This window comes from Nostoc cycadae WK-1 (assembly GCF_002897135.1).
Lineage (GTDB): Bacteria > Cyanobacteriota > Cyanobacteriia > Cyanobacteriales > Nostocaceae > Nostoc_B.
On the sequence record NZ_DF978427.1, the window covers coordinates 115344 to 162313 of the forward strand.

At 41.2% G+C, this 46970-nt stretch carries 41 protein-coding genes and 1 pseudogene (1 of these 42 only partly in view); 18 read left to right on the forward strand and 24 right to left on the reverse strand.

All coding sequences use genetic code 11. The features are described 5' to 3' along the window. The 7 genes from NCWK1_RS11630 to NCWK1_RS11660 form a co-directional block, all read left to right on the forward strand. A protein-coding gene (locus NCWK1_RS11630; RefSeq protein ID WP_103124829.1) for a YihY/virulence factor BrkB family protein crosses the window boundary here: on the forward strand, positions 1-222 show its 3' portion. 687 nt of this gene lie to the left of the window's left edge; 222 of the gene's 909 nt are visible here — the last part of the coding sequence; its start codon lies off the left edge, out of view; its stop codon occupies positions 220-222. Positions 223-328: 106 nt separating this feature from the next. After that, positions 329-835, forward strand: a complete 507-nt coding sequence (locus NCWK1_RS11635) for a DUF4112 domain-containing protein (RefSeq protein ID WP_096578074.1) — start codon at positions 329-331, stop codon at positions 833-835. 19 nt (positions 836-854) lie between these two features. Beyond that, positions 855-1802 (forward strand): alpha/beta fold hydrolase, encoded by a 948-nt coding sequence (locus NCWK1_RS11640; protein ID WP_103124830.1) that lies wholly within the window; start codon positions 855-857, stop codon positions 1800-1802. A 141-nt stretch (positions 1803-1943) separates the two neighbouring features. Next, complete coding sequence (locus NCWK1_RS11645; RefSeq protein ID WP_103124831.1) at positions 1944-4028, forward strand: S-layer homology domain-containing protein; 2085 nt, start codon at positions 1944-1946, stop codon at positions 4026-4028. 128 nt (positions 4029-4156) lie between these two features. Next, entirely contained in the window at positions 4157-4891 is a 735-nt protein-coding gene (locus tag NCWK1_RS11650) for a hypothetical protein (RefSeq protein WP_096578080.1), read from the forward strand. Between the two features lie 537 nt (positions 4892-5428). Next, positions 5429-6763 (forward strand): alpha/beta hydrolase family protein, encoded by a 1335-nt coding sequence (locus NCWK1_RS11655; RefSeq protein WP_096578082.1) that lies wholly within the window; start codon positions 5429-5431, stop codon positions 6761-6763. A gap of 170 nt (positions 6764-6933) precedes the next feature. Then, entirely contained in the window at positions 6934-8193 is a 1260-nt protein-coding gene (locus NCWK1_RS11660) for an alkaline phosphatase PhoX (RefSeq protein WP_096578084.1), read from the forward strand. 111 nt (positions 8194-8304) lie between these two features. On the opposite strand, the gene NCWK1_RS11665 is transcribed toward NCWK1_RS11660, so the two are convergent. After that, a complete protein-coding gene (locus tag NCWK1_RS11665; protein WP_103124832.1) occupies positions 8305-9174 on the reverse strand; it encodes a TauD/TfdA dioxygenase family protein in 870 nt (289 codons plus the stop codon). A gap of 261 nt (positions 9175-9435) precedes the next feature. On the opposite strand from NCWK1_RS11665, the gene NCWK1_RS11670 reads away from it, so the two are divergent. Together NCWK1_RS11670 and dxs are read left to right on the forward strand one after the other, a co-directional pair. Further along, positions 9436-10125 carry an S-layer homology domain-containing protein gene (locus tag NCWK1_RS11670; RefSeq protein ID WP_096578088.1) on the forward strand — a complete coding sequence of 230 codons (690 nt, stop codon included), beginning with the start codon at positions 9436-9438 and terminating at the stop codon, positions 10123-10125. Between the two features lie 278 nt (positions 10126-10403). Beyond that, the gene (gene dxs / locus NCWK1_RS11675; RefSeq protein WP_103124833.1) at positions 10404-12311 is read left to right on the forward strand and encodes a 1-deoxy-D-xylulose-5-phosphate synthase; all 1908 of its coding nucleotides are present in this window, start codon (positions 10404-10406) and stop codon (positions 12309-12311) included. 256 nt (positions 12312-12567) lie between these two features. On the opposite strand, the gene NCWK1_RS11680 is transcribed toward dxs, so the two are convergent. From NCWK1_RS11680 to NCWK1_RS11725, 9 genes are all read right to left on the reverse strand, one after another. Next, complete coding sequence (locus NCWK1_RS11680; RefSeq protein ID WP_103124834.1) at positions 12568-13614, reverse strand: diguanylate cyclase domain-containing protein; 1047 nt, start codon at positions 13612-13614, stop codon at positions 12568-12570. Positions 13615-14346: 732 nt separating this feature from the next. Next, entirely contained in the window at positions 14347-14769 is a 423-nt protein-coding gene (locus tag NCWK1_RS11685) for a response regulator (RefSeq protein ID WP_103124835.1), read from the reverse strand. Between the two features lie 408 nt (positions 14770-15177). After that, positions 15178-16446 carry an NF038130 family PEP-CTERM protein gene (locus NCWK1_RS29520; RefSeq protein ID WP_187308123.1) on the reverse strand — a complete coding sequence of 423 codons (1269 nt, stop codon included), beginning with the start codon at positions 16444-16446 and terminating at the stop codon, positions 15178-15180. Between the two features lie 306 nt (positions 16447-16752). After that, complete coding sequence (locus tag NCWK1_RS11700; protein ID WP_146033978.1) at positions 16753-17127, reverse strand: hypothetical protein; 375 nt, start codon at positions 17125-17127, stop codon at positions 16753-16755. A 185-nt stretch (positions 17128-17312) separates the two neighbouring features. Continuing rightward, positions 17313-18506 carry an LL-diaminopimelate aminotransferase gene (locus NCWK1_RS11705; RefSeq protein WP_103124837.1) on the reverse strand — a complete coding sequence of 398 codons (1194 nt, stop codon included), beginning with the start codon at positions 18504-18506 and terminating at the stop codon, positions 17313-17315. Positions 18507-18573: 67 nt separating this feature from the next. Further along, the gene (locus NCWK1_RS11710) at positions 18574-18909 is read right to left on the reverse strand and encodes a thioredoxin family protein (protein WP_096584998.1); all 336 of its coding nucleotides are present in this window, start codon (positions 18907-18909) and stop codon (positions 18574-18576) included. A gap of 187 nt (positions 18910-19096) precedes the next feature. Then, positions 19097-19885, reverse strand: coding sequence for a PspA/IM30 family protein (locus NCWK1_RS11715; RefSeq protein ID WP_096578100.1), 789 nt, complete (start codon positions 19883-19885; stop codon positions 19097-19099). Positions 19886-20045: 160 nt separating this feature from the next. Next, positions 20046-20753, reverse strand: a complete 708-nt coding sequence (locus tag NCWK1_RS11720) for a PspA/IM30 family protein (RefSeq protein ID WP_103124838.1) — start codon at positions 20751-20753, stop codon at positions 20046-20048. A gap of 141 nt (positions 20754-20894) precedes the next feature. After that, on the reverse strand, positions 20895-22148 hold the full coding sequence (locus tag NCWK1_RS11725; RefSeq protein ID WP_103124839.1) for a hypothetical protein: 1254 nt from the start codon (positions 22146-22148) through the stop codon (positions 20895-20897). A gap of 133 nt (positions 22149-22281) precedes the next feature. On the opposite strand from NCWK1_RS11725, the gene NCWK1_RS11730 reads away from it, so the two are divergent. Both NCWK1_RS11730 and NCWK1_RS11735 read left to right on the forward strand, forming a co-directional pair. Then, positions 22282-22827, forward strand: a complete 546-nt coding sequence (locus NCWK1_RS11730; RefSeq protein ID WP_103124840.1) for a DciA family protein — start codon at positions 22282-22284, stop codon at positions 22825-22827. A gap of 968 nt (positions 22828-23795) precedes the next feature. After that, positions 23796-24131 carry a hypothetical protein gene (locus NCWK1_RS11735; protein WP_096578108.1) on the forward strand — a complete coding sequence of 112 codons (336 nt, stop codon included), beginning with the start codon at positions 23796-23798 and terminating at the stop codon, positions 24129-24131. A gap of 192 nt (positions 24132-24323) precedes the next feature. Here the strand turns inward: NCWK1_RS11735 and menB are convergent, their stop codons facing one another. Further along, positions 24324-25157: a 1,4-dihydroxy-2-naphthoyl-CoA synthase gene (gene menB / locus NCWK1_RS11740; RefSeq protein WP_103124841.1), complete on the reverse strand. Its 834-nt coding sequence runs from the start codon at positions 25155-25157 to the stop codon at positions 24324-24326. Between the two features lie 110 nt (positions 25158-25267). Between menB and NCWK1_RS11745 the strand changes: the two are divergent. Further along, positions 25268-26077 (forward strand): annotated as a pseudogene (locus NCWK1_RS11745) (DUF2887 domain-containing protein). A gap of 75 nt (positions 26078-26152) precedes the next feature. Here NCWK1_RS11745 and menD read toward each other — a convergent pair. Continuing rightward, positions 26153-27883 (reverse strand): 2-succinyl-5-enolpyruvyl-6-hydroxy-3-cyclohexene-1-carboxylic-acid synthase, encoded by a 1731-nt coding sequence (menD, locus tag NCWK1_RS11750; RefSeq protein WP_187308124.1) that lies wholly within the window; start codon positions 27881-27883, stop codon positions 26153-26155. A 125-nt stretch (positions 27884-28008) separates the two neighbouring features. Between menD and folB the strand changes: the two genes are divergently transcribed. Continuing rightward, entirely contained in the window at positions 28009-28377 is a 369-nt protein-coding gene (gene folB / locus NCWK1_RS11755; protein WP_103124843.1) for a dihydroneopterin aldolase, read from the forward strand. A 31-nt stretch (positions 28378-28408) separates the two neighbouring features. Further along, a complete protein-coding gene (locus NCWK1_RS11760; RefSeq protein ID WP_103124844.1) occupies positions 28409-28837 on the forward strand; it encodes a gamma-glutamylcyclotransferase family protein in 429 nt (142 codons plus the stop codon). A gap of 2 nt (positions 28838-28839) precedes the next feature. Here the strand turns inward: NCWK1_RS11760 and NCWK1_RS11765 are convergent, their stop codons facing one another. The 3 genes from NCWK1_RS11765 to NCWK1_RS29525 form a co-directional block, all read right to left on the reverse strand. After that, a complete protein-coding gene (locus NCWK1_RS11765) occupies positions 28840-29466 on the reverse strand; it encodes an anti-sigma factor family protein (protein WP_103124845.1) in 627 nt (208 codons plus the stop codon). 171 nt (positions 29467-29637) lie between these two features. Then, positions 29638-30294, reverse strand: a complete 657-nt coding sequence (locus NCWK1_RS11770) for a sigma-70 family RNA polymerase sigma factor (protein WP_096578124.1) — start codon at positions 30292-30294, stop codon at positions 29638-29640. A 630-nt stretch (positions 30295-30924) separates the two neighbouring features. Then, a complete protein-coding gene (locus NCWK1_RS29525; protein ID WP_096578126.1) occupies positions 30925-31116 on the reverse strand; it encodes a hypothetical protein in 192 nt (63 codons plus the stop codon). A gap of 241 nt (positions 31117-31357) precedes the next feature. On the opposite strand from NCWK1_RS29525, the gene NCWK1_RS11780 reads away from it, so the two are divergent. Then, complete coding sequence (locus NCWK1_RS11780) at positions 31358-32170, forward strand: L,D-transpeptidase (protein ID WP_187308126.1); 813 nt, start codon at positions 31358-31360, stop codon at positions 32168-32170. A 77-nt stretch (positions 32171-32247) separates the two neighbouring features. On the opposite strand, the gene NCWK1_RS11785 is transcribed toward NCWK1_RS11780, so the two are convergent. The 6 genes from NCWK1_RS11785 to gcvT all read right to left on the reverse strand — a co-directional run bounded on the left by NCWK1_RS11785 (position 32248) and on the right by gcvT (position 39979). Beyond that, the gene (locus NCWK1_RS11785; RefSeq protein WP_096578128.1) at positions 32248-32781 is read right to left on the reverse strand and encodes a late competence development ComFB family protein; all 534 of its coding nucleotides are present in this window, start codon (positions 32779-32781) and stop codon (positions 32248-32250) included. Positions 32782-32901: 120 nt separating this feature from the next. Continuing rightward, on the reverse strand, positions 32902-33807 hold the full coding sequence (locus NCWK1_RS11790; RefSeq protein ID WP_103124846.1) for a M23 family metallopeptidase: 906 nt from the start codon (positions 33805-33807) through the stop codon (positions 32902-32904). A gap of 331 nt (positions 33808-34138) precedes the next feature. Further along, entirely contained in the window at positions 34139-35110 is a 972-nt protein-coding gene (locus NCWK1_RS11795) for an AEC family transporter (protein WP_096578132.1), read from the reverse strand. Between the two features lie 177 nt (positions 35111-35287). Then, complete coding sequence (gcvP, locus tag NCWK1_RS11800; protein WP_103124847.1) at positions 35288-38185, reverse strand: aminomethyl-transferring glycine dehydrogenase; 2898 nt, start codon at positions 38183-38185, stop codon at positions 35288-35290. A 114-nt stretch (positions 38186-38299) separates the two neighbouring features. Continuing rightward, positions 38300-38686: a glycine cleavage system protein GcvH gene (gene gcvH, locus NCWK1_RS11805; protein WP_103124848.1), complete on the reverse strand. Its 387-nt coding sequence runs from the start codon at positions 38684-38686 to the stop codon at positions 38300-38302. Positions 38687-38863: 177 nt separating this feature from the next. Further along, a complete protein-coding gene (gene gcvT / locus NCWK1_RS11810; RefSeq protein ID WP_103124849.1) occupies positions 38864-39979 on the reverse strand; it encodes a glycine cleavage system aminomethyltransferase GcvT in 1116 nt (371 codons plus the stop codon). 130 nt (positions 39980-40109) lie between these two features. On the opposite strand from gcvT, the gene NCWK1_RS11815 reads away from it, so the two are divergent. Then, entirely contained in the window at positions 40110-40604 is a 495-nt protein-coding gene (locus tag NCWK1_RS11815) for a pentapeptide repeat-containing protein (protein ID WP_096578140.1), read from the forward strand. Between the two features lie 100 nt (positions 40605-40704). On the opposite strand, the gene NCWK1_RS11820 is transcribed toward NCWK1_RS11815, so the two are convergent. Continuing rightward, the gene (locus tag NCWK1_RS11820) at positions 40705-41049 is read right to left on the reverse strand and encodes a DUF760 domain-containing protein (protein WP_096578142.1); all 345 of its coding nucleotides are present in this window, start codon (positions 41047-41049) and stop codon (positions 40705-40707) included. Positions 41050-41483: 434 nt separating this feature from the next. On the opposite strand from NCWK1_RS11820, the gene NCWK1_RS11825 reads away from it, so the two are divergent. Next, on the forward strand, positions 41484-41921 hold the full coding sequence (locus NCWK1_RS11825) for a BON domain-containing protein (protein ID WP_103124850.1): 438 nt from the start codon (positions 41484-41486) through the stop codon (positions 41919-41921). Positions 41922-42227: 306 nt separating this feature from the next. Further along, a complete protein-coding gene (locus NCWK1_RS11830) occupies positions 42228-43082 on the forward strand; it encodes an amino acid ABC transporter substrate-binding protein (RefSeq protein ID WP_096578146.1) in 855 nt (284 codons plus the stop codon). Between the two features lie 50 nt (positions 43083-43132). Here the strand turns inward: NCWK1_RS11830 and NCWK1_RS11835 are convergent, their stop codons facing one another. Both NCWK1_RS11835 and NCWK1_RS11840 read right to left on the reverse strand, forming a co-directional pair. Further along, complete coding sequence (locus tag NCWK1_RS11835) at positions 43133-45118, reverse strand: potassium channel family protein (RefSeq protein ID WP_103124851.1); 1986 nt, start codon at positions 45116-45118, stop codon at positions 43133-43135. Between the two features lie 261 nt (positions 45119-45379). Then, the coding region (locus tag NCWK1_RS11840; RefSeq protein WP_222838782.1) for a pentapeptide repeat-containing protein at positions 45380-46970 on the reverse strand (1591 nt) is incomplete at its 5' end.

A 46970-nucleotide genomic window follows, 5' to 3' on the forward strand; every position in this document is an offset into this window, starting at 1 on the left:
ATTTTTTGGGCAATACTCTCATCACTGTTTCGGCTTTATGTAGCCAATTTTGGCAACTACAATAAAGTTTATGGTGCAGTTGGGACTGTCATCGTTTTAATGTTGTGGCTATGGATGAGTGCTGCTGTTTTACTCATAGGCAATCAATTAAACGTGATTGTTGGCGAAGATATGCACTACCAGAAAGTAGGAAGCGACGAAGCCGGGGAAAAGAACAAATGACCGTTGACTCAGCACTTGTAAATTAAGTATTAGGACAAACTCTTGTCAAATTGCCCAGCAGCAGTAAAATATTGAACGGTTCAACATCAAAGAAGCGATCGCTTGAATGCCTGATTCTTCCTCACGGTTTCCTCAAATTGATCCTGACGCTCAAGCACCTTCCTTGAGGCGGCTGCGCCAGTTAAGTCGCGTTATGGATAAAGCCATCACTATTCCCGGCACAGAAATTAGTGTAGGTTTAGATCCACTGTTGGGGCTGCTACCGGTGGGTGGTGATGTTATAGGATTGGTATTTTCGAGCTACATCATCTTAGAAGCCGCACGATTAGGCGCTACTAAAGCTACTTTAGGTCGAATGATCTTGAATATCATCATTGATAGCTTGGTAGGTAGTTTACCTGTAGCCGGAGACTTGTTTGATTTTGCTTGGAAATCCAACGAATATAATCTCAAACTGTTAGAAGAACATTTAAAAGTTCCTCGCAGTACACACAAAGCAGACACTTGGTTTGTGTTAGTAGTTTTATTAGGCTTATTATTACTAGGCATTGTTTTAATTACAATCCCAGTGCTATTGATTAGCACTCTGTGGCGAGTAATAACTGGTGGTTAGATATTAAATTAGTAAAAGAATGAAAGATTGGTGGCAAGCAACTTTTCCGCAAGGGCGACAAAGTTTAATTATTACTGATGCTCAAGGATATCCTGTACAAATTGCTTATGGAGAAAAAGGTACAGGTAAGTCCTTAATTTTAATGCACGGTATGGGTAGCTGGAGCTATAACTGGCGTTATAGTGTTGAACCACTATCAAAATATTTTCGAGTAATTTGTTTTGATGCTAAAGGCTTTGGATTTTCTGAAAAACCTTGCCTACGTCGAGAACATGATGGGCATCAAGTGATTGAATTAGAACGTATTATTCAAGCATTATGTGATGAACCTGTTGTGCTTGTGGCAGAGTCTTTAGGAGGTTTAGTTGCTTTAGCCCTAGCGCAAGAAAAGCCAGAATTAGTAGCACGGTTAGTCGTAGTTAATGTACCGATTTTCGCTGACCGCTTACCCCATTGGGCAATGTCAATTTTGGCTCAGACTCCAATAGAAGTATTGCAAACAATAGATTCATTACGTTTAGCTTATTTATTCGCGCCCCTAGTGAGAGAAATCATGGCGATCGAACGGCGTAGAGTGCTATTTGATCCATCAATTTTGTCCCAAGAAGATGTGCATTGGATAACTTATCCTTTTACAGAAATTCCCGGTACTTTGGTAAAAGTTGCCGAAGATTTACAACTAGCTGCGCGAGAAATTGAAAACTTGCAAAGTAATAAACCGAATATGCTGAGTAGAATTCAAAATAAGCTATCTAATATTGAGTGTCCCACGCTAATTTTATGGGGTGATAAAGATAGTTGGTTTCCTGCTAGTCATGGAGAAAAACTACATAGATGTATTGCCAATTCCCAGTTTCAAATTCTGTCTGATTGCTATCATGATGCTTCAACAGGTTCAGCAAAAGTTATCAATGCGGCAATTATAGAATTTTTACAGAAAACAAATTTTGTTTCAGCCAGAAGATGACAAAGTTTTTTGCGTCAGTCCGATTTGGGATTTTTCATCAACCAATTCCAAATCTAAAATTTAAAATCTCAAATTATTCTGCCGCCTGCGATAAGTTATTATTCATGCCGTGACATTTAAACACTCGCAGCTCAACAACCAATGGTAAACTCCACCCTCGTGGCCACACTCTATGTCAACCCTGTAACAGGCAAAGATACAAATGATGGTTCACGGTTGAGTCCGTTTAAAACCCTCACCCGTGCGTTAAGAACCACAACACCGATAATTATTCAGTTGGCACCTGGCAATTATAGCGCCGCCAATGGTGAACAGTTTCCCTTGGTGTTGACTGCGGGAGTAACAGTTATTGGTAATGAAGTTAATAAAGGCGCAGGAATTATCATTTCTGGGGGTGGGGAATATCAAAGCCCAAGTTTTAGTGTGCAGAATATTACGTTATTGCTGCTGGGTGATGCCAGTTTGATGGGTGTGAGTGTGACTAATCCTATTCCTAAAGGCACTGGGGTATGGATAGAATCATCAATTCCCTACATGGCTAACAATACATTGCTGAATTGTGGACGGGAAGGAATATTTACGACAGGTAATGCCAAAGCAGCCATTTTAGATAATGTGTTTGTCCAAAATGCTGCCAGTGGATTGTTTATGGCGCGTAATAGTAAAGGGGAAATTTTACGCAACACGTTTCAAAAAAATCCTTTGGGGATAGCAGTTACCGACTCAGCCGCCCCATTAATTGCCAATAATAAATTATCAGAAAATCGTACTGCGATCGCACTGTCTCGTGATGCTCGTCCGGTATTACGGCAAAATTTAATTATCAAAAATGCCCAAGGTGGTTTGTTAGTCAATGCGAATGCTATGCCAGATTTAGGTAATAGCCAAGATGCTGGCGCGAATATCTTTCAAGATAATGGCGAGTTTGATTTACAAAATGCTGCCGCCCAACCCCTCATTTCCGCAGGTAATCAGTTAAATCCGACTTTAGTCAAAGGACAGGTAAATTTCATCGCCGCTACCGAAGATAGTCCGAGAATAGTTACCGGGAGTAGCAGTTTTCCTGATTTAGTGGGACACTGGGCGGCAGTGTTTGTGCAAGCCTTAGTCAGTCGAGGCGCAATTAGTGGTTTTCCTGATGGCACTTTTGGCCCAAACGCCCCAATTACTCGCGCCCAATATGCGGCTGTGCTGGCGAAAACCTTTCAGTTACCCAGCAGCAAATCTAGCAAATTTCCCGATGTGAAACCTGATTTTTGGGCAGCTTCAGCTATTTCTAGTGCTGCGGATGCTGGATTTATTAGCGGGTTTCCTGATGGGACATTTCGCCCAGGCAATAATCTCACTAGAGTACAGGCAATTGTATCTATTGTTAATGGTTTAAAATTTGGCGGTGGCACTCCGAATGTATTAAGTGTATACCGCGATCGCGCCCAAATTCCCAGTTATGCTACTAATGCAGTCGCCGCCGCTACACAAAAACTCATCATCGTTAACTATCCCCAATCTGACCGATTAGAACCACTGCGAGAAATTACCCGCGGTGAAATGGCCGCATTAATATATCAGGCATTAGTCGCCAACAGCAAAGAAAAAGCGATCGCCTCACCTTATATTGTCAGTCCCGATGCCGAAGTTCCTACCTTTGCCGACTTAAACCGACACTGGGCGGAACCATTTATTCGCGCCTTAGCCAGCCTGAATTTAACCCACGGTTTCGCTGATGGTAGTTACCAGCCAGATAAACCCATGACTCGCGCCCAATATGCAGCTTTAGTGGCGGCGGCTTTTAACCCCACTCCCAAACGCCCAGCCATTGAATTTATTGATGTCCCCCAGAATTTTTGGGCATACAAAGCTTTACAAATTGCGGCAAGTGGGGGCTTTGTGAGTGGATTTAGCGATCGCACCTTCCGCCCCGATCAAAATGTGCAAAGATTACAAGTGATTGTTTCTCTGGTCAACGGTCTCGGCTTACCCGCAGCCCAAAGCAATATGTTACTTCCTTACACTGACAGTAATACTATTCCTGACTATGCCCAAAAAGCGGTGGCAACTGCTACACAACAAAGAATTGTTGTCAACTATCCCCAGCCTAATTTACTCGCCCCCACGCGAGAAGCCACAAGGGCGGAAGTAGCTGCAATGGTTTATCAAGCCTTAGTAGCTATTAACCGCACACCAAATATTAATTCCCCCTATATTGTTTCGACAGCCAAGAGTTGACCAAGTAAAATGAAAAACACTGCTTATCCACTTGGAAACTCTTGTTTACCAACCCTATAGCTAAAAACACGCTAGGCTATAGGCGATGGGTCGAAAATTTATACCTGTTGCCGCAAGCCAATAGTCCCATGTTTACCAAAACGCCAGAAACTTCTGCCGAATTGGCAGCTGCTCTACTTATTCATTACAGTTTCGACCTCAGCGGCTATAGTGCCACTGAGCTAGTTAACCGTTGGCAAAATCAATATCCTCTAGATTGGCTGCACCTAGCAGTCATTGAAGCGCTTTATCAAGGTCGCTATAAAGCCATTTCTGTACAGCAAATTATGGCATTTTGGCAACGCCGACAGCAGCCTATATATCATTTCAATATGGAATTTGAACGCCTGATTTGTAGCAAATTCCCAGAAATATTAACGGCGCTGACTACACCAGCCTTACCACCTGCTCAAGAAGATATTAGCTCAGAAAATGTAGCGAATGTTGCCAATTTGGCAACAACACACTCATCGTCTGCTGTTGATGATAAATATCAGCAAAGCTACAAACGAACAGAAACATTATCGAGCCGAGTAGATAGTCAACGAGTCAAAAACATTTTGGCATCTTCAACATTGAGCCTTCCAGCCACCGAGGTTAAACCCAGGCTGAATTCACAACCAATGCTTCCCAGCCGTCTTCCATCATCAAACCCTGACAAACAGCCAAAACTGCTGACATCTACAGTCAATCATCCCCCAATTGACCGCTTTACGCCCCAAACAAGCGATCGCTCCGAGTCATTCACCTCCAAACTCAAAGCGATTTCTCACGAAAAGCCTCAACAGGTTTCGCCCCATAGACAACTGGAACAAAGTTGGTAAATCTCACACTAGGAGATTTTAAATTTGTGTCTCTGCTGTGATTGTGAGCCTGCATAGATAAAATTGTAGGTATAAATTTTTTGGGCGATTTTGCATATTCAACAGGCGATCGCACCTGTAATATTATTTTGGATTTTGCAAGGTTGATGGATTAAGTTTTTCAGAAATCCATCCATCGTAATTATTGTTCAAATTAGTACAAGCATAAATAAAATTTTATTTATTTTTAAATTAAACTTATACTAATTTTTACTAAAAAATTAAGTAATCAGTTTAATTTGTCTATAGCAAAATCAGTTTTTCAATTATTTAAATTTCTGAATATTGCTGAATTGAGATATAAATCCGTGTAGAGACGTTGCGCAATCACGTCTATACAAAGATTTTCATCATAAGTAAAATCATTTTTATCAATAAATTCAGCAGCGCCAAATAATTTTTAATTCTGACATTTATTTGATTGCAGATATCTCCGCAATCAAATAAGTGAATTTTTGCTGTGAAAAAATTTATGCCCAAAAAACAAACATTTTTCTTATGGTTCAAGTCAGTTTTAATATTTGGGGTAACGGTGCGATTAACCGTTCAGGGCGGATTAATACCGATGCACCGACATACACGATTATTCACGGCTATCAAAGCACTGCTGGGAACGCTGGTAATAACTATACACCCGCAGATTGGGTAGTAAACATTGCCCAAACCATTCGACAGCGCGAGTCGAATGCAAACATCATTTTGGTAGATTGGGAAGCAGGGGCTAGTTCCTTATATTATCCAACTGCTGCTGCCAACACGCGGGATGTAGGTAATCAGTTAGCTACTTACTTAAGAAATAGCGGCGTAGATGCAACTGATATTAATCTCATCGGTCACAGTTTAGGGGCGCACGTAGGGGGGTTTGCTGGCTCTGCTTATCGTGCTTCTACAGGGCGTTCGATAGGACAAATTGTCGGACTAGATCCAGCCGGGCCAGAATTTGAAGGCGCAGCAACAGGCGATCGCTTAGATCCCACAGATGCGACTCGCGTGACAGCCATACATACCAGTGAAACTCTCGGTTATGATGCGCGATTGGCTACCTTAGACCTCTATATTAACTGGAATGACCTTTTCCAACCAGGACAAATTAGTTTTGTGGGTAATCATAGCTATGCCCATACTTTGTATACACAGTTACTTCAAGGTAATAGCTTTACTCAGTCTAACGGCACTCTCTTGAATTTAAATACAGTCCTCAATGGTGGGTTTCTGGGTGAGAACTATAACAGCACGAGCAATAATAAAGTAATTGTTGCCCTCAATCTTTTAGGTACAACTGGTAATGATGTTCTGTCGGGTGGTGCCGCTAATGATACCATCCGGGGTAATGCCGGCAATGACCGGATTACAGGTGGCGACGGCAATGATTTATTGTATGGCGATAGTGGGAGCGATCGCCTCAATGGTGGACGCGGTAATGATTCTGTCTTTGGTGGGACTGGGAGCGATCGCTTATTTGGTGATGATGGTAACGACGTACTCACAGGTGCAGATGCAGCATCTGGTAGAGGTTTCGGTGAAATTGACCGCTTGACTGGGAGTCTTGGGAGCGATCGCTTTGTCGTTGGTACTACCACAGGTGTCTTCTACAGCGATGGGAATACCAGCACTTCTGGACTAGGCGACTATGCCCTAATTACTGATTTCAATACCTTAGAAGACACAATTCAATTATTTGGTGCTATATCTAGCTATAGCTTGGGATCTGTACCGACTGGTTTACCTACAGGTACAGCCCTATTCCTGAATGAAAGTAGTCTGGAACTAGTGGCTATCATTCAAGGCTCAACCAGCCTCAGCCTGAGCGCCAGCTATTTCGTCACCGTCTAAATCTCAAAAACTGTCATCTGATAACAGGCGGGATGATAGTTTTTAACTGGGTATTACCTAGCTTTTATAAGGTTATCTTAGCTGTCTCTTAACATTCATCACTTAAAACTCCTGAGTAGCGACTAGCAATTAAGTCGTCAGCAAATTGTACCCAAATTCAGGAGAACATAGTGACTTTATCAAGGCGGAAATTTTTTACTCTAGCTGGAACCGGAACAGCTGGTGCAGTTCTCTTATCGCCATTACAAGCTTTTTATGCCCAACGCACTTTAGCGGCCGGGCCTTACGGTGCTTTGCAAACTGACCCTCTAGGTGTCTTAGATTTACCCGCGGGATTCTCTTACAGGAGATTATCAGAAACAGGGCAAACCATGACCGACGGCTATACAGTTCCTGGGGGACATGATGGTATGGCCGCCTTTGCTGGAGCCAATGGTAATACAATTCTGATTCGGAACCACGAACTCACGCCCACTTCGAGCAATGGTTTGAATGCTCCTACTGGTAGCAAGTACAACACCAGCGCAAGAGGTGGTTGTACGAAATTGGTCGTTAATTCTTCTCGCAACTTGGTAGAACATCGGGGAGTCCTAGCGGGAACTATTCGCAATTGTGCTGGTGGCCCTACACCTTCAGGGTCTTGGTTAAGTTGCGAAGAAACCTTTGAAACCAATAACGGCAAAAAGCATGGTTATGTGTTTGAAGTTCCTAGCAGCGCCAATACTTTTGTTACTCCAGTTCCTCTAACCGCTATGGGGCGTTTTAATCACGAAGCTGCTGCTGTAGACCCCAACACAGGGTATATCTACATGACGGAAGACCAGCCAAATGGACTGTTCTACCGCTTCGTTCCCAATAACATTAACAATCTGAGTGCTGGTGGCACGTTATACGCCTTAAGGATTGTAGGGTCGTCTGGAATCAACACCGCTACAGGTTTCCCCAAAAATACACCTAGGTCGGTGAACTGGGTACAGATTACTAATCCTGATCCCACCTCTGATACTGTCAGAACAGCAGGGTATAACAGCGGTGCTGCGAGGTTTTCTGGTGGGGAAGGCATATTTTATGGCAGTGGTTATGTCTACTTCACTTGTAAGAGTGGGGGTAGTACTGGAGATGGGCAAATCTGGCGTTATTCACCCACTAACAATACCGTTGAGCTATATATTGAACCTAACAATTCTGGTGTGCTAGACAATCCAGACAATATTGTCGTTTTTCCCAATCGAGACATCTTTCTTTGTGAAGATGGTGATGGTACTGATTTCATCGTGGGTATCACGCCAACCGGCTCCCTCTATAAATTTGCTCGTAATCGCTTGAATAGCAATGAATTTGCTGGAGTTTGTTTCTCACCTGATGGACAAACTATGTTTGCAAATATACAAACCCCAGGAATCACTTTTGCGATTTGGGGCCCCTGGTAAAATTAGCGCTTAACCCTTTAATTCATGCGCCTCTGTAAGCCAAATATAATTCATTTAACTTACAGAGGCACGTAGAAAATATCAACACAATTCGCACAAATGCTTTCAGCTTTAGACAATTTGGGTCTTATCCACGGCGGCAACACGTAATGCCACACGCTTATACTTACTGCCATCATAAGGAATACCTGCGTGCATAACTTGTGAGTTATCCCAAACAACTAAATCTCCAGGCTGCCAAACATGAGCGTAAACTGGCGTACATTCTAAAATTCTTTGAAATAGTTCCTGCCAAAACTGTTTCGCCAAACTCAGGTCATCTTCCATGCCTACAGCTATTGATGTGTCTGAACCTAGATATAATCCTTTGTGTCCAGTTACTTTATGAGTTGAGACGATAGGATGCTTTTTCATTGGCACATCAGACCCTAGCTTATAAGTTCTGGGCGGCAGATGATACATAGACATTTGCTCTAATTGCCGCCGATATCCAGGTTCAAGATTTTGATAAGCTTCTACCATGTCAATAAATTCGGTAGTGTGGGGTTTGCCATCCAGTCCTTGTACTGGTATTTCCACCCCGTACAACATCACCACATACAAAGAATTCATATCTAGACCGTCTGTTCTGGGCAGATGGTCTTTATCATGATGCCATTGCCAAGCAAATTGTCCGATGATTTCTGGAGAGCTTTCTTTGGGATTTCCTAAAATAGATACACCAGGACTTTGCAAATCTGGGTGAATATCTGGATCTAGAGATTTCGGCAGATACTTAAAGCCTGACTCGCCAAAAGTATGGTTGGTAAATTCCTGCAATTGTGATGCCGTCATGTTTTGATTTCTGACGACAATTACCCCATTCTCCCAAAGCGATTGTTTAAATTCCTGTCTTTGTTGGTTTGTGAGTTCCCTTAAATTGCCACCTTGTAATACTTCCGTACCTAGCCTCGGATGTTGCTTAAATGTGTGTTGCTGCATTCTCAAACTCCTTTTTAGATGATTTTTGTTTTGTTTATCAGATATCGCTTTACTACAAAAATTATTGTGAGCTACAGTTTGCTGGTAACTGGTAACTGGTAACTGGTAACTGGTAACTGGTAACTGGTAACTGTAATCTTCAACTCAGCTTCGCAACATTTCTTAATTATTCTGCGTCATCATCAGATGGGTAAAATCTAAAATCCAAAATCTAAAATTGTTTGACAGTTTGTTGTATTTATAAATGAGTATCTGAAAATAATGAGAAATATCAGCCAGTACTTTAGTGCTATTTCTTTAGTTGTGCTACTCCAAAGTTTTCCTCTAAGTGTTCAGGCACAATCAACAGAAACTCCTTCTCAGACAAGCTCAGATCCCATTCAACAGGTAATTAAAGCCCAATGGATGACAAATTCTGCCGATGGCAATTTTTATCCTGAAAGATTGCTGAGTCGGGCAGAATTAGCCTCAATTATGGTGAAAGTCTTTCGACTAGATAAACGACAAGCTGTTAGTCAAGAAAACGTTGTAATTGCCGATGTCCCAGCCTCTAATCGGGCATTTAACGATATTCAGATAGTCTTAAAAACAGACATTATGAAAGGCTATCGGGGGAATTTATTTTTTCCCAACCAAAGAGTAACCAGGGCAGAAGCTTTAGCCATATTTGCCCAAGCTTATGGTGTATTTCAATTTGATGATAATACTGTCAATGACATTCTCTCCTCTCATCCTGATGCTACATCAATTCCCACCTGGGCGAGAAAAGCGATCGCGACTGTAGTCTCAGAAGGATTTGTCAACACAGATAGCCAAGGTAATATTTCTCCATTACAACCTATGACTCGTGGGGATATGGCTTACGTATTGAGTAAATATTTGCAACGCCAAAGACAACTACCAGATACACCAGAAGTGCCGAGTGTGCCTGATAATACAGTTTCCCCTTAGTAACCGAGGTAACTTACCCATATTCCCAAAATTTACGCAATTCAACGAAAAATTAATGGTTTTGCCAATTTTACCGGGGCTTATGGGTATGCAAAACTCTTACACCCAATTTCCACAGACAATCTTTGTAAGTAAATTCTGAGAGAGTTTGATTACGTAAGTTCTAATTCTTAATGGGTTATGTAACAGAATTGCAACTCCTCATAATCGTGGGGACAACCCGACCGTGGGAAAATCAGAATACCAGAAGTAGAAATTAGAGAGGAAAACCCTATAATATGCATCTGAGTGAAATCACCCATCCTAATCAGTTGCACGGTTTATCTATCCGGCAACTGCAACAGATTGCGCGTCAAATCCGCGATAAACACCTCCAAACAGTAGCCGCAACAGGGGGTCATCTAGGGCCGGGTTTGGGTGTTGTAGAGTTAACTCTAGGGCTTTACCAAACATTAGATTTAGATCGGGATAAAGTTATTTGGGATGTAGGACACCAAGCTTATCCCCACAAACTGATTACAGGACGTTACGCTAACTTTCATACCCTCAGACAAAAAGACGGAATTGCTGGTTATCTCAAGCGCGGCGAAAGCAAATTCGACCACTTTGGGGCTGGCCATGCTTCTACAAGTATCTCCGCCGCCTTGGGTATGGCATTAGCCAGAGATGCCAAAGGCGAAAAATTTAAATCTGTGGCTGTCATTGGTGATGGTGCTTTAACCGGTGGTATGGCATTGGAAGCCATCAACCATGCTGGACACATGCCTAAAACTAACTTGCTAGTGGTTCTCAACGATAACGAGATGTCGATTTCTCCCAATGTGGGTGCGATTCCTCGCTATCTCAACAAAATGCGCCTTAGCCCGCCAGTACAATTCATCAAAGATAACTTTGAAGAACAATTCAAACAAATTCCTTTCGTTGGTGAATCTCTGTCTCCCGAATTGGGACGCATTAAAGAGGGAATGAAGCGCTTGGCGGTTCCCAAAGTGGGGGCGGTATTTGAAGAACTTGGCTTTACCTACATGGGGCCAGTTGATGGACACAACTTAGAAGAATTGATTGCAACTTTCCAACAGGCGCATCAAATACAAGGGCCAGTTTTGGTACACGTAGCCACAATCAAAGGTAAAGGCTATGAAATTGCTGAACAAGACCAAGTAGGCTACCATGCCCAAACGCCTTTTAATTTAACAACTGGCAAAGCTATTCCTTCCAGCAAACCCAAACCCCCCGCTTATGCCAAAGTCTTTGCCCATACCTTAGTCAAACTTGCTGAACAAAACCCGAAAATCATTGGTATTACAGCAGCAATGGCAACTGGTACAGGTTTAGACAAGCTACAAGCTAAACTACCTAATCAATATATAGATGTTGGCATCGCCGAACAACACGCTGTAACTTTAGCTGCGGGTTTAGCATCAGAAGGGATGCGTCCTGTGGCTGCTATCTACTCAACCTTTCTACAACGGGCTTACGACCAAATTATTCACGATGTTTGTATTCAAAACTTGCCCGTCTTCTTCTGTCTAGACAGGGCGGGAATTGTTGGCGCTGATGGCCCCACCCATCAAGGAATGTATGATATTGCTTATTTGCGCTGCATTCCTAACATCGTGTTAATGGCACCGAAGGATGAAGCAGAATTGCAACAGATGATGGTCACTGGGATTAATCATACCAGTAGCCCGATCGCTATGCGCTTCCCTCGTGGTAATGGTCACGGTGTACCCTTAATGGAAGAAGGTTGGGAACCTTTGGAAATTGGTAAGGGTGAAATTCTCCGCAATGGTGATGATGTATTAATCATTGGCTACGGCACAATGGTTTACCCCAGTATGCAGGTGGCGGAGATTCTCAGCGAACACGGCATTGAAGCAACAGTGATTAATGCGCGTTTTGTCAAGCCTTTAGATACAGAGTTGATTTTACCATTGGCTAAGAAAATTGGTCGCGTTGTCACTCTGGAAGAAGGTTGTGTGATGGGTGGCTTTGGTTCTGCTGTGGCTGAAGCTTTACTTGATGCTGATATTGTTGTCCCCGTGAAGCGTATTGGTATCCCAGACACGTTAGTTGAACACGCTACCCCAGAAGAATCTAAGGCAGAATTAGGTTTAACTAGTCGTCAAATTGCTGAAAGAGTTATGCAGGCTTATTTTCAGAAGGAAGTATCGGCTGTGGTTTAAATCTGTTGTGTGAAATTCACAATTCAACTTTGCAATTAGGGTGGGCAATTACCACCCTTTTTTATATTTTTATAGCGGTAGTCATATTATGTTATTACAACTTGAAAGCGTAAATGCCAGGAATAGTAAGACTTCCTTCTGCCTTCTGCTATAATTTTTATCCATTTCATCTGAAGGTTTGTGAGGGTAACAGCAATTCCATCTCCAATCATGCTATAGCAACTTTTTATACACAAACACCAAAGGACTTTCCAGCCTATTCCTGACTATCATGCTTAACAATTACATCAAATACAGCATAACGGGCTTTTCCCTGCTGTTTAGCATGATACATAGCTGCATCCGCATTTTGCAGTAATTTTTCCGGTTGGTCTCCACCACCTTGATTGATGGTAATACCTATACTGGCTGTGGTAGAAATCAGATTTCCATTTAAGGTCAAGGGTAAGCCTAAAGTATCTTGAATTCGTTTGGCAACGTTAATAGCATCATTAATATCTTTAATATCTTCTAGCAGCACCGCAAACTCATCACCACTAAACCGTCCAACGGTATCACCACTACGGAGACACGATTCGAGCCTGCGAGCGATCGCTACTAGTAAATCATCGCCCATTGCATGGCCAAAGCGATCGTTAATTTCTTGAAAGCCATCTAAATCTAAAAATAAAATTCCAAAACGGTAATCTATTCGGCGTTTACTTCTTTCTACCGCTTGCTTCAATCGATCTAAAAATAAAGCTCGATTTGGTAATGCTGTCAGTCCATCATAAAAGGCATTTTGGAGTAATTGTGACTCTATGAGTTTGCGTTGGGTAACTTCTTGAAGAACTATTACTACACTAGTAATATTGTTATTACTATCACGAACAGGTACAGCATAATCTCCTACTAGTATTTCTCTACCGTTTTTAGCAACTAACACACAGTTATCTGGTAAATGTAAAATTGCTCCTGTTACTATTGTTAGTGTCGCTAAGTTTTCAATGGTTTCTTCTATATCTTTGTCAATTAATTGCATAACTTCTGCCAAACTTTTCCCACAAGCCTCTTTTGAGTGCCAACCTGTGAGTGCTTCAGCCATTAAATTCATAAATTGAATGCAACCATGAGTATCTGTGACAATTACAGCATGTTGCATACTGTTAATAATTGCCACCATTGGTTGCTGTTCTTCTTGCATTTGTTTGTTAATTTTGTGCTGATCAATAGCCATTTTGGCAGTAATATGCAATTCTGTTTCTGCCAAAGATTTTACAACATCTTTTCTAGAATCACTTGGTTTTTTCTGATGTAATTTCATATATACCAAATACCTATTTAAATATAGCGTTTCTCGTTTTAGTGAGGTATAATTTACTGAGAACAGTGGTTAGATAAGTGAGAATTTATATAATGGGAAACCGCTATATAATACGAATATGTAAAAATTTTTAGAGATAATATTGAGATGATTATCTAGCAATCCAGTTAAGATAAGCTTGTTGTTTCTGTTCCCTGTCTTCTACAGATAGACTTATTTGGCAGAAACATATTAGCTCATCTACCACAGCTTTTCTCAATTAATGTGATATTAAATAATACTAACTTTAGGAAAATCTCTCAGATGGTTTACAGCTTACTCTCCAACATCAGCCATATCTAAAACCTTACATCCTAACTCCTGTAAACTTTTTTGGGGTTTAAGCAAGAGGAAATTATTATCCTCAGCAACTAGGATTTTATGTGATAATATGTCAAAATCACCAATTTGCTAACTTCAGCGATTACTTGAATTGTTAACTCAATCTAAAGGTTAATAATTCTATGATAATCAATATCTAAAATTATTGACGTATATGCTCGGCTAAAACGCTGAACAGCTTTTATAGGGTATATTGTTCTTGACAGTATTATTTATATTCAGAAAGTAGCGTAAAAATGTATGATTTTGTCTAATTGAAAAATCAATTTCCGTAAAATTACGAAAAATCTAGATATTTTGAAGTAATCAAAATGTGAATTTTAAATATAAAAATCGTCAAAATTCAAAATTTTAGATGCAGTGACAAGCCAACTCTTCTTGAATCGTCATCATCAAAGCACTCAAGTTTATAGGTTTGACAAGATAACGACGAGCGCCTAAACTTATAGCTCGCTCTTGATCTGCTTTAAAAGCAAAGGCTGAAACCACAATAATAGGTATTTTTGGTAAATATGAATGTTGTTGGATTTGTTCTAGCAGCCAATAACCATCAACATCTGGTAATTTTAAGTCTAGTAACATTAAATCTGGCTGAAAGTTTTCTATTGTTGAGAACAAAGCTGCGCCATTTGATAGACTTTTGACATGATATCCACAGTAACCTAGATAATCACTCAGCAACATTCTATTTACATCATTATCTTCAATGAGTAAAATCCTTTTTAATTGATGTAGATGCACTTGCTGATTTATGGTAAGTAAATGTGCTGTCATTAGGAAATATAATTTAAGACTAATATTCCAAAAAATACTTATTAAGCTGATAAATGGAATAACAAAGAATCTATGGTGTTGTTGAATTAAGTTTTTCTACTTTGAAGATATTTTGCTGTTTCAAACAATAGTAAATAAAAATTAATTTTTTTCTAATATTCAATAAATAGCATGATTGCTCTTTATTGAAAAATCTTCATAAAAACTTAATTTTTATCCTATATTTATTTGATTTTTTTAACAAAACTTAATTTTTTTAGCATCCCTATTAATGTAAATATACTTACATAAATTACTTAACATAGTGATATAAACAACAGTAATTTTACTTAAAACAGATTAATTTTTTATAAAAAAAAGGAGCAGAACTTGCTCCTTGGCTGATTATTTAAGATGGAAACCGGAGTCTCAACCTGATACTTTTTTTAATTTACGTTGTTTAGCAACGATTCCAGCTATACCTAACATACCAAGTACTACCGAAGGTTCTGGTACAGAAGTCGAAGAAACATATCCTGGTGTTTGCCAATTATAAATAGCACTGTAAGATACACCGTCATCAGAAGCGGTAATACCGGATGCAGTAGAGTTAAAGCTGTAAGCGTAGTAAGTCTTACCACCAGTAACTACTTTGGCAATTTCACTAGCACCGATTTGACCTTGATACGCATTTAATGCAGCTTCCAGGCTAAGTACATCCTTAAATGATGTGAGTTTAGAGATTTGACCTGGTAGTTGAGTTTTGGCGGTATTGAGGGTGTTGATTGCGGTTGTTAGTTGAGTTTTGGTGTTATTGAGAGTGTTGAGTGTGGTTGTTAGTTGAGTTTTGGTACTATTCAGTCCATTGATTTGAGTTGTTAATGTTTGTTTTAGTGTTGTATTGCTAGTTGCACTTCGTTGAGCTTCTAGTGTAGCAATTTGTGCGTTAACAGCGTTCAGGTTAGTTTGCGCTGTGGTGATGTTTCCATTAACAGTGTTCAGGTTAGTTTGCGCTGTGGTGATTTGTCCAGGAATAGCATCCAGTTGCGCTTGCAATTGTGGAATTAAACTTCCAACTTGTGAAAGAGTTGGAAGAGTTGTTTGTTGAGGAAACTGTGATTTAATTGAATTCCAAGTGTCATTAACTTTGAGCGAAATAGTGGTTGCAAGTTTATTTTTTACATCCAAGTGACCAACTAACTGTATTTCTACACCACCATTTTTACCGAATTGGAAACCACCAATGTTAGGGTCTCCCATTCCCAAAGAAGGAAAATAACTAGTTACTAGCGACTTGCTGTCGGCAGAAAAATTGTTCCAAACTGATTGAAATGGAGTGTAAGTACTCAACAAATCACCTAGCCATTGTGAACCAAAGCTATTCCAGTCGTCAGCAGTGACGCTGCTAACAGTGGCGCTGTATTGTCCTTTTGTTGCAGTAAAGCCAACGTTAGCAGTAGGATTTTCACTGCTGTACCAAAGTTCAACGTTGGAACTGGCATCTTTATCTGTTAAAGCCTTAACAGCAGCAGTAGTGTCTGACTTGATGAACTGGCCGTTTGAGCCACCTGTGTAGGTATTGATTTCGTTGGTGTTATTAAAAGAAAAAGTTGTAGCTTGTGCTGGGTTAGAGGCGATCGCACTCACGCCAACAGCCAATGAGGCACCAATTACAAGTGTTTGGAAAGTTCTTTTCATTTACTGTCTCCACCAGTTTTGGGGTAATTTTATATACTGTCTTTGTTTCTAGAATTGGATTAGCCTGACTACAGGCTTTGGCTTTTTAAGAATGCGGCTGGTTAAAAAAATCACCAGCTTTTCAGCCATGTTTAGTAGTTACGCACACCAAACCAGTTTAAGAAACTGGGAGACTTAATTGGGTAAAGCTGTTGTAGATTATGAATAAAAAGATGACTAATATTTTGTTATTGATTTCAGCAATTATACATAATTACTGATTTAACAAATGTCATTAATGTTGCACTGATTGTAAAAGGGGCTTTTTTACTGAGCTTTTTTCCGTTTGTGTTGTATGCCAAACCAGCCTGAGATCGCCATCAAGCCTAATACTGCTGAAGATTCTGGCACTTTGCGTGGGCGAGGAGATGCACTCTTGAGGTTTGTCCAGCTATTGCTATATGGCTGAATGTAAGTTGATAGCGGAGCCGCACTAGTAGTACTAGGCTGTTGAGGAATTAAACTTGGTGTGTAGTAATGATGTGTGCTGTCAATATTCTTCCCATCCTCAGTGGCTTCAGACTGAAAATTCATCTCTTCTACATTTTCTGCTATTGAAGTATTGCTGAATGCCCAAAGAGGTTGCTGTCCTAAAGTACCAATCACTGCAAAAGACAAAGCACAAACGCTAATTTTTACCACACTACTTGCCATGCACCTGTGTTAATTACTTGTAATTTGCTGTCGTCGATAGATTGTAATATCTCGATGACATTTCAGTAATTTCTCTGTAGTTTATCTTAAACAAACCCAGCGTAGGTGGGTATTAATAAAATTCTGGCAAGTTTAACATCAAGAGTTGATAAATCCACTTAGCATCGACGTACTTAAAGAAACTTCGCAATTCTTTCCACAGCAGTTTCTAACAAAGGTGGTTCGTGTACCAAAGCAAAACGGACATATCCTTCGCCAGATTTACCAAAACCAGCGCCAGGAGAAGCGGCTACGCCAGTTTGTTTAACTAACTGGGTACAAAATTCGACAGAATTGTTTTGCCAAGGAGAAGATAACTTAGCCCAAATATACATAGTGGCTTGAGGGCTAGGAACTTGCCAACCAATGCGATGTAAGGCATTCACGAAAGCATCACGTCGTTGACGGAAGGTAGCGACGGTAGTTGTTACTCCGGCTTGCGGCCCAGACAGGGCAGCGATCGCCCCATTTAAAATCCCTCTATACTGATTAAAATCAACTGCGGCTTTGATTTGACGTAAAGCTTTGATTAACTCAGCATTGCCAATAGCGTACCCAATGCGGAAACCGCCCATGTTGTAAGACTTAGAAAGCGTGAAAAATTCAATTGAGACGCTTTTTTCTGGATCAGCTTGCAGAATTGAAGGAACTAAAGACTGAGGAAAACCCTCGCCTATTCCCGCAGTTTCTGCAAATACTAAATCTACATAAGGGAAATCGTGAACTAAAACAATATTGTGTTGTTGACAAAAAGCCACTGCTTCTTGGAAAAATGCCAAAGGTGCGATCGCCGCTGTGGGATTATGGGGATAGCTCAACACCATCATCTTCGACTGCGCCACAACAGGGGCGGGAATATCTGCTAATACTGGTAAAAAACCATTTTCTGCCAGTAGAGGCATAGGATAAATTTGTCCACTGGCTAAATAGACTCCGCCTGCATGGGATGGATAACCAGGGTCGAGCAATAAGGCAAAATCACCAGGATTTAATAATGCCAGAGGTAAGTGAGCCGTACCTTCTTGGGAACCAATTAAAGGTAGCACCTCTGTTTCTGGATCAACCTTGATGCCAAATTTTTGCTCATACCAGTCAGCCGCAGCTTGACGAAATGCTTGCGTGCCGTTAAATAACAAATAACCGTGAGTACTCTGGTCATCGAGAGATTGGGCGATCGCTTCCAGAACGTGCGCCTCTGTAGGTAAATCAGAAGACCCCAGTGACAAATCAATTAACTGTTGTCCGACTGACAAAGCCGCAGCTTTGGCTCTGTCCATCTCAGCAAACACGTTAAATTGTAGAGGTTGTAAACGCTGTGCAAATTGCATATTAGTCAAGGGTCAAGGGTCAATGGTCAATGGTCAATAGTCCATAGTATTGACTATTGACTATTGACTAATTTTGATTTAAATGCGTATCTAGTAGACTCAGTAATTTTTCTTTACCAATAACGCCCTCGGTTGCTTCTAATAATTTTTCCCCTTGAATGAGTCTTAAGGCTGGTACGCCTTCTACCCCGTACTGCTTCACAGAAACTGGATTGGGGTCAATTTCCATTTTGACAACTTTTAGGCGATCGCTAAATTTGTTGGCAGCTAGATTAATCAGTGGTGACATCAACTGACATGGGCCACACCAAGAAGCCCAAAAGTAAACTAATACAGGCTGCTCAGATTTCAACACTTCGGTTTCAAACTCAGCATCAGTGATGGTGATTACACCCTTACTCATGGCAGTCTCCATTAGTTGACATCAATTACTTGGCACAAAAAATACTTTATCCCAAAGTTGTCAATAGTCCAAAGTCTATAGTTTATTGTTCACTACAAGAATTCTCAACCATTGACTTTTGACCACCGACGCAAAATCCCACAACCAACAGGTGTGGGACTGGCTCAAATCAGTATCTAACAAAATTTTACATTTGATCTAGTTGCTTGCGTAAAGATTCTAACTCAGCATCAACTACTTCATTCGATTTGGGAGGGGTTGTTTGGGAAGGAGTAGTTTGCTCTGGTGGTAGTAAGTTCTGATTAGCTGGAGTTGCGGGTGGTAGTAGAGATGCTTTTAAAGCAGCCAATTCATCATCCACATCGCTACCAGCTTCTAGCTTGGCAAATTGACTTTCTAAATCCGAGCCAGCCAACTCTGCGGCTGATTGGGCGCGGGCTTCTTGCATCAGGACTTTTTCTTCCATCCGCTCGAAAGCCGCCATTGCACTGCTGCTATTCATACCGCGCACCATACCTTCAAGTTGCTCTTGGGCTTTGGCGGTAGTAATCCGCGCCTTGAGCATTTCTTTTTTGGTCTTGGCTTCGGAAATTTTACTTTCTAGCTGGATTAAATTGCGCTTCAGTGTTTCAACTTGAGTACTTTGCTGATCTAAACTAGTTTTGAGTGCTGTGCCGGTTTCAGTGAACGTCTTTTTCCGTTCTAGAGCTTGGCGTGCGAGATTTTCATCGCCTTTTTGTAGTGCGAGTTGAGCATTACGCTGCCATTTGTTGATTTCATTTTGGGCATCATTGTACTGTTTTTCAGTGCGTTTTTGGGCGGCGATCGCTTGAGCCACACCCTGACGCAACTGCACCAAGTCTTCCTGCATTTCCAGGATGGCTTGCTCTAGCATTTTTTCTGGGTCTTCAGCTTTATTTACCAAATCATTGATATTTGCACTGACTACTCGCTTAATGCGATCGAATAATCCCATAATTTCTTTTCCTTTTGCAGTTTCGGTACTTGGATGAACAGTTAAGGTTTTTACTATTTAATAGTTTCTTATTTAAATGTAATCTTTCCGGCTTGGTTCGGTACCTCCTGATACCTCTTAATTGTTAAGATATACCCTGACTATAGCGATTGACTACTTTTTATGGCTCTGAATCTGGAGGCAATTGCTGTTGAGGTGTATTTTCTGATTCATGCAGTGCCTGTTGTTTCATTGTTGCCAATTCTGCATCAATACTTTTAGCAGATTCTAGAGAAGCAAATTGTTTTTGCAAATCATCACCGTCTAGTTGGGCGATAGCTGCTGATTTCGCTTCAATCTGAAAAACCTTCTCTTCCATACGTTCAAACGCATTGAGACTACTAGTAGCCGAAGCTCCACTGAGCATTTCTTGAAGTCGATAGGATGCTTCCGCTGAACGGGCGCGGGCAATATACATATCTTTTTTGGTTTTGGCTTCCGAAATCTTGACTTCGAGCGATCGCATATCTTTCTTCAGTCGCTCGATAATTTCGGTTTGTTGACCGATTTGATGGGAGAGGGAAGTGGCCGTTTCTTGATAGGCGCGACGCTTGGTTAGAGCTTCTCTGGCTAGAGGTTCATTGCCTTTTTCTATGGCAATTTGGGCATTGCGATACCATGTTTCTGCCGTGGATTGGGCGGCTATTGCTTGGCGTTCAGTGCGTTTTTGGGTAGCGATGGCTTGTGCTAACCCCTGTCGCAAGCGCACTAAATTTTCTTGCATTTCGGCGACGGCTTGTTCCAAAATTTTTTCTGGATCTTCTGCACTGCCTATCAGACTATTGAGGTTAGCGCGAATTACCCGCAGGATACGTTTGATTAATTCCATATCGGCTCTCCATTCACTCTCTTGAAAAATTGCTTTTCTTGGGGAGACCCCAAGACCACATTTTTCGCTTGTTGTCAGTCAACAGGCAGAGCATTTTGTCGATGTTTTCCTCATCCTATCGTAGATTTTTATCACTTATGGCTACTGCACCCGTGCTTTAATGCCTTTGGCTTGTAGTTCTTGTAATCTTTTCTGCACTTGCTCTTTAGTTTTTAACGCACCGAGATAAATCAGCTTTTGGTCGCGCGATAAATAAGCATCGGGAACTACTTGCCGTACAGAAGTAACCGTGCGATCGCCTTCATTATCCATAACGATATGATAAAACCCATCTGCTGCTGGTTGGATTTCGGCATTTACCTGTGGGGGAGTCACGGTCGGCTGCGGTACAGGTTGTGCTGTGGCGATAGGCGGTAGATTCAACGGCTGTACTGGCTGCACATCCGGTAAGGGGTTAACCACTGGTGGTGCAACTGGAGTAGAAATTACCACAGGTGGATTTACAGGTGCGATCGCTCTTGGAGGAGTTTTTGGTTGTAAACCAACTATATCGTTGGGGTCTTTCAGCTCAGGAAACTCTTTCGTCGCCAAATTGGGATATTTCGGTATGGGTGTAAGTTCCGTTTGGGCTGGAGACTGGGGCTGGCTGGCTGTTTCCTGGGTCTGAGTTTTATCGGTATTAGCAGCGGAATTACTATTAAATATTTTATCGAAACTCAACTGTGGCAAGCTTTTTGGATTAAACACTATGTAACCCAATGTCAAACTAGCCATCAACAGCAACAACATCGAGCCGATACCTAAAGGTGATAGCAGGGTATCGTTAGAATTACTGGGGGGCTTTGTTTGTTGTTGTTGTTCATCATTTAAACTCCGCAGCAATGCTTCACTCGATTCCAAATAATCGTCTGGCTGAGTTGGAGTTTCCTTTGCCTGCATCAGATTTTCACTGGGAGTAACTTGAGCCGTGGCAGGCACTATACTGCTACTGCTAGTAGAATTTGGTGATGGTAGGGGAATTTGAGTTTGGCTGGAACTGCTAGAAAATTTCTGTTGGGGCTGTTCTGTCGTTTCCGCCTTAGCTGTTGCTACTGGTTTCTCTAGAGATACTTCAGTTACAGATGCAGGCTGTATACTCGTTTTAACTTCAGTTACAGGTAGCTGAATTTTGCCCCCTAGTGCTGTTATTTCTGTTGTGTCCTGGGTTTGAGTGTTAATGTTATTGCCTGTACGGGATTGATAAGCTGTTTTTGATGCTATGCGTGAACGACGGTATCTAGCCAACTCTTGATCTAGTTGCACTTCCAAACTGGCCAGGGCTGCGGCTAGTGGTGGCTTCAACTCAGGTGGTTTAGATGATTGAATACCGGAATCTATTGGCGAGTTTTGACTCATTACCTGTCTGCCTCAAACCTAGACTATGGAATGGAATAGAGCTAATTTGTGCTAATACTAGCGAAAAATTTCGCATCACTATAGACTTTCTGGAACTATCTTGAATTTCAGCACTCAGCACTTTGAAGTAAGAATGTCTTGGAAATCAGTCAATGATATTTTAGGCTTTTTAGAACAACAAGCCAGATGGCAAGAGCAGCCATTTCAAAAAGTGCTTCATTTTTGGGCAGAAGTGGTAGGTGCAGCAGCCGCTAAACATACCCAACCGTTAGTGATTCAGCGTGATGTTTTGCGAGTGGCGACTTCAAGTGCTGCTTGGGCGCAAAATCTGGCTTTTAAACGCCAAATCATCCTGTTAAAGTTAAATGAAAATTTGCCTAACCCGTTGGTTGATATCCGCTTTTCTACAGCTGGGTGGCAGAATCCTTCAGCAAAGCCACAGCAACAACTCACAGATTCGCCGCAAGAACATCCTAGTTATCTGGGAAATGTGAGTGATGTGCAGCGTGATGATTCGCAGGCCTTGGAAAATCCTCAGACTGCCTTTGGACTATGGGCTAAAAAAATGCAAGTGCGATCGCATGGTTTACCTCTTTGTCCCCATTGCCAATCTCCTACGCCTCCAGGGGAACTCCAGCGCTGGCAAGTTTGTGCTGTTTGTGCCTCTAAGCAGTTTTGAGCATAAGTTATTGATTGAGATTGGGTGTAAGGCTTAGAGGATAAGGGTTTACTTGTACCCACACTGTTGATTTTTGCTGTCAATACGTCGGTTTAAGAACAGTCAAACACTTAATATTTTTCAACTAAAATTTAATAAAGTTGATATTTTTACAAAAAAACTCGAAAAGTTTTGGTAAAGTTCATATTTTACCGTCACCCTCTGAGAAATACTTAAGAAATATAGGTTAATTTCTAGCCTTTTAACAAATAGTTAGAAATTAATAACTGAGATTTCAAGTTGATATTTATCCCAAAAACTCAGGATTCGGCTAATTGGTTTAACAAAAATAAGTCTAAAACTAAGGTCTAATATTTCTGCCTGAGATGTTAAAAGACCTTGACAGTCCTCATATAGATTTTTTGGCTTAACTAAAGCCATCTATTTTTTTGTTATTGCCAGGATTTTAAGTAATTTATTTAGGCAAATTGTCTAAAATGCCACTAAATTATTTTCCTGTTGTTCTCTAATTTCTTAGTACTGATCGACACATACAATGTTGAATTTTCAAAATGACTGAGTACTTGATTTAGTAAAAAGGATGTCTCAGCCAATAAAATTTCACAGATGATGTCTCAGTAAGAATTATGTAAATTTCATCCTTGATTGCTAAATTAGATACACAAATCTATCGTTAACTAGCTATATATAAGCTTGTTTGAAACATTAAAGCTAAACATAAGTTAAATCTAAACTTTGAGTTTTAGCCTTGATCCCTAGCTATTTTCAGCCAAAAATTAGTAGGTAAGTACTTTAACAATCATTTAAAAATATAACAAGATTCTAAAAACATCATGAAGTTTATTTTTCTGTTGGGATCGCTAGAACCTAGTGTAAATAATAATTTGCTGCCAATATTACGTATTTATATCTAGGCGCAGAATATAAATATGCAAGACAGCCCTGAACAGCACTAAAGATGAACTCAAATGAAACCGATAAACTTTTTGACATCTGCCTGTAGATATTGTCGTCATTACAAACCAGAAGGTCGCCGTGGCGGAATGTGTCAACAGTTGGGAGCGACGGTGCAAGCCAGTTGGAAAGCTTGCTCTTTAGCGCTTCCACCTTTTGCGCCTTCTTGGGAAACTTTAGAAGATTCTTGGAGTTTGCCAGATGGTACACCAGTATTAAATGGTGGCCATTCTCTAGTTTCTGTTGCCGACAATATAACAGTTGTGCCTATTGAAGAAATAGCTAATTTAATTACTGAAGAGACTGAGGCTAAAACGGTGAGTGCTAATTTAGCCACTATTTCTTGTTAGACTCAGTTTATAGACATTAAAAAAATATTTCTCTTGAAAATTGCTAGTGCTGTAAACGTTGACATCTCAAAAAATCGCACCTAATACCAATTTTGGCTTGTGAATTGAAAACTTTGTCAAAAAGCTTTTCTAGACAACGCTAAACTACCTAAGCTCAAATTGGTATGCTTCAAAGGTGCGATTTTTGCCATATTAAGGTAGCCAAGGGAAGGAACGAAAATTTGGCGATCGCTTTTCTAAAAATGCCTGTTTGCCTTCAGCACCCTCTTCTGTCATGTAATACAGTAAAGTTGCATTCCCCGCGAGTTCTTGCAAACCAGCTTGTCCATCACAATCAGCGTTGAATGCAGCTTTGAGACAGCGAATGGCGATGGGACTTTTTTGTAAAATTTCTTGCGCCCATTGAACACCTTCATTTTCTAATTGTTCTATCGGCACAATACAGTTAATTAAACCCATATCTAGCGCCTCTTTAGCATTATATTGACGGCAGAGAAACCAAATTTCTCGTGCCTTTTTTTGCCCAACACTGCGGGCGAGATAACTAGCACCAAAACCACCATCAAAACTGCCAACTTTGGGGCCAGTTTGTCCAAAAATAGCATTATCAGCAGCAATGGTGAGGTCGCAAATCAAATGTAAAACATGTCCACCACCGATCGCATATCCCGCAACTAAAGCAATCACAACTTTCGGCATCGAACGTATCAAACGCTGCAAATCCAACACATTCAATCGGGGAATCCCAGCATCATCTACATAACCCGCCTCTCCCCGCACACTTTGATCACCACCAGAACAAAAAGCATATTTGCCATCAGTATGGGGGCCAGCACCAGTAAATAGAACTACGCCAATATTTGTATCTTCACGGGCATCACAAAAGGCATCATAGAGTTCAAAGACAGTTTTAGGACGGAAAGCATTACGTTTATGCGGGCGGTTGATGGTGATTTTTGCAATACCATCAGTTTTGTGATAAAGGATATCTTCGTAGGTTTTGACAGATTGCCAGTTGACTTGCATGAGAAAGAATTGCGCTATTGTGCTTGAGAATTTTATCGCGGACTGAGAAGCGATCGCTAAAATTTCCTCTCTCCAGTAAAATCAGGGCTGGTAATTGACTCACAATCCAAATGCGCCGCGACTCTATTTTCTACAAATTATTCCAGCAATTTCCCGGTTTGCTGTTTGAATTAGTAGATCAACCACCATCAGAAGCAGAGAATTATCTATTTGAATCGGTGGAAATTAAAGAAACAGCATTCCGAATTGACGGAGTGTTTCTACCTCCAGCTAATGCAGCATCTCAAGTTGTCTTCTTTGCTGAAGTGCAGTTTCAAAAAGACGAAGACTTGTACCATCGCTTTTTTAGCGAATTGTTTTTGTTTCTCTACCGCCACTCGATTCGTTATGATGACTGGTTTGGAGTGATGATTTTTCCTTCTCGCAATTTGGAACCTTCCAATCCCCAGATTCACCAAGCATTGTTACAAAGCAATCAAGTCCGGCGAGTGTATTTGGATGAATTAGGCGATTTACGACAACAACCTTTAGGATTGGCTTTGATGTTGCTGACGACAACGCCGGAAACCGAAGCAGTGGAAGCAGCGCGGTATCTGCTACAACAAGCACAGCAATAATCGGAACAAGCGATAATAAATTTAGTGACGACGATTATACTCTACAAGTTTTCTACCCTAAGTCGAGAGGAGATTGAAGCAATGTTGGGACTGATTTCAGAAGAACCACGGGCTATTCGAGAAGCACGAGAACAAGAAGCGCGATCGCTCATTCTCCGACAGTTAAACCGACGAGTAGGTACAATTGACGATGAACTTCAGCGCCAGATTCAGGCGTTGTCTTTAGAACAGGTAGAAGCATTGGGTGAAGCCTTGTTGGATTTTGCAGCGATCGCGGATTTAGAAGCTTGGTTACAAACTTAACAAAGAGAATAACTCTCACGCCCAGACGCAGAGAAGAAACAGCATATAAAACTCCGCGCTACTTTGCGTTAAAAATCAAATATAACTATCTACGACAAACTTCCTTAAATTTTCCTGTCGCCATTTAGCATCAACTTTACGATTTGTCTGCAACTCTAAAACTCTTATTCCCTTAATTGGTAACGGGTTTAGTTTTTGCCGTAACTCTTCCCAAGAAGTTATTAATTCATGCTGCACAGCGTATGTAGCACACAACTGAGCAAAATCAATATCCTGGGGAGTGCCAAAAAATTCTTCAAAAGGTGGGTCGAATTTGGCGATGGGTAACATTTCAAAAATTCCCCCGCCATTATTATTAATTAAAACAATTGTGAGATGACCGACAAATTTATTGCGGATTAAAAAACCATTGGTGTCATGTAATAACGCTAAATCTCCTGTCAAAATGACACTACTTTGTTGACGATGAGCAATTCCTAATGCGGTGGATAATGTGCCATCAATCCCATTAGCACCTCGGTTAAAATATGCTCTCACTCCTAAATTATTCGGTTGCCAAAAATACTCCACATCCCGCACAGGCATACTATTGGCAATAAACAGCGGTGTTCCTGGTGGTAATGTTTGAGATAATAACCAGGCGGCTTTTCCTTCAAATAAATCCTTCATTTTCGCCATAGTCTGGTCAACATCTGTTCTGACTTTCGCTTCCGCAATACACCAACTTTGCAGATATTCCGACGGGGAATTGTTCTTATCGCATTCTTTTATCCCCAACTCATCTACACTCATTCGTAAATGTATTGTCTGACCGTGGAGAGGGTCAAGATTTTGGTCGCTAGGGTCAATTACCCAGCGTTGGGGTTGTGTCGCACTTAACCAAGTCCGCAATTCTTTACTGGTGGGCATATCACCCACCTGAATTACCATTTCTGGTGCTAACTGCTTTGCTAATTGCTGATTACGTAAAATCAGGTCATAGGTGGAAATTAAATAAGGGTTGAGGTCAGTATAATTTCTCAGTGGTGAGAGTCCCTCAGCGAGAACAGGCCATTGCAGAGTTTGGGAAAGTGTAGCGATCGCTCTACAATATTCTTGAGGATTTTGAGGTTGAGCCACTCCAGCAATAATTATCCCGCGATCGCAATTTTGCCATGCTTCGGGAATGGGGAATGGGGAGTGGGTAAGGGAAATAGTATTTGTGGCGGCTGTAAAGAATACTTCTGGGTCAAGCTGAAAGTCAGTACCATCGGGAACTGGCGCAAGGGGGTCACGGAAGGGAATGTTTAAATGTACTGAGCCTTTTGTTGGTGTTTGTGTTCTTTCCCAGGCATAAATTACCGTTTGTCGCAAATAAGCCAGCATTTCCATATTTGCAGCAGGTAAAGCTAACTCAGTTTGCCAGTTGGGATAACTACCATATAACTTCACTTGGTCGATGGTTTGACCAGAGTGACAATCTCGCAGTTCTGGTGGTCTATCGGTAGTTAGTACTAGCAGTGGTACACGACTTTCTTTAGCTTCAATCACTGCGGGATAAAAGTTTGCGCCTGCTGTCCCAGAAGTACAAACTAGTGCGACTGGTCGTCCGGTGGCTTTAGCTACTCCCAAGGCAAAAAAAGCAGCGGAGCGTTCATCGAGAATAGATATAGCTTCAATATCTGGTACTTGTTGAGCAAAGGCAACTGTTAGGGGTGTAGAACGAGAACCAGGACAAATTACAGCACAAGTTAAACCTAGACGCTTTAATGTCTCCGTCAAGACAAAAGCCCAAAGTTGATTAACATTCCTATAGGCGACCAGCATCAAATCCCAGATAGCTATCAGACAATATTCAATTGTGACATTCTCCCAGACTGACTTTCAGTGAATTTATAGGTTTTCCCAACGTTGTTTGTTAAATTTTGTATAGCAAATTTATCTCAAACACTATGGACTGTATTTATTTAACGGGAATTCGCTGCTATGGCTACACAGGATATTTACCAGAGGAACAAGTTTTAGGGCAATGGTTTGAGGTGGATGTCAAGTTATGGTTAGATCTTTCCCAAGCTGCCAAAACTGATGCGATCACAGATACTCTCGATTATCGCAGTGTGATTAGCACCATTCAAAACTTAGTCAAAACATCCCAGTTCGCTTTACTCGAAAAGTTAGCAGGCACAATTGCCGACACTATTTTGCACCAGAGCGATCGCGTTACGCAAGTCCAAGTAGTTGTCACCAAACCCGCAGCACCTATTCCTGATTTTGGCGGCAAAATTAGTATTGAATTGACGAGAACTAAATCTAATTTTTAAACGGTGACAGCTGATAAACTAACTTACACAAATGACAAAATTTGCCGAAGAATTGTGGGTTTTTGTTTACGGTACACTCAAACCCGGTGAAGCTAATTATCAAAAATACTGTGCAGGTAAGGTGGTAAATGCTCAAAGGGCAGTAATATTAGGCAAACTGTTTGCTTTGCCTATGGGCTACCCAGCAATAACATCAGGACAGAATCAAGTCCACGGTTATTTGCTTTCTTTCTGTGAACTAAAAATTTTACAAGCTTTAGATCATCTAGAAGATTACCAACCCAATAGACCAATCACACAAAACCTTTACAATCGCCTACAAGTTGAAGTTTACACACCACAAGGCGACGTTCTGGGTTGGGCTTGGGTTTATGTAATGAATTTAGAGCTTGTTAACCAATTAAATGGCACTCTTCTCACCGATGGTTGGTGGAGTGGCTGCGGTTTAACCCTCACTTGAGACTAATTCAAGTCTGGCTCAATTTGTTTTAGTCCAGGCTGTTGGAGTTGAATAGTCTTTTCTGGAGAAGTAACTGCTGCTTTCGGGATTTCAATCACAGGATTATTTAATGCCACCATCAATGGTGCAGCAGGAGTAGGAGATGTTTTTGCCACTGGTGTAGATTCTTCTACTTCTACTTGTGGTTTTTGAGCCAGCTGTGGTGTTCTAAATTCACTTCCAGGTAGCAAACCTGAAACTACGCTAATCACACAAGCAGCAACCGCCGCACCGCCAAATGTCCAGGCTAAACGCGAACGCCGCCGCAACCGAGAGAAGACTTGTTGGGCTGTGACTTCTGGTGATTGTGCGGTATCTGGTACTGGTAGAGTCCGTAAACCTTGCCGCAGTTTTAATAATCTGGCATACAAACACTGAACGGAGGCATCGTTTGCCAACCATTCTTCTACTTGCCTGCGTTCTGTAGCTGTTACCTCGCCATCGAGGTATGCACTTAATAACTCGAAGCGATCGCGCTTCACCATATTCATAGTACCCGTTGATTCATTGGTATGTTGATCAATCCCTTCTGACAAATCTCTAGGAAGTTGCAAATGGGAACGGTCGTTAAACTGAGAATCAGTAGCCATCTTAACATTATTACTAATTCATACACGGGTAAATTAGCCAGCAATTCTCGGAAATTCCTTGAGAAATTTCTGATTTGTTGATCATTGACGGCAGAAGTACGCCGATTGATTCCTGACAATTCTTAATCAATGTTTAAATTCTGGCATTAAACAAAGAAAAGAGACTGTAATTTAGGCATCTAGATAATTTTGCAACTGAGCTTGCAATCTGGATCTTGCTCTGGCTATTCTTGATTTTACCGTTCCCAAGGAAACCCCTGTAATTTCGGCAATTTCTTCATAAGCCATGCCTTCGATTTCTCGTAAGACAATTGTAGTCCGAAACACTTCTGGTAAATCGGCGATCGCTTCTCGCAATTGCTCATAAAATTCTCTAGTGGTCAACTCCTCTTCGGGGCCTGGAGTGTCACCAGCAATTTCCCAATCCATTTCGCCATCATCTAGGGTGCGGGGAGCATCTAGAGACAAGGGACTGACAACCCGCTTGCGTTTACGCAATTCATCGTAAAACAAGTTAGTGGCAATCCGGCTTAACCAGCCCCGAAACTTAGCAGGTTCTTGCAATCGGTTGATATTCCGATACACTCGAATCCACACTTCTTGAGCTAAATCGGCTCTATCAGGCCAATCTGGAGCGAGGTGGTATAAAACTCGATCAACTTGGGTTTGATAGCGGCGCAGGAGTTCTGCAAACGCAGCACGATCTGGACGCAATCCTACTTGACAGCGCAAAATTAGATCGTGATTTGAGAGTTTGTCAACTTGCACCGATGCTTCTGTACATTTCGCATCAACCGTTGACCAGGATACAGCAATCGATTGACTCATAGATCGTATTGGCTTTAAATCATCCCTTACTATTAGACCTATGAACTGACTGGATGTTCCTGAATTAAGTGCCGGATTAATGACTGGAACATCAAAGCAGAGAATAGGGGTGAGATTCCTAGTTACGTCAATAGTCAGCAAATCTGGTTTTTCATGGAAACGGGGCAATTTTTAGTAGGATAGTGGCACATTTCTACTCATAGAAGTTTTACGTATAATTGTGCTGCTGATAGCAACTGACTATTTACGCTTGACAAAATTTACTGTTTATGTAAATCCAATAATTTAAGTGTAGTTATCTAGTCAAAGGCAGATTATAGCTTTTTCCTCACTTACACCCCTATATCTCTACATCCATCTAAACCGTTGATTTTGCGTCCTACTGCGGGGGAAAAATCTAGATCTGCTGACAGACAAATAGTTAAATTTCTGAGCTTCTACTTTGAATACTGAATTGAAGTTAGAGAAGTCGTTAGACTGTTTTAGAGATCGTGGTAACTTCACTAAGGGTAGAGTAGAATCGTGTTTTTGGTGATTGTTGCCAGAAATTTATGAAGCTCGCAAAAATTCATAATTATTAATTATGAGTCAGAATTTATGAATTTCTGCTGGCATCCTGTAAAAAGAATGTTATTTTTCCGGTCTAGTTACCAGAATTGTGTTTTTTTCTGGATATTCCTGATAAATAGCACCAGTATTAGCTGGATTTGGTATCCGAACTTGAAGAAAGAAATTAATGGAAAATGTGATTGTGATTGCAAGCAATAGTTTTTCAAACATGGATTTTCTCCCACCCACACCATTAATGATTGATTCCTGCACTTGGAGAGTTCTAGAAAAAAGCCTGAACGGAAAAAACCTTCGCTCGGTCTTTACAGGAATTAAGGTTTCTCACCAGAAGTCTTATTTGCTGGGACATCCGCTTAGACTTAGTTTGCCCAGAAAGATTGGCAAATTTATAAGGAAACAGATAAGTATTTATAAATTATTGATAATTGAATGATGAGCGCATTCAATTATTCCAAGAGATGGATCTGTCAGGGATAAATAATAGGCGATCGCAATGGTAAGAAATGAATCTGTAACGCGTATAGCAATGTTTCTCTGTTTCGGCACAGCCATCTTATCGTTAGCTGTTCATTGGCGAGTGACCACAACGCAACAACAGTTGGATAATTCAGCCACTAATAGAAAATTTCCTGGGAGTATATATGGGGAAACAGCTTTTGGTGCGTCTACAAATGCTGATGAATCTCTTCCTGGGCAAAATTCGCAGAGGAATTATCAATTTAAATCTTCTGACATTCAGCCTCATCATAAGTCGGGTACAGTAATCAAAAATGTAGCTAGAGACACTGATATACCCAATAACAAACGATTAGTCGGGTTGGAACCAGAACAAACAGAAAATATCAATAATGATGCTCAACCAACATCCTTTTTTACCCAGTTTTCCAATCAACAAAAAACTTCTAATAAACTGGGAATAAAAACACAAGTGGTAGTTGATTTAAGCGATCGCCGCACTTATGTTTATCAAGGAGATTTAGTTATAGCCAGTTACCCAATCGCTATAGGTAAAAAAGGTTGGGAAACGCCTACGGGTTCTTTTGAAGTGATGAATATGCAGCATGACCCGATTTGGCGACACCCCATCACTGGTAAGGTATTTCCGCCAGGAACTGATAGTCCTTTAGGTGAACGTTGGATTGGTTTTTGGACAGATGGACGCAACGAGATTGGCTTTCACGGTACACCAGATATTCACTTGCTAGGGACTGCTATTTCTCACGGTTGCTTGAGGATGCGTAACTCTGATGTGCGTTTGTTATATGACCAAGTTAAAGTAGGCACATTGGTAACAGTGCGTGATTAATCGAGAGTCAAGAGTCCATAGTCAAACGTTCATCTTCAAAACATCCTGACCATTGACTATTGACTATTGACCAAGATTCATTTTTGCTCAAAACTGGGGGCGTAAACTTGGAGTAAGGTACTAACTTGGCGGAGAACTTCATTACCAGTGTTTTTAGCTAAAACTGGTGTTTTGTTATCGTTTGGTTGGTCAAGGTTACGACCGATTGCTTCAGTTACTTGTTGAGAAATCAACTCTTGTAGATCGGCTTTGGCACGTATCCGTTGGTAGTTAGCACCTTCTTCTGTGGTTGCATATAAAGGTGGTAAGCGGTTAAGAGCATAAGCGGCGATATCACCCACATCTAGAGAACTTTCGCTGGTAGCTTCAATTTCGGCGACACGGGCGATCGCTTCAGTCAAGACCAATTCTTCCATAACGTTGATAAATTGTTTGCGAGGTACCGCCACTACCTCACCAGTTAATAAGGCTCCCATTAATCGATCCAGAGCCATATACTCTTCTATTGATAGTTCCGATGCGTTATCACAAATTCGCCCAACTTCTGCTTCCATTGTGGGTGTGAGATAACCATCCTGGAGAGCTTGTTCTACAATTTTCTCAATACTCATAACGCTCATCTTATTTAAGCCACCCAAGTAAGGTAAGGACGGTACAAATCCAATTTATCTTGCCCAATTATCGGTGCATAATCTACAAATTATGCACACGCACTATTTAATTCACATTTTTTATTCAAAAACTTGTGTTCGCCAGGGTACTGGGTCAACAGATTGGCCATTGACATATAAACCCCAGTGCAAATGTGGCCCTGTAGCAGCACCTGTTGAACCGACTGCGCCAATTAATTGACCAGCTTTGACAAAATCGCCTTCCTTAACGTTAATGCGACTTAAGTGCAAAAATATGCTGGTCACTCCTTGACCGTGATCAATGCCAACTACATTGCCATGAACTCGGAAGCCTTGAGATACTGTACCAACTAAAGCAACTCGCCCAGATGCTGGCGCAGTTACAGGTGAACCTGCGGCTCCGGCGTAGTCAACACCCCGATGATAATAATCCTTTGCAAATTTACCATTATAGTAACGACGTACGCCATAGATTGAACTAATCCGGGCTTTACTGGGGGCGATAAATTTACCGTTCCAATATTTTTCTGGTGTTTGCAACGCTTTGAAAGCTGCTACACGCTTGAGTTCGTACTCTGTGGCTCCATCAGCAGATTTGCCTGGTGATAGAGTAATGCGTTGTACAGGGAATTTGCGCGATCGCAATTTGACTGTTAAGTTCTGTACTTGGCCATCTCCCGCGACTTTCAATGTTCTGTTTCCAGCTGCTTCCAGTGGAGTTGTAGGAATTAAAGCGCGATATTTATTGGGGGAAACGGCAAAAGCTGGATAGGTTTTCTCGCCTACTACTACTTTTGGTTGCTGATTATCTTGTTGATTGACATCAATCATGACAGACAGGGTATCTCCCAACTGCGGATTACTAGGAGATAACTGCACTTGCAAAGCAGCTGCTGGTAATGCCAAGGCTAGGGGTAAAGATGCAAATATCCCATAGAAAAGATTTTTAGGATGGCGACTTACTGGCCAATTTTGAGAATTTCTAGCGCGATTCTCGATAGACATAAAAATATAATATGATCCCTTACTTTGGTAAACACACGGACTAGATGATCAGCGCTAGGGCTTCCTAAGCACCATAGAGATTTTTGAACCCCATAATATTATGTCAATAAAGATTCTAAAAGAATAAGCTATAAGCATCTTGGATGCGATCGCCAATGATCATCACTCATTTAAATTAAATAATATATCTGGTTAAGCAAACATTAGGCTGTCTGAAAGGTTTGAGAGATTTTTTGCTCAAACCCTCGCTGATTCCGATACATTATAGTGTCCTAACATTGAAAGTCTAACTAAAAGTTGTATCAAAAATTATCAAAGTTGTTGTAGCCCATCAGCTGAACCAGATAAGCCACAAAGGTAGCGCCAGAAATAATCCGATAAACGTCAAGGCAATACTACTGGCTAATAAGTTTCGATCCAAGTCATACACTTCTGCCAAAATTAGTACAGAAAGCCCTGTGGGTGTTCCAGACATTAACACCAGCACTAGCCGTTCTTCACCAGTAACACCTAAAAAGGTCGCGCCTAATCCTACTAATACAGGTACAACAAATACTTTTAGAACACTGGCAATTGAAGCAATTTTCAAACTTTTCCAGCCCGTGATTGTACCGAGTCGCAGACCAACAAGTAACAAAGCTAAGGCAATAACTACCCAAACAGCTTGTTCTAATCCTGTCTCAACTACTGCTGGTAATTCAATAAATTGAGTACTCAAGCCGAGAAAAAATGTCCACAAGCTGGGAACTGTGACTAAATCCCGTAACTGAGTCCACCAGTTGTTGTTGATTTTGCTCTTGCCAAAATAGCTGGCAATTAATACAGCAACTCCATAAGTACCGATAACATTGTTGGTAACACTGAATAATACTGCCCAGTCATTGTTTCTTGGACTAGTTAGTACTTGAGTAAGTGTGAGTCCGACGAAACCTGTATTACCTAGAATGGCAGCTAGAATAAAACTGCCCAAACTGGCTTGCATCAAAGACATATCTACTGCCAAGTCCGAGTTTGGCAAATCTGGCTGTTGTTTTCGATTTCTGAACCATTGTAAAGCTTGCCAAATCAACAACGCTAAAACCAGACTCAGCAATAATACTCCAACTGCCACTCCGGGTATGACGAGACCATGAGATAAATCAGTGTGACGCGCCAAAACTAAAATTTGTAATGGCACTCCCACCCAATACAACCCATTACCAAGCCACTTAAGGAAACTATCTGGAATTAGCCGAGAGCCTAGTAATCCTATCCCAACCCAAATGAGAAAAGGAGTATAGGCATGAATCAGACTGTCAATCATGGTAGAGTGGCACCTTGGTTGAGGTGTCAAAAAGAATGCTGTTGTTAGTATGCCAGCACAGCGCTCTTTATGAGAAAAGAACTCAGGAGTCAGAAGGAAATTAGGGCAACATCTTTTCCCATACCGACAACTCCTAGATACCTAGAGAATTCTGAATTCTGTATGCTGACTCTTGATTTAATTTGAATATGCCTCCATAGGCAAACAAGAACAAACAAAATTCCTGTCACCAAAAGCTGCGTCAATACGACCAACACTAGGCCAGAATTTAGATTCCCGTGTCCAAGGTGCGGGGTAAGCGGCTTGTTCGCGGGAATAGGGATGAGTCCAGTCCCCAACGATGAGACTTTCGGTTGTATGAGGTGCGTTCTTCAAAAGATTATCCTCAACATCCATTTTGCCTGATTCGATGTCGGCGATTTCTTGGCGAATAGCAATGAGGGCATCACAAAAACGGTCTAATTCTGCTTGAGATTCGCTTTCTGTGGGTTCCACCATGATAGTACCTGCCACAGGCCAAGAGACAGTCGGGGCATGAAAACCATAGTCCATTAACCGTTTAGCAACATCATCGATATCGATGTTGGCGGATTTTTTGAGCGATCGCAAATCTAAAATACATTCATGGGCAACCAGGCCATTTTTGCCTTTGTATAACACTGGGTAGTAGCTTTCAAGCCTCTTGGCAATATAGTTAGCATTCAGAATTGCCACTTTCGTAGCTTCGGTTAAACCAGCCGCCCCCATCATAGCGATATACATCCAAGAAATTACCAAAATGCTGGCACTACCCCAAGGTGCGGCGGCGACTGCGCCTGTTGAGTGCTGAGTGGATTTATTGAGAGGAACTACGGCGTGTCCAGGTAAAAAAGGTAGGAGATGGGAGGCGACACCAATTGGCCCCATACCTGGGCCACCGCCACCGTGAGGAATACAGAAGGTTTTGTGCAAATTCAAGTGACAAACATCTGCACCAATATCGCCAGGACGACACAACCCGACCTGGGCGTTCATGTTCGCCCCATCCATATATACTTGTCCACCGTGGCGATGCACAACCGCACAAATTTCTTGAATACCTTCCTCAAACACACCATGAGTTGAGGGATATGTCACCATCAACGCAGCGAGTTCATGACTGTGCTTTTCTGCTTTGGCTTTGAGGTCATCTACATCAATATTGCCATCAGAGTCACAGGCAACGGCTACCACCTTCATACCACACATGACTGCACTAGCGGGGTTTGTTCCATGTGCTGAGGTGGGAATTAAACAGACGTTGCGGTGGGCTTCGCCGCGACTGGCATGATATTCATGAATTACTAAAAGTCCAGCATATTCACCTTGAGAACCAGCATTTGGTTGCAGGGAAATACCGGCAAACCCAGTAATTTCTGCTAACCACGCCTCAAGTTGCTGAAAGAGAATTTGATAACCCCGTGTTTGTGATGGCGGTGCAAAGGGATGTATCTTGCCAAATTCTTCCCAACTCACCGGAATCATTTCGGCGGTTGCATTCAGCTTCATTGTGCAGGAACCTAGAGGAATCATCGATGTAGTTAGCGATAAATCCTTAGTTTCTAGTTTGTGCAGATAACGCAACAAATCTGTTTCGGAGTGGTAGCGATTAAATACTGGATGGGTGAGGTAGCTGCTTTGACGAAGTTGAAGAATATCCGAAGTTGAGTTAGTTACTGCTTCTATAGAGAAGGGTAATTCATCTTTACCTGCAAAAATCTGCCACAGGTCGATTAAATCTTCTGGTGTAGTTGTTTCATCTAAAGAGATACCAATAGCTGTCTCATCAAAAATCCGTAAGTTAATATTTCTAGCTTGGCAACCTTCCAGAATAGCTTCGAGGCTTTGTTTTCCTAACTCTATCCGCAGCGTATCAAAGATATCTTTTGAACTAATTTTGTAACCTAGAAGCTTTAATCCTGCTGCTAAGGTTAAAGTTAGCTTGTGGATATTCTCAGCAATATTCTTCAATCCCTCTGGCCCGTGATACACGGCGTACATACCCGCCATTACAGCTAGTAATACCTGGGCGGTACAAATATTACTAGTGGCTTTTTCTCGACGAATGTGCTGTTCGCGGGTTTGTAGCGCTAAACGTAATGCTGGCTTACCGTTGACATCTTTGGATAACCCAACAATGCGCCCTGGAACTTGGCGTTTATACTCTTCTTTAGTAGCAAAGTACGCCGCATGAGGCCCCCCAAACCCCAAGGGAATACCAAAGCGTTGTGTACTACCCACGGCAATATCAGCGCCAAATTCACCTGGTGGTGTGAGTAAAGTTAAGCTGAGAGGATCAGCGGCGACGGTAACTAATGCGCCTACTTCATGGGCTTTGTCGATAAAGGCGCGATAGTCGTAAATCGTGCCATCGGTGGCAGGATATTGTAATACTGCACCAAAAATCGGTTGTGCAAAATCAAAGGTTTGATGGTCGCCGACTATGATGTTAATTCCCAGAGGTTTCGCCCGTGTTTGTAGCACATCAATGGTTTGGGGATGACAGTCACGGGAAACAAAGTAGCTATGGGCTTTATTTTTGCTGACACCATAACTCATACTCATTGCTTCGGCGGCGGCGGTGGCTTCATCTAATAAGGAAGCGTTGGCAATTTCCAAACCTGTTAAGTCAATAATCATAGTTTGAAAATTCAGCAATGCTTCCAGCCGTCCTTGGGCAATTTCTGGCTGATAGGGAGTGTAAGCAGTATACCAACCGGGATTTTCTAAGATATTACGACCAATTACAGGCGGTGTAATGCAGCCGTAATATCCCATACCAATATATGAACGACACACTTGATTTTTAGCAGCAATATTTTTTAATTTTGCTAAGGCTGCGTACTCACTTTGTGCGTCGGGTAATTGTAGCGTTTGCTGCGATCGGATGGCTTGTGGTAATGTGCGATCGATTAGATCGTCTAGGCTGGCAAAACCCAAAAATTTCAGCATTTGCTGAATTTCATCGGTGTTAGGGCCTATGTGTCGCTGAACAAAACTAGAGGACGGTGAATTTGCTGGGATGGTAGACTTGGTTTGAGGTGCATGAGATACCACAAATCGAACTCCGGACGCTACTATTTAATATTTTGCAATAAAAAATTCTTTTAACAAGTTGGCATTTAAGGAAAAGTACGAAGTATGAATTTCATACTTCACACTTCACACTTATTACATACCTTCTACCAGGGCGCTGTAATTATCAGCAGTCAAAGTATCTTCAAGTTCACTGGGGTCATTAACGCGCACTTTCAAAAACCACCCCTCACCATAGGGGTCATCTGATAGGACTTCAGGATCATCCATTACAATATCATTACGTTCTACGACTGTACCGCTGACTGGTGAATATAGTGTTTCAACAGCTTTCACTGATTCAACTGTGCCAAATTCTTCACCTTTCTCAACAGTAGTGCCAATTTCTGGCAATTCTACAAAGACAACACTACCTAATTGGTTTACGGCATATTCAGTAATACCGATAGTAGCAGTTTCACCATCTAGGCGTACGTATTCATGACTATCTAGGTATTTCAAATCAACAGGATATTTAGACATATCACTTACTCTCCAATATCAAAAAAATCATTGCCCAACAGTAATGCAGGTCATCTTTGATTATGAGCTTTACTGTCGATTGAGTAGTTCACAACACATTATTCCTTAAAAACTGCAAAGCATGAAGCAGAAAGTATGAAGTGTGAAGTATGAAGTGTGAAGTTTAAAATTCATACTTCATTTTTTAGTTTTTGAGCGATAAAAGGGGCGTTTGACTACAACTGCTGGGTAAGTTTTCCCGCGAATTTCTACTTCTATCTGCTGGCCGACACTTGCTAGTTTAGTAGGAACGTAAGCTAAAGCAATGGGATAACCAAGTGTTAGAGAGATAGTACCACTAGTAATTTCGCCGATGACTTGACCTGCTGATAAAACTTGATAGCCGTGACGGGCGATGTTACGTCCTTGCATTTGTAAACCGACGAGTCGGCGTTGCACTCCATTGGCTTTTTGCTGTTCTAACACCGACCGACCAATAAAGTCACCTTTACTATCGAGGTGAATTAACCACCCTAAACCTGCTTCTAGGGGTGTGGTGTTATCGTCGATGTCTTGGCCGTAAAGTGCCATTGCGGCTTCGAGGCGCAGGGTATCTCTTGCACCTAGTCCACAGGGAACGACACCAGCAGCGTAGAGACTACGCCATAATTCTATGCCTACTTCTGGGTCTACCATGATTTCAAAACCATCTTCCCCGGTGTAACCTGTACGGGCGATAAAGGCTGGTTTACCAAGGATGGTTGTTTGTAAATGACCAAATGCTTTGACTGGTTGTAAGTCTTCTGCAACAAATGGCTGGAGAAATTTAACAGCTTGTGGCCCTTGCAGGGCAATTAAAACTTTTTCGGGTGAGAGGTCTTGAAATTGAATTTCATCTAAATTGAGGTTTTGTAATAGCCAGGTTTTATCTTTGGTTGTGGTCGCTGCATTGACAACGATCGCCACTTTCTCTTCACCTTGATAATAAACAATAATATCGTCAATAATTCCGCCTTGGGGATTGAGCAATACTGTATATTGGGCTTGACCAGGTTGTAAGCGACTCAAGTCTGAAGGTACTAAACCCTGGAGTTGGTCAATGACTTTTTTCCCTTCCAGGGTAAATTTGCCCATGTGGGAAATATCAAACATCCCAGCAGCATTTCTCACTGCTTCATGCTCGCTGGTGATACCGCTGTATTGTACAGGCATTTCCCAACCACCAAAGCTGGTCAGGCGGGCTTTGAGTTCTACACCCAGTTGATATAAAGGAGTTCGCGCCAAGGATGCGGCGATGTTTTCTTGATTAGCCACAGGTAGTTATGCTCTTCAACATCTATATATCCTAAGTCAAGGCAGAAATTTTATACTTCAGACTTCACCCTTCAGACTTCAACCTAGTAATGTTATTTATAGAAGTGTTGAGATTTGTTAAGAATACATTATGAAATATTTCCGCATACTAGCTAGTTTTGTTTTGGCTATGGTTCTATTTTTATTTCCCTTGTCGGCGGAGGCTGCTAGTTCTTCGAGTATTACCCGTTCTGCGGGGGATGAAGTTAAGGGAAAAGATTTTTCTGGTCAAAGTTTAATTGGGAGTGAGTTTACCAACATTGATTTAGAGAATGCTAATTTTAGCAATGCTGACTTACGTGGCGGCGTGTTTAACGGTACTGTTCTGGAAGGGGTGAATCTGCACGGTGTAGATTTTAGCAATGGCATAGCTTATCTAGCCAGGTTCAAAAACGCTGATTTAAGTGATGCAGTTTTGACAGATGCAATGATGCTGCGATCGACTTTTGATAATGTAGAGGTTACAGGTGCAGATTTCACTAATGCAGTGTTAGATAAAACGGAAATTAAAAAACTCTGTGCTAAAGCTAGTGGTGTCAATTCTAAAACTAGTGCAGATACACGCGAGTCTTTAGGTTGTAAGTAAAGTTATAAAAATAACCCTCCCAAATCTCAGGAGGGTTACTAAATACAAATTCCACAACGCAGAGAAGTCTAATTATGTATCAAATTTTGGATGTTTGAAATTACTCTGGATTTGTAGCTTTGTCATCTGTTATCTGAAGATTTCTTTCTATTTGAAATCTTTGTTCGGCGTTACGGAGAAAATAGCCATCAACCATCGCCGAACCTAATAATTTACCTAATTCTTCACGGTTAGTAGTAATAACAGTATTAAATCTGTCATGAGGTAAATTGCCCAACATAGCCACAATAGCCTGTTGAATTAATTGTAATACTTCTGCCGAGTCTGGTTTAGATAGTTGGACAACGGTATCTCGATTTAGAGATTGAACATATTGCCAAAACTGATTTTTATTAGCATCTGCTGGCATAAAATTATCTGGCTGATGATGGGAAATATTACTCATAGGATTATTTTCTGTTGCGCTTCACTATATTGAATTTATCAATTATTCTAAATCTAGAAATTCAGATTAACCGAACATCAGAATTATGGTTTTTTCTACATAGAGTAAGCCAGTCATTCACAAGAGTATTTTTGTACATAATGTATCAAAACTAACTAAAGCAAAATTATATTTTATATAAATTTTTGACGAATTATAGGCAAGTAGATAATTAATTTGATAACATCATAAAACCGTTATTAGATGGCACAGGATATACCCTGTAAAATTATCTTGGCATCTACAGTTTGTTATTAGCTGGCAACTTGCATATTAATTTACGGCTGCTGACTTCAGCCGTTTTGCTATAGCCTAATTGATTGTGTTTGAATTTTTTTCTTCAGAAAAGCATCTATCTCTATTGACCGCTACAAGTATTCAATTTGGAGACAGAAATGAAAAAGTTAGTTCCGTTTATCATCAGTAGCATTCTGTTAGTTGGTGCTTTTGGTTGTCAAGAAACTCCTAAAGATGCTGCTAAAACCCCTAACACTAATAATGAATCTTCCCCAGCATCAGTAAAACCTGCTTCACAGACTACTCAAACTACAGATAAAGCACCTAAAACTACAACTGAAAAAACAGCAGAAACAAAAAATACTCCTGTAACTACAAAATCTGAGAGTGAATTAAAAAAGGAAGTTACCAAAAAGCTGAAAGCAGACTTACCAAACAATCAATTAGAGGTGGAAGCTAAAGCAGGCGACATTGTAATTAAAGGTACTGCTGCTTCTAGTACAGAATTACAGAAAGCAGAAAAATTAGTTAAAGAAGTCCAAGGTGTGAAGAGTGTAAAAGTAGAAGCAAAAGTGCTAGTGCCAAACAAAATTTAAATCTAGCTAAAAATCAGTTTAACAGGACTGCAATCTCTGTAAGTCCTGTTTTTTATTGCTGATATTTGCTATTGATTATTTGATAAATTTCTAAAGGTAAAGAATCATTAATGAATTCAATTAATTTGCATTTAACAGGGATTTACTGTATTTTGTCTATCACAACAGATTGTTGCTAACTTAAAGGTTAAATGTGAGGGTGCTGTGAATAAAAGTTTTGATTTAAAGTGCTTATCTGGATTCATAAATATAACTAAATACACTAAAATAGCTATCCCTGTGATTAGTCTCGCGTTGGCGGCAATTATGCCTAATGTTGCTACAGCCGAGACTGTGATGCAAAAAGTTACGCGTACAGGGGTACTGACTGCGGGTACCAGTAAAGATGCACTGCCTTTTGCTTACACAGATAACCAAGGTAAGTTGACTGGTTATTCTGTAGATATGTTGAATTTGATTAAACAACAATTAGAAAAACAATTAGGCAAAAAAATTCAATTAAAACTAGTTGGCGTGACTCCTGCACAGCGAATTCCCAAAATAGTTAAGGGCGAAGTTGATATTGTTTGTGATGCTAGTAGTTTTACTTGGGAACGAGATAAACAAGTTGATTTTTCGGTGAGTTATGGTGTGACTGGGACGCAATTATTAGTGAAATCAGGAAGTAATCTTGGTTCGGCTGAGTCGTTGGTTGGTAAACGAATTGGTGTTTTGGCGCAAACTACAAATGAATTAGCAATTAGACAGGCGCAACCCCAAGCTAAATTGGTGTATTTGAAAAGCCGTGCAGAAGGATATGCGGCTTTGGAACAAGGCAAAATAGATGCTTTTGCATCCGATAGTATTTTGTTGGAGGGATGGTTGCAAAAGGCCAAAAATCCTGATAATTTTGCGATCGCACCTGATAGACCTTTTTCACGAGAAGGTATCGCCTGTATGGTTCCAGAGGATAATTCTAAGTTTCTGGACGCTGTAAATTACTCGCTAGTCAAGTTTATGCAAGGCTTTGTCAACGGCGAGAGTCAATATGTCGCTATTTTTGACCGTTGGTTTGGGCCGCAAGGCGCAGTTTTTCTCAATCGAGATTTACGTGATTTAACTGTAGAAACAATGCAATTAGTGATTGAATTTCGTGAGGAGATTCCGAAAAGAGAACTTTAATTATGGGTATTAGGGGTGTAGGGAAAAAATATATTACTCAGCACTCAGCACTATTCAATATAGGCTGAAACTTGGGATTTATTCAATTCATGTACTAAACGATGTGCTTGGTGCAGATAGAGGGGATGTTGCAGAGTGGCGGGTATTTGATTCATTAAAGTTCTCGCCAGCTGCATATCACAACCAGTGACGCGTGAAATTACTGTTGCGCCTTCAAAGGCGGCTTCTGGGGAAATGGTTTTTTCGACTCGCACCCAGCATTTACCTGTTTTGATGGTTCCGCGTTCGACTGCTTGTAGTCCTTCAATGGTGGCTAAAACTATTAAGCGATCGCCTACAATTAATCTCATATCATCAGAGGGCATAAACTTGGGTGTATACTGGTTCGCTCTCAGATGAAAAATTGGTACTAGTCCGTAACCATAAGCAATATCAGCAATTAATTTGCCATTGAGGGTGTCATCAGCTTCAATTTGATATTCGGTAACAAGAGTTGTTTGGTTATCTAAACGAAATAAATTTAAAATATTTTCGCCAAATGCTGCACCTACAAAAGCCTCGGCGGCTAATTCATATACTCCCAAAACTCTGGCATAAGGTAGCAGGTTTGCTACATTTTCACTAAAACGTGGGTCAAAGGTACGAATGACTAAGTTGGCTTTTGGGTTGACGGTGCGTGCTTTTAAGGCAATTTCCAAATTTGTCACCTCATCATCGGTGACGACAATGACACTTTTGGCAGTTTGAATATGGACTTTAGTTAAAGCACTGTTGATGTTTCCCAAAACTAAAGGCATTTGGGGTAACATTCCCGGTTCGAGGTCTTTGGTATTTACGCCTACCAAGGGTTGTTTGAGTTCTTGCAACAACTCGGCGACTCTTCGACCAACTCTCCCCATCCCAACTATGACTACATGGTCTGTTTTGGGGATGCGGGGACGACGTTTAGAAAACTGAAATCTTGCAGATAAGACACGTTCGGTCATTAAAGCATAGAGAATGCCGACAAATAGTGTACCAGTAACGCTCATGGTAATACTGAATAAATGCAGCCACCATGTAATTACAAAAGGTATTGTTTGCTGACCAAATAAATCACCATAGCCGCCGAGACTCAATACCAAAGCCACATTCAGCGCATCTTGCCAAGATATTTCGGGATACTGCGATTTGTAAAGCAGTGTTCCTAACAAGAACAAAATCACCAAAAATAATGCGCCAATAAAAGCAACTCGACGAGTTTGAGTACTTTCTTCCCAAAACTGGGTCAATTTGTGGTGCAAATTTTGCCATTTTATCTCAGTGACAATCTCATTCCAGGATTGTCCAAAGGTGTTCATCTGTTTTGGGGAATGAGTAGTGAAATTTTCAGTTGCTTCTACATAGAAAATAGAGTCTCCGGGAAGGAGTTTAGCATCTGGTTTCCATTGATAGAAACCTTTGGCTAGAGGTTTTCCGGCTCTGGCGTGGACAAGTACACGGCGATGGCTGGTATTAACTTCGGAAAGACAACAATGACTCCAACGATGGGAACCATTGATGTGTACTCCGAAAACTTGCAGTAAACGATTATCTAAATTAAAAAATCCTCTGGTTTCACAGCCTAATGCTGCTAAAGCAAAACTATTAGCTGGTAACTGAGTCGCTTCAAAGGCGATAAAATTACCCAAACTTTGTTGTAGTAACTCATTGAGATTATCTTGGGCGGAACGGATAACTAAACGAATTTGAGGATTAAGCGATCGCGCGGCAAATGCTGCGGCTATATTCACGCACTCATCACTTGTTACAATCAAAATGGCCCGACATTGTTTAATTCCTGCTTGTTCTAATATTTTTGGTTGGCGACAATCACCAGTGACTAATTTATCTATACAATCTGGTAATTCAGGAATTTCCCAAGTTTGAGTGTTTATCTCTTCAATTGCATTGACTTTAACACCAAACTCTTTCAGCACAGATACGCAATATTGCCCTAAACTGCCCAGTCCACAAACTAAGAAAAAGTTCGGATCTATTGTTGTATGCTGTCCCATTATCCCAAACCAAATAGTTGATAAATTACAGGTAATAATTTATTCAATTTGTTATCAGTTTGATAGTTGAAAAGTATTAGATATTTTGTTTGATCCCCCCTAGCCCCCTTAAAAATGGGGGAATAATTCTTAAAGTCCACGCCACTTGCTTCAAGTCGGGAAACCCGCCCAACGCAGTGGCTCCCCTTTTTAAGGGGGATTTAGGGGGATCTACAAATCTTGTATCTAACACCAACAACTTTTCAGACATTATTTTAATAATTATCCCAACCCGAATAGTTTAGAAATTACAGGTAATAAATTATTTGCTGCTTCTACCAATGTGGCGACGGCGGGTAAGCCAGAAAATAAACCTTTTAACATGGTGATGGCTGTCTTAGCAGTTTTTTGCTTAGTGGATTCTTGGGGATTTTGACCTGCTTCAGCTAAAGTTTTGACTTGTTCTAAAGCATCGGCTTTGTCTTCATCAGATAATTCTGAGGATTGGGAAATTGCCGCTTGTAATTGTGTGAGTAATTCTTTAATTCCTGGTTGCTCACTATTGGGGGAATCAGGTAATTCATTAATAGCAATATTTACATTGCCGCTAATTGTTCCTAAGTTGGCAACAGAACCACCTCCCGCAATGCCACTAACATTACTGCTACCTTGAATACTAATGCCGCTAATATCAGACACTTTATTATCTCCTTCTATATAATATTTGGGCTGCTTGAGAGCAGTTGTCAGCATAGTTTCTAAACTACGAATGCGATCGTCTTTTTCTATAAGTAATGATTGTTGACTTTGAGACAAAGCTTTGAGTTGATTATAATCTGCAAAATATTCGGCACTCAGTTGCGATTTATTAACGTCTACCGCAGTTTTGGCGCGGAGTAATAATTTATTATCGCCGCGTTTCTCCATTGCGACGATTTCTAACTCAGCTTCGGGGTGTTTTTCTGCTAATTTTTTAAACGCAATAGCAATGGCGCGGGGGTCAACGCCTTGATTGTGATAAAGGTCGAGGGTGTCAAAAATTGGTTGAATAAATTCGGCAAAGTCACCGTCTTGAAAGACTTCTTGGTGATTATCTGGTTTGCGGAGGGGGTCGGGATTTTCTTTTGTGGGTAAGCGCATGAAGATATATTCACACCTCACTCCATACAGTTTAGTTTCTCTGGTAATACCCCAATCTTCAATGAATGCACCTGTGAGAATTGCGCCTGTTAAATCAGTTGCGTCGAGTTGGGTTTGTTTGAGTTTGGCTCTGGATAAATCAGCATCTTGTAAATTAGCTTCACTGAGGTCAGCACCAATAAAGCTGGCATCTGCTAGGTTAGCTGATTGTAAGTTTATACCCCGCAAGTTTTGGCGATCGAAGTTTTTGTCTTGTCCTTGTCCGGTAACTAGGAGTTGGCGGACTTGTGGGTTTTGCAGATAAGTTTTACCAGGACGAACACGGTCAAGCATTTTGGCTTGATGATAACAAGTAAGGGTGAGAATGGCGTTGCGGAAATCTGTGCTTTTGAGCGTGGCTTGGGAGAAGTCAGCATTGGTTAAGTTAGTGTGTCGAAAGCTTGTACCACCTGTAGCGGCGAATGCAATAGCAATATTACGAATAAGGGAATATTTTTCGTTTCCTTTCATCGCTTGGCAAGCGATATAAAGGCTCAGTAGCGTTCCGGTGAAGGCGATGGCGAAGGCGATAGCGAAGGCGACGGCTCCTGCTCCTGCTTTGGCGAAGGCGATGGCGATGGCTCCAGCGATTGCTCCTGCTCCGGTGATGGCGAAGGTGATGGCGAAGGTGATGGCTCCAGCGATGGCGAAGGCGAAGGCGATGGCGATGGCTCCTGCTCCTGCTCCGGCGATG

Bases quoted from the DNA above. Each gene is read 5' to 3' on its own strand.
- NCWK1_RS11715 (WP_096578100.1), bottom strand. From the start codon at position 19,885: ATGGGATTATTCGATCGCATTAAGCGAGTAGTCAGTGCAAATATCAAT.
- NCWK1_RS11685 (WP_103124835.1), bottom strand. From the start codon at position 14,769: ATGACAGCACATTTACTTACCATAAATCAGCAAGTGCATCTACATCAA.
- NCWK1_RS11640 (WP_103124830.1), top strand. From the start codon at position 855: ATGAAAGATTGGTGGCAAGCAACTTTTCCGCAAGGGCGACAAAGTTTA.
- NCWK1_RS11785 (WP_096578128.1), bottom strand. From the start codon at position 32,781: ATGAGTATTGAGAAAATTGTAGAACAAGCTCTCCAGGATGGTTATCTC.
- NCWK1_RS11835 (WP_103124851.1), bottom strand. From the start codon at position 45,118: ATGGGACAGCATACAACAATAGATCCGAACTTTTTCTTAGTTTGTGGA.
- NCWK1_RS11765 (WP_103124845.1), bottom strand. From the start codon at position 29,466: ATGGCTACTGATTCTCAGTTTAACGACCGTTCCCATTTGCAACTTCCT.
- NCWK1_RS11705 (WP_103124837.1), bottom strand. From the start codon at position 18,506: ATGCAATTTGCACAGCGTTTACAACCTCTACAATTTAACGTGTTTGCT.
- NCWK1_RS11725 (WP_103124839.1), bottom strand. From the start codon at position 22,148: ATGAGTCAAAACTCGCCAATAGATTCCGGTATTCAATCATCTAAACCA.
- NCWK1_RS11815 (WP_096578140.1), top strand. From the start codon at position 40,110: ATGAAATATTTCCGCATACTAGCTAGTTTTGTTTTGGCTATGGTTCTA.
- NCWK1_RS11780 (WP_187308126.1), top strand. From the start codon at position 31,358: ATGGTAAGAAATGAATCTGTAACGCGTATAGCAATGTTTCTCTGTTTC.
- NCWK1_RS11670 (WP_096578088.1), top strand. From the start codon at position 9,436: ATGAGAAATATCAGCCAGTACTTTAGTGCTATTTCTTTAGTTGTGCTA.
- NCWK1_RS11735 (WP_096578108.1), top strand. From the start codon at position 23,796: ATGAAACCGATAAACTTTTTGACATCTGCCTGTAGATATTGTCGTCAT.
- gcvH (WP_103124848.1), bottom strand. From the start codon at position 38,686: ATGTCTAAATATCCTGTTGATTTGAAATACCTAGATAGTCATGAATAC.
- folB (WP_103124843.1), top strand. From the start codon at position 28,009: ATGGACTGTATTTATTTAACGGGAATTCGCTGCTATGGCTACACAGGA.
- NCWK1_RS11795 (WP_096578132.1), bottom strand. From the start codon at position 35,110: ATGATTGACAGTCTGATTCATGCCTATACTCCTTTTCTCATTTGGGTT.
- NCWK1_RS11825 (WP_103124850.1), top strand. From the start codon at position 41,484: ATGAAAAAGTTAGTTCCGTTTATCATCAGTAGCATTCTGTTAGTTGGT.
- NCWK1_RS11645 (WP_103124831.1), top strand. From the start codon at position 1,944: ATGGTAAACTCCACCCTCGTGGCCACACTCTATGTCAACCCTGTAACA.
- menD (WP_187308124.1), bottom strand. From the start codon at position 27,883: ATGCTGGTCGCCTATAGGAATGTTAATCAACTTTGGGCTTTTGTCTTG.
- menB (WP_103124841.1), bottom strand. From the start codon at position 25,157: ATGCAAGTCAACTGGCAATCTGTCAAAACCTACGAAGATATCCTTTAT.
- NCWK1_RS11790 (WP_103124846.1), bottom strand. From the start codon at position 33,807: ATGTCTATCGAGAATCGCGCTAGAAATTCTCAAAATTGGCCAGTAAGT.
- NCWK1_RS11650 (WP_096578080.1), top strand. From the start codon at position 4,157: ATGTTTACCAAAACGCCAGAAACTTCTGCCGAATTGGCAGCTGCTCTA.
- dxs (WP_103124833.1), top strand. From the start codon at position 10,404: ATGCATCTGAGTGAAATCACCCATCCTAATCAGTTGCACGGTTTATCT.
- NCWK1_RS29520 (WP_187308123.1), bottom strand. From the start codon at position 16,446: ATGAAAAGAACTTTCCAAACACTTGTAATTGGTGCCTCATTGGCTGTT.
- NCWK1_RS11665 (WP_103124832.1), bottom strand. From the start codon at position 9,174: ATGCAGCAACACACATTTAAGCAACATCCGAGGCTAGGTACGGAAGTA.
- NCWK1_RS11720 (WP_103124838.1), bottom strand. From the start codon at position 20,753: ATGGAATTAATCAAACGTATCCTGCGGGTAATTCGCGCTAACCTCAAT.
- NCWK1_RS11830 (WP_096578146.1), top strand. From the start codon at position 42,228: ATGCCTAATGTTGCTACAGCCGAGACTGTGATGCAAAAAGTTACGCGT.
- NCWK1_RS11710 (WP_096584998.1), bottom strand. From the start codon at position 18,909: ATGAGTAAGGGTGTAATCACCATCACTGATGCTGAGTTTGAAACCGAA.
- NCWK1_RS11760 (WP_103124844.1), top strand. From the start codon at position 28,409: ATGACAAAATTTGCCGAAGAATTGTGGGTTTTTGTTTACGGTACACTC.
- NCWK1_RS11820 (WP_096578142.1), bottom strand. From the start codon at position 41,049: ATGAGTAATATTTCCCATCATCAGCCAGATAATTTTATGCCAGCAGAT.
- NCWK1_RS11655 (WP_096578082.1), top strand. From the start codon at position 5,429: ATGGTTCAAGTCAGTTTTAATATTTGGGGTAACGGTGCGATTAACCGT.
- NCWK1_RS11680 (WP_103124834.1), bottom strand. From the start codon at position 13,614: ATGAAATTACATCAGAAAAAACCAAGTGATTCTAGAAAAGATGTTGTA.
- NCWK1_RS11770 (WP_096578124.1), bottom strand. From the start codon at position 30,294: ATGAGTCAATCGATTGCTGTATCCTGGTCAACGGTTGATGCGAAATGT.
- NCWK1_RS11730 (WP_103124840.1), top strand. From the start codon at position 22,282: ATGTCTTGGAAATCAGTCAATGATATTTTAGGCTTTTTAGAACAACAA.
- NCWK1_RS11635 (WP_096578074.1), top strand. From the start codon at position 329: ATGCCTGATTCTTCCTCACGGTTTCCTCAAATTGATCCTGACGCTCAA.